A 57,671-nucleotide genomic window follows, 5' to 3' on the forward strand; every position below is an offset into this window, starting at 1 on the left:
GCGGGTCGCGCACCTGCGGGACTGCGGTTACGAGATGGATCACCACATCAGGCTCGGCCGCAAAGCCGGAATCGACGCAGAAGAACTGTCCCGAATCATCGAGGGCCCTGGCGCTTCCGAGTTGAGTCCGCGTCACCGTGCGATCTTGACTGCGGTCGACGAGTTGGTCACCACCAAGGACGTCACCGACGACACGTGGGGAACGCTCTCGCAGCATCTCGACGATCGTCGGTTGATCGAATTCACCTTGTTGGTCACTCAGTACGACGGCCTGGCCACCACGATCGGAACCTTGCGGGTTCAGCGCGACTTCTCCTGAAGTTCCGCGGCGGCCGTAACTCAGCTCTAACCCGAAGACATCTGGACGAAACACCTGATCAATAGCGTATACAGGTATGTCGACAGGGATGAATACGGCGCCGGAGCCACTGCGTGAGGTGGTCTACCGGGAACTACGCACCGAACTGGTCAACGGGACTATCGGGTTCGATCAGCGCCTGACGGAACCGAAACTCTCCACGCGTTTCGGCATTTCTCGCACACCAGTACGGGAAGCGTTGACGATGCTGTGCGCCGATGGACTCCTGCGCCGGGAAGAGTACGGGTTCTCCGCCGTGCGCCCGAGTATCCCGCGGATCCGAGATCTGTATGAACTCCGAATCACGCTGGAACTACAAGGAATTACCCGGGCGATCGCAGATCCGACGATCCGGCACGACCGAACAATCCTCGACGACGAATTGGTGCGGTGGCGTGCCCTGGCTCTCGATCCGCCCGCTCAGGAACCGGGGTTCGTCGAACTGGACGAGGAATTCCACGTCGCCGTACTGAGGGCGTCGGGAAACAATGAACTGGTCGCGTCGCTGCTGTCGGTGAATTCCCGTATCCGGCACGTTCGGATGTACGACTTCATGGTCAACGGCCGCATCGACACCTCGATCGCGGAGCACATTCGAATCCTCGAAGAACTACGTGCCGGCAATCTGCCCGAGGCCCGCACGCTTTTGCACCAGCACATCGGCGAGTCTCTCGACGTCGTCCTCGACCGGGTGACCCGCGCGATCACCGCGCTCTCACTCGCCAACATCACGGACTGATCGGAGCAGTACACACCATGACCATCGCAGCAGAAGTTTTCACCCCGACAGCCCGGGTCGAGCAGGCATTCCAGCGGATCGAGGAAGTAGATCGCCCCGAAGTCTGGATCACGTTGCGCCGCAAGGAAGATGTGCTTGCCGATGCCGCTTCGGTCGAAGCCAGAATCGCCGCGGGCGAGCATCTTCCTCTGGCTGGGCGTCTGGTCGCCGTCAAGGACAACGTCGACGTCGCCGGTCTGCCGACCACAGCGGCGTGCCCCGAATTCGCGTATTCGCCGGACGAAACCGCCAGTGCCGTTGCGCGGTTGATCGAGCACGGGGCTGTTGTTCTGGGGAAGACCAATCTGGACCAGTTCGCCACCGGACTGGTCGGAACGCGCAGTCCGTACGGAGCCGTTCGCTGCGCCTGGGACGAAGAGTTGATCTCGGGCGGTAGTAGCTCCGGATCCGCCGTCGCTGTCGCGCTGGGAATTGCAGACATCGGAATCGGCACCGACACTGCCGGTTCGGGCCGGGTGCCGGCAGCGTTCCACGGGATCTACGGACTCAAGCTCTCGCTCGGCGTCATCCCCGCCCACGGAGTAGTGCCCGCCTGCGTGGACTACGACGCTCTGACGGTATTTGCCGACGACCTCGAATCGGCAACCGCGGCAGCGGCAATCATGATCGGCCACGAACCTCGGGATCCCCGCAGCCGCGTCTGGCCTTCCGACGTTCGTCTCGCGGCGGCGCCGAATCCCCGCGTCGCCGTCCCCCGAATCGAGGATCTCGCTCAACTGAGCCCGTCGTATACAGCAGCATTTCAGGACACTGTGACAGCTCTGGTAGCCGGCGGCGCCGAGACCGAGACCGTCGACATATCCGGACTGCTCGACGCGGCCCGATTGCTCTACGACGGCGCCGTGGTGGCGCAGCGGTACGCCGCTGCCGGCGAGTTCCTCGAAACTCGTCCTGCCGGAGCAGATCCCGCGGTGTCCGACATCGTGCTCGGTGCGAAGCACCCCACCGGATACCAGCTAGTCGACGATCTCGATGCTCTCACCCGCGCCAAGGCTGCCACCCGGGAACTCCTCGCCGGGTTCGACGCCCTACTGCTTCCCACCACCACCGAACACCCGACGATTGCCGCCGTGACCGAGGATCCGTTCGGAATCAACCGCCGGATGGGAACTTTCACCAACTTCTGCAACCTGCTCGACATGGCGGCCGTCGCGGCGCCCGGACACCGCACTGCCGAAGATCACCCGTTCGGCGTCATGTTCGTCGTACCCGCTTTCGACGACCAGATCGCCATCGACCTCGCTGCGCGACTCGGCGGTGTGCCTTCACCCACCCTCGTCGATACCGGAATCGACCTCGCAGTATTCGGCGCTCACCTGCGCGGGCAACCCCTCAACACACAGTTGGTCGACCTCGGCGCGCGGTACGTCGAAACCGTCACGACCTCGGATGCCTACCGGCTCTTCGCTCTCGACACGACGCCACCGAAGCCCGGCCTGGTACGCCTTGGCCCTGGACTCGGCGCACCGGTCGTCGGCGAGATCTTCCGAATCTCACCGGCCGGGCTGGGAACGTTCCTCGCCGCCTTGCCTGCACCGATGGCGCTCACGAGCGTCGAGTTATCCGACGGCAGAACGACAGTCGGTTTCAGCTGCACTCATGACGCCGTAAACGGCGCAGCTGACATCACCGACTACGGCGGTTGGGCCGCGTACCTCTCTCGCTGACAGTCACGGCTTGCAGATTCGAGTGACGGCCTCGCGCACCACTTCACGGCGGCGCGCGATCTCGTCGGCGTCGACGTTCTGGTTGTCGGCCACACCGGGGGCCACCACCCAGCCGAACACGAGGCCGAACAGCATCGTGATCAGGTCCTGGGGGTCCCAGTGCTTCGAGATGAGGCCGTCTTCTTGAGCCTTGCGGATCGTGGCCATTCGCGGAACCCAGCTGGAATGTTCCTCGGCCAGCTTCTTCATCCGTGGTGCCTCACCCTGCAATTGACCCCAGATCATCATCCGTTGAATCTGTGGTTTGCCGAGCATTGCGTCGAACAGTTCGACGGCATGCGCGGGCATGTCTTCACCGGTGAACTCGACGGATTCCATCGCCTGCTCGAAGTCGACGTCGAGCACCGCGTGGAACAACGCGACCTTGTCACCGAAATAGGCGTAGAGGCGCTCCTTACTGGCGTTTCCGTTCTTCGCAATCCGATCGATGCGCGCACCGGCAAGCCCGTAGGTGCCGAATTCTTCTTGCGCAGCGTCGAGGATTCGCTGTTTCGTCGCGGTCACGTCAGTGGGAGCCATAGTGATGATGGTAACCGAACGAACTATTTCGTTTGACTCACCCGAGAAGGCTGGAATACCTTTTTCCAATGACCACCACGTCCCACGTCGACGGCGGCACTCTGCCACCGATCCCGGCTGTCTCCGAGAATCCGAATCATCAACGTCGCTGGCTGGTGCTCTGCATCGTCGCGTTCGCTCAACTCATGGTGGTGCTCGACGGCACCATCGTCTCCATCGCCCTACCGGCAGCCCAGGAGGAACTGGGCATAAGCGACCTTGACCGCGCGTGGGTGGTCACGTCGTACGCCTTGGCGTTCGGTGCGCTGCTGCTCCTCGGCGGACGTATCGCCGACTACTGGGGCCGCAAGCGCTCCTTCATCGTCGGCATGGCGGGCTTCGCGGTTGCCTCCGGCATCGGCGGCATCGCGCAGAGCGGTATCGAACTGTTCATCGCCCGCGCCGGCCAGGGCGTCTTCGCAGCACTGCTCGCGCCCGCCGCGCTGTCGATGCTCACCACCACCTTCATCGGAGAGAAGGAGCGCGCCAAGGCTTTTGCCGTCTACGGCGCGATCTCCGGCGGTGGCGCTGCTATCGGCCTTCTCCTCGGTGGAGTGCTGACGCAGTACGTCGACTGGCGCTGGTGCCTGCTCGTCAACATCCCGATCGCGCTGATCGCCATCGCTGCGGCCGTCCCGATCGTCAAGGAAACCAAAGCGCACGGCGACACGAGCTACGACCTTCCCGGCGCTGTCCTAATCGCCCTGGGGCTCGGCTCACTGGTCTACGGATTCACACGCGCCGAGCACGGCTGGGGTCAGGCGGACACTTTGCTGTTCATCGCACTGGGTCTGGTCTTCCTCGCGATCTTCGTGGTCGTCGAGAGCCGCAGCAAGAATCCGCTTCTACCGCTGAGCGTTCCGTGGCATCGCGATCGCGGCGCTGCTCTGATCGGCTCCATGCTGGTGGGCGCCGCCCTGCTCGGCGGCACGTTGTACCTGACGTTCTACCTGCAGATCGTGCTCGGATTCAGCCCGGTCATGGCCGGCGTCGGATCGCTGCCGATGGCATTCTTCATCGTCTTGGCGTCGACCATCGCAGCGCAGTTGTCCACCAAGATCGGCCCCAAGCCGCTCATGGTCGCCGGCCCGCTGGTGGCAGCCGTAGGACTGCTCATGCTGACCCAGATCGAGGTACACAGCTCCTACTGGACGCACGTGTTCCCCGGCCTCGCCATCTTCGGCTTCGGACTCGGTCTGCTGATGGTGCCGATGCAGAACCTCGCACTGATCGGTGTCCCCGACCACGACGCCGGCGCTGCCAGTGCCCTGGTCAACGCCACCCTGCAGATCGGCGGCGCACTCGGAACCGCACTGTTCACCACGATCTACGCTTCGGCAAAGTCGGCCTTCACCGCCGACAACGCGGCGCCGATCCCGCCGGAAGGCATACCTGTCGACATGTCGAACGCGACCATCCCGACTGGTGACCAATTGGCGCTACTCCCCCAGCCGGTGCAGGACTTCGTCGCCTCGATGACGGACTACTTCTTCGGCGCCGAGGTATCCGGATACTCGGCCGCATTCGGTTGGGCGGCAATCCTGTTGGCGATCATCGCACCGGTAGTGCTGGTTCTGGTCCGCGCCAAGAAGGGTGATCTGCCCGCCGAGGGTGCAGTCCACATGGGGTAACCCCCTATGCGCCTTTATTAGCCGCCCGCGGTTAATAAAGGCGCACAGCAGGTCAGGCCTTCTTCAACACCTCAGCCACCGGAGTGCTGCTGCGGCCGATCAACTTCTGCAGGTCACCCGACTCGGTGTCCAACGCCCCCTTGGCAATTGCAGCATCGGAATCGGCGAGGATCTGCGCAACCGGTGCAGGCAGTCCGACGCTCTCGAGAATGCCTTCGTATGCCTGCTCGTCCACGAACTGGTACGCGACGGGCTTGCCCGCGAATTCGCTGATCTTTGCGGCCAATTCGGCGTAGGTGAGCCTCTCGTCACCGCCCAACTCGTACACTGCGCCTTCGTGGCCATCGGTGGTCGCGACTACTGCTGCGGCGTCGGCGTAATCCGCACGCGCCGCAGCCGCGATCTTGCCTTCCGCTCCCGCACCGACCAGTGCGCCGCGTTCGATCACACCGGCCAGGTCGTTGGTGAAGTTCTCCCAGTACCAACCGTTGCGCAACAGCGCGAACGGAATACCGCTCCGAGTGAGCACGTCCTCGGTCGCTTTGTGCTCGGCAGCAAGCTTCATCGGCGTGTCCTGAGCATTCAAGATGCTCGTGTAGGCGATGAATCCGACCCCGGCAGCCTTCGCCGCGTCGATGATGTTGGTGTGTTGCGCGAGCCGTGACCCCACTTCACTTCCCGAGATCAGAACCAGCTTGTCGACGCCCGCCAATGCGGTTTCCAACGCCGAGGCATCGGCGTAGTCCGCTTGGCGTACAACTACTCCGCGGGCGGCGAGGCTTTCCGCCTTCTGTGGATTGCGGACCATGGCGACGATGTCGGACGCGGCGGCTCCCCGCTCGATCAACGACTCGACTACCAGTTGTCCGAGGTTTCCGGTTGCGCCGGTGACTGCAATGCTCATGCGAACTCCCGATCCAGGTTGAAGCGTAAATGCGTTCTGCAACCATCATTCACTTATTTTTCGTAAGTGCAACACGGCGAGTTAGCGCTATCAGATCGTGCAGTAGTAGCCTGGGTTCATGACCAGCACCGACTCACCTTCACGTGCTGCCCAGACTCCTGATCCGAATGCCGACGTCGTGGACCCAACCCTCGAGGCTGACGTCTTCGCTCGCGGGTGCAACTCTCGGGCGGCATTGCAGAATGCAACCGGACGCTGGGGCGCACTCGCACTGGCAGCACTGAACGAGGGTCCGTACCGGTTCAGTGCCCTGCGCCGACGCGTCGACGGAGTCAGCGAGCGCATGCTCTCGCAGACCCTGCAAACACTCGAGCGGGATGGCCTCGTGCACCGTGAGGTACTCGAAACCATCCCGCCCAAAGTGGAATACAGCCTGACCGAACTCGGCGCCGACGTCGCCGCAAAGATCACGGCCCTGATCGAACTACTCGAATCGCAGGTGCCGAAAATCGTTGCGTCACAAGCGTCGTACGACGCCCGGAATCAGCTCAACTTGTCCGAGAGCTGAGCGATGAACTCGTCGAATGCGTAGGGAACGCTCAGCACCGTCGGAGCGGACGTAGCCATCGCGTAGTCCATTCCGACCAGACGAACCAGACGGCCGTTCGACACCGAGGTCATGTTCGCGAACGGACCGAAGGACATCAGCTTGTCCAGGTTGGTGCCGTCGGCGTCGACGAGAATGAAGACGTCGGCGTCGAGTGTGTCGATGGATTCCATGCCCACGGACACCGAACTGTCGCCGGAAGTGCACACTGCGTCGACACCGGGCGAGGTCTTCACCCCGAGCTGGCCGAGAAGACGGATCCGCGGGTCGGTGCCGCAGAAGACGATCAGGCCCTCGTCGGTGCGCATTGCATACGTTGCGGTTTTGCCCTGGAACTGTGGGTGATCAGCGGCCTGCTTCTCGAAGTACGCCCCGGTCTCGTCGATCAGCGTCTGAGCCTGCTCCGGCTGTCCGAGCGCTGCACCGATCATGCTCATCTGCTTGTCCCACGCCGTATCCCACGGCTGGTCGGGGAACGCGACGGTCGGCGCGATGTCACTGAGACGCTTGTACTCGCCCTCGTCGATGCCGGAGTACACGGCGAGGATCACGTCGGGATCGAGCCCGAGGATCTGCTCGAACGGGATATCGGGATTGGTCGTCATGAGAACAGGCTTGGCACCGTTCAGACGCGAAGCGTCCCAGGGCAGGATGTTGTTCTCGATGCCGGCGCCGGAGAAGCTCTCCATGGCGACCGGAACCTTGTTCAGTGCGATCACCGCATCCTGGCCACTCCATCCGATGGTCACGATGCGCATAGGCTCCGCGTCGATCGTCGTCGAACCGTAGGCGTGGTCGACGGTCACGGGGAACGCCCCCACCTCGGCGGCACCCGAAGCTTCGGCGTCCGATCCGGAGTCACCTGAGGTTCCACAGGCGGAGAGCGTCAGCGCGACGCAAGCCGCGAGCAGTACGGAACGAGTTTTCATGAGTGGTCCTTCGAAAGCCGAATGGTCGACTCGGGACGCTAATGCGTTGCGCGCCTACACCCCGACTCGAAGGCCTCAGATGGCGGTTTCGCAACACAACTCGACACAAAAGACGAAAAACCCCGTGAGCCTTTCCGGTAGTGCGAACTACCGAAAAGGCGCACGGGGCCGAAGGCCCTGCCGTCAGAAGTTGATCATGTGGCCGGCGAGGCCGTGGATCGCTTCCTGCAGTGCCTCACTGAGCGTGGGGTGGGTGTGGACGTTGCGTGCCAACTCGTTGACCGTGAGGTCCCACTTCTGGGCCAAGGTCAGCTCGGGCAGCAGTTCCGAAACGTCCGGTCCGATGAGGTGCCCGCCGAGCAGTTCGCCGTACTTCTTGTCGGCGATCAGCTTGACGAAACCGGTCGGGTCACCGAGACCGTGTGCCTTGCCGTTGGCAGCGAACGGGAAGTTCGCGACCTTGACGTCGTAGCCCTCGGCCTTGGCCTGCTCCTCGGTCAAACCGAACGAGGCGACCTGCGGCTGGCAGAACGTCGCACGCGGCATCATCCGGTAGTCACCGAGTGTCTGCGTCTCCGCGCCGCCGATGGTCTCGGCAGCGACGACAGCCTGAGCTTCTGCGACGTGCGCGAGCTGCAGCTTGGCGGTGACGTCACCGATGGCGAAGATGTGCGGGACGTTGGTGCGCATGTAGTCGTCGATCGCGATGGCGCCGCGATCGGTCAACGCGACACCGGTGTTCTCGAGACCGAAGCCCTCCACGCGCGGTGCGAAGCCGACGGACTGCAGAACCTTGTCGACGACCACGGTCTCGATCTCGCCGGACTTGTTGTCCTTGATCGAGACGGTGACCTTGCTGCCGTCGTCGCTGATGGACTGCACAGCGGCACCGGTCTTGATGGTGACGCCGAGCTTCTTGTACTGCTTGGCGATTTCCTTCGAGACGTCGGCGTCCTCGTTGGGCAGTGCCCGATCGAGGAACTCGACGATCGTGACGTCGACGCCGTAGTTCTTGAGGACGTAACCGAACTCCATGCCGATCGCGCCGGCACCGACGATCAGGATCGAACCCGGAAGGTCACGGGTGAGGATCTGCTCTTCGTAGGTCACGACGTTCTCGCTCAGCGAGGTGCCGGGCAGCAGCTTGGTGTACGAACCGGTCGCGATGATGGCGTTGTCGAACGTGATCGTCTCGGTGCCACCCTTGCTCAGCTCCACGCTGATGGTGTTGGCGTCGACGAACGTGCCCTTGCCGTCGTACTCCGGGATCTTGTTCTTCTTCATCAAGAAGTGAATGCCCTTGACTCGCCCGTCCGCGACCTTGCGGCTGCGATCGAAAGCGGAGCCGAAATCGAAGGACACGTCTCCGGACATGCCGAACGTCTTCGCTTCTTTCGTGAAGATGTGCGCGAGTTCGGCGTTACGGAGAAGCGCCTTGGACGGAATGCAGCCGACATTCAGGCATACACCGCCCCAGTACTTCTGCTCGATGATGGCGGTGCTCAGGCCCAGTTGTGCCGCGCGGATAGCAGCGACGTACCCACCGGGGCCGGCTCCGAGGACAACGACGTCATAGTGTGAGGTCACGATTCACCAGGGTAGTCCTGCATCGTTTCGCTGTCCCCAGATGGTCGTATTACCCGTCGGTAGCCCACACTTCTCGGGCAACTCGGGCGAAATTTCCGCCGTACACGGCCTCGATCGACGGCTCGTCGAAGCCCCGCTCACGCAATACCTGATCAAGTGTCAGCACCTCCTCCGGAGGAGTCCACTGCAGTGGCCCCCACGCGGTGTACGCCTCGGAGAACGACGACGGGTTCTGCTCGATCTCTTCGCGGAAGTCGTCGGCGTCGAAGGAGAAGTCGGAGCCGATCCCGACATGATCGATGCCGACGAGTCCCACAGCCTCTTCGATGTGGTCGGCCATCGCGGACAGCCGAGCCTGGTCGTCATCCGGTCCGTTGACGCCGAGGAATATGCCCACGCCGTTGATCCCGACGACGCCGCCGGTCTCCGCACACGCTCTGGCCTGATCGTCGGTGATGTTGCGCGGATGCTCCCACAACCTTCGGAGGTTCGAGTGGCTGTAGATCATTGCTCGCTGGGTGATAGCTGAGATGTCCAACCCCGTCTGTACAGAACAATGTGAGCCGTCGACCGTCATTCCGACGCGATTCATCTCGGCAACCAGGTCACGGCCGTATCCACTCAACCCCGTGTCCGCCAGGTCCAAGCAGCCGCAGCCGGCAGCGTTCATGTAGTTATACGTCGGCAACATCGAGCGGACTCCGAGGTCGTAGAAGTACGAGACGTTGGCCAGGTCTCCCTCCAGCGGATTCGAGTCCTCCAGGTCGAAGGCCAGGGCGATTCCGCCGGACTCCTGAATCTCCACGACGCCGTCGACGCTGAAGACAGGGGTGATCTCCGGGAACTCGACCCGCGCCTGCCACGCGAAACTCTTGGCGATTGCCGTCGAGTCCGCGCGAGTCTGCGGCGAGTAACCGACGTTCACCGAAACGTAACTCCCCGCTGGGCGCTGATATCGGAGAAGATCTTCGACAGACGCGTTCGACTGCAGAGGTAGGCAACAATGTTGTTCCCATAGTGGATATGTCCGGTTCACTCACTAATCCCGTCGATGATCAGGGAAATTCACCTGAAACTGGTCGTACGTTCAGCAAATCTCTGGTTCACTGGCGGATAACGCACCGATGCGGTAGAACTTACAAGACTCACACGCCCTGTACCTATCGACAGAGCATGTACCCAGCATGAATTCCCGTACGGGAACAGCAACAAAGGACCGTTCACTCCTGGGCGGATTCGAAGGAATTTTAGGTGGAGGTTTCTGAACGTATGCGTGCTCGCACTTTCAAGCGTGGCCGTCTGGTCGCCGCTGTAGCCGCAGTATCCGTGCTGCCGATGCTGATCAGCCCTGCAGTGTCGTCCGCAGGCGGAGATCCGTCGACCACCACGGCAACTGTTGCCAAGGCAAACACAACGGGTTCCAAGCTCTCGAGCCGCACGGACAACGGGCGCATCGCCACCATCAAGGTGTACTCACCTTCCATGGGACGCGACATTCCGCTCGAGGTCATCCTCCCGGCAGACGGCAGCGAACCCCGCCCGACCCTCTACCTGCTCAATGGTGCAGGCGGCGGCGAAGACCGGGCGACGTGGCAGCGTCAGACCGACGTCAACGAGTTCTTCGCTGACAAGAACGTCAACGTCGTCACCCCGCTCGAAGGTGCATTCAGCTACTACACCGACTGGGTGAACGACGACCCGTCCCTCGGCCGTCAGAAGTGGCAGACGTTCCTGACCCAGGAACTCCCGCCCGTCATCGACGCCGAGTTCAACACCAACGGCGTCCAGTCGATCTCCGCGATCTCGATGACCGCGACCTCGGTCCTCAACCTCGCCATCGCAGCTCCGGGCCTCTACAAGGGCGTCGGTGCATACAGCGGATGCGCCGAGACCAGCACACCGGTCGGCCAGTCCTCCATCGAACTGGTTGTGGGCATGCGCGGCGACGCTGACGTGACCAACATGTGGGGCCCCCTCGACGGCCAGGGCTGGATCGACAACGACCCCGTCGTCAACGCCGAGAAGCTCCGCGGCACCGAGCTCTTCATCTCCACCGGCTCCGGACTCCCCGGCCCGCACGACACCCTGAACAACGAGGCGATCAACGGACAGGTCGGCACACTCGCCAACCAGGTGATCGTCGGCGGCGTCATCGAGGCAGCAGTCAACTACTGCACCCACAACCTCGCCTACCGCCTCAACGATCTCAAGATCCCGGCCACCTTCGACTTCAAGCCGACCGGCACCCACTCGTGGGGCTACTGGGAAGACGATCTCCACAACTCCTGGCCGATGCTCGCTCGTTCGATGGGCATCTGACCGAAATCGTTCCGACTCGACCCCGCTCCCTGCACTTCCGGGAGCGGGGTCGAGTGCTTGTCTGGGCCGATTCGGGGGTTAATTCGGGGGTTAATTCGGGGGTTAATTCCGGGGCCAATTCAATTGTCAGGCAATCGAATCGCGTCACTTTCTGCGCCCGCTCTGCTTTACTGACACATAACAAAAAGTGAACCTGTTCCAGTAAGGGCTCACAGGCACTTCGATCCGTTCCGGATCCGAAGACATTCAGGTGGAGGATCCGAACGTATGCGTGCTCGAATTTTCAAGCGTGGCAGTGTGATCGCAGCTCTCGCAGTGGCCACGGTGCTGCCGATGCTGATCAGTCCGGCGACAGCTTCTGCGGGCGGTGACACGTCCGGATCCCACGTCGTGAGCAACACCAAGACCGGCGACCGCAAGGTCACCATCTCGGTCTTCTCCCCGGCGATGGATCGCAACATCCCGCTCGAGGTCATCCTCCCAGCGGATGGCAGCGAACCCCGCCCGACGCTCTACCTGCTCAACGGTGCAGGCGGCGGCGAGGACTCGGCGACCTGGCAACGCAAGACCGACGTCATGAACTTCTTCCAGGACAAGAACGTCAACGTCGTCACACCGCTCGAAGGCGCATTCAGCTATTACACCGACTGGGTGAACGACGATCCGGTTCTCGGTCGTCAGAAGTGGCAGACGTTCCTGACCAAGGAACTCCCGCCCGTCATCGACGCCGAGTTCAACACCAACAAGGTGCAGTCCATCTCCGCGATCTCCATGACCGCGACCTCGGTCCTCAACCTCGCCATCGCGGCTCCCGGCCTCTACAAGGGCGTCGGTGCATACAGCGGATGCGCCGAGACCAGTACTCCCGTCGGTCAGAGTGCGATCGAACTTGTCACAGGTACCCGCGGCGGAGCTGACATCACCAACATGTGGGGCCCGCTCGACGGTCAGGGCTGGAAGGACAACGATCCGGTCCTCAACGCCGAGAAGCTCCGCGGCACCGAGCTCTTCATCTCCACCGGCTCCGGACTCCCCGGCCCACACGACACTCTCGCCAATCCCGCGATCAACGGTCAGGTCGGTGCGCTCGCCAACCAGGCGATCGTCGGCGGCATCATCGAGGCAGCGGTCAACTACTGCACCCACAACCTCGCCTACCGCCTGAGCGACCTGAAGATCCCGGCCACCTTCGACTTCAAGCCGACCGGCACCCACTCGTGGGGCTACTGGCAGGACGATCTCCACAACTCCTGGCCGATGCTCGCTCACTCCCTGGGCGTCTGACCCGATTCGTTCTCACTCGACCCCGCTCCAGTGTTTCGGGAGCGGGGTCGAGTGCTGTCGGGAGCGAGCAGTAAGAATGGACGTATGACTTCCGATCAGCAGCCCACCACCGGCGACGACCCCTACCTCTGGCTCGAAGACGTGACCGGTGAGTCTGCACTCGATTGGGTCCGTCAGCACAATGCCGTGACCGAGGAGCAGCTCACCGACAACGAGCGCTTCGATCGACTGCAGAGCGACGTGCGCGAGATCCTCGATACCGACGCGCGAATCCCCTACGTCCGCCGTCGAGGTGAGTTCCTCTACAACTTCTGGCGCGACAGCACCCACGTTCGCGGATTGTGGCGACGCACGACGTTCGATCAGTACGTCACCGACGACCCGGAATGGGACGTCCTGGTCGACCTCGACGCCCTGGCCGAGGCCGAGGGCGAGAACTGGGTCTGGAAGGGCACGCAACTTCTACGGCCACACCGCAACCGTGCATTGATCAGTCTCTCCCGCGGTGGGGCAGACGCGGCGGTCGTTCGCGAGTTCGACATCGACAAGCGCGAGTTCCTCGCTCCCGAGGGCGAGAATCCCGGCTTCTACCTTCCCGAGGCCAAGACCGACATCGACTGGATCGACATCGACACCGTCTACGTCGGAACGGATATCGGACCGGGGTCGCTCACCGATTCCGGATATCCCCGTCTGGCCCAGCGGTGGAAACGCGGCACTCCCCTCTCCAGCGCCGAGACCGTCTACGAGGGCCAGGCCACGGACGTGGCGATCTCGGCTTCGCACGATCCGACGCCCGGATTCGAACGAGACTTCGTCACTCGCTCGGTCGATTTCTACAACTCTCAGCATTTCGAAGTTCGCCCCGACGGTGAACTGGTGCTCGTGGACGTCCCCGAGGACGCCGGGATCTCGATTCACCACGAGTGGTTGTTGATCCGCACCAAGTCCGTGTGGGCCGTCGAGGACACCGAATATCCGACCGGCGCACTGCTTGCCATCCGTTACGACGATTTCCTTGCCGGCTCACGAGCACTGACATCGATCTTCGAACCCGACGCACATTCCTCGCTCGAGCACTACACCTGGACACGCGATCATCTGATTCTGGTGGTCCTGACCGACGTGCGCACGACGCTGCGAATCCTGACGCCGGGCGAAAACGGCTGGGAGGATCGACCTTTCGAAGGGCTTCCAGAACTGACCAGTATCGAAATTCTCGACACCGACCCTGATGTCAGCAACGAGTACTTCGTCAATTCGAGTGGATACACCTCCCCTGCAACTCTTTTGCACGGCGTGATCGGCGAAACCGAACCCACTGCCCTCAAGCAGGCTCCCTCGTTCTTCGACGCCGAGGGCATCACCACGGAGCAGTTCTTCGCCACCTCTGCCGACGGCACCCAAGTTCCGTACTTCGTGGTGCGCAGTCCGCGTAGCGAGCCCGGCCCTACCCTGCTCTACGGGTACGGCGGATTCGAGATCTCGCTGACACCGTCGTACAGCGGTTCTCTGGGCCGTGCCTGGCTGACGCAGGGCGGAACCTATGTGGTTGCGAACATTCGTGGTGGCGGCGAGTACGGACCCGGTTGGCACACACAGGTTCTCAAGGCCGGGCGCCACAAGGTGCACGAAGACTTCGCTGCCGTCGCGAGAGACCTCGTCGATCGCGGAATCACGACCCCGGATCTTCTGGCAGCTCAGGGCGGTAGCAACGGCGGCCTGCTGATGGGCATCATGCTGACCAAGTACCCCGAGCTCTTCGGCGCCATCGTCTGTCAGGTCCCGCTGCTGGACATGCGCCGATTCCATCTCCTGCTGGCCGGCGCTTCGTGGATGGCCGAATACGGTGACCCCGATGTCCCGGAGGAGTGGGCATTCATCTCGGAGTACTCGCCGTATCAGAACATCGACGCCGCCGCGTCGTACCCACCGATCCTGATCGCGACGTCCACCCGCGACGACCGCGTCCACCCCGCGCATGCCCGCAAGATGGCCGCACGGCTGGAAGAGCTGGGCAAGCCGGTGCTGTATTTCGAGAACATCGAGGGTGGCCACGGCGGCGCCGCGGACAATGCTCAGCTGGCCTTCAAGACTGCGCTGACCTACGAGTTCCTCTGGCAGAAACTCGCCTGATCTTTCAGCGGTCGCGCAACCACGCGACGACGCGCTCGCTCACAGCGGTGGGATTGCGTATCCAACCGTTGTGACCGAGTGGTTCGTCGATGTGCGTCATCGTCACTTGGGCCCCGGAGAGCTTGTCCACCAGGTTCTTTGCCGACCGGCGTGGAGCGAGATCGTCCCCTTCGATCGTGATCGACAGAACCGGCAAGGTCAGGCGAGCGATCCGCTCCTCGTAGTCGATATCCGCACCGACGGGTTCCATGCGACCGGTCCTGGCGAACCGGGCCCAATCGGTGATCAGTACTTTCGACTGTCGACCGAAGCCGCCGACGTTGACCCGGTCTCCCGGCCAGAAGCCGGCAATGTTGGCTGTCACCGACATCGCGGACGAACCCAGATAGAGTCCGGGCGCACGGATTCCGGGGAATCCGCGGTGATACGGCGATCCGGAGGCAACCAGGATCAGTCCGCCGAGCCGGCCCCGAATCCTCGACGCGTACATCACCCCGATCTGGCCGCCCATGCTGTGCCCCATCAGAAATGGTGTGCTGGCCGGGAACCGCTCGCGCACTACCTCGAACGTCGCCGGACAATCGATCGAGACCAGTTCCTGATATCCGAAAGCACTCGACGCGCTCGGGCGCGGTTTGCTGTCACCTTGGCCGCGCAGTTCACCGATGGCCGCGTTGAAGCCGGCTTCGACCAGGGCCTGCGCCACCGGATCGTAGAACCCGGCGGGAACTCCGAGCCCGGGCAACATCACCACCACGGGTGCGTCGTCGTTCGGTCCGGGAAACAGACGGATCGGGGTCACGGTGCCGTCGGGGAGTTGGATCGGTACGGTCTCCATTCAACTCACACTAACCACCCACGCCGCGGATGGGCAGAGCACACGCGCCGACTATTCGAGGCTGCCCACGATCAGCGGATCCGGAGTACCCACGATCTCGTAATCCTTGTTGTCGTAATCGAACTGACTGAGCACGTGACGCATCGCGTTTATCCGCGCGCGTTTCTTGTCGTTGCTCTTGATGACGGTCCACGGAGCGGTGGCGGTATCGGTGAACCGGATCATCTCTTCCTTCGCCGCCGTGTACGCATCCCACTTGTCCAGAGAAGCGATGTCCATCGGCGAAAGCTTCCACTGCCGCACGGGATCGACCTGTCTGATCGCGAACCGCGTGCGCTGCTCCAGCGGTGAAACCGAGAACCAGAACTTGATCAAGCTGATGCCGTCGTCGACGAGCATCTGCTCGAACAACGGCACCTGGCGCAGAAATCGCTCATGCTCCTCGTCGGTGCAGAAACCCATGACCCGCTCGACCCCGGCCCGGTTGTACCAAGATCGATCGAACATCACCAGTTCCCCGGCGGCGGGAAGGTGCTGCACGTAGCGCTGGAAGTACCACTGCGTCGACTCGCGAGCCGACGGCTTCTCCAGCGCGACGACGCGAGCGCCACGAGGATTGAGGTGCTCCATGAATCGTTTGATCGTTCCGCCCTTACCGGCAGCGTCGCGTCCTTCGAACACGATGGCGTGCCGTGCGCCGGTTTCTTTCGACCAGTTCTGCAGCTTGAGGAGTTCGATCTGCAGCAGACGCTTGGACATTTCGTACTCGTCCCGAGGCATCCGTGCGTCGTACGGGTAGCCCTCCCGCCAGGTGTCGACCTCGAAACCGTCCGGCGACGTCAGCAGCACCGGATCGTCGTCGTCATTGTCGTCGACGGTGAAGGCGGCGGTGTCGGCCAGATCGACGGCGGTCGAGAGATCCGCGAAGGCGCTGAGGAACGGTCGGCGTTCTGCTAAATCGGTCACCGCCGACAAGGTAGTCTCCCGCAGCAACCGTTCGGTGAAGCTGGGATGAACTACCGGGGTATGACACGACGGGCTCAAAAGATCAGGGTGCAGATGGGGGTCGTCCCCGATGGTGCCTGATGCGATCTCGCTTCAGAATTGAAGCATGACATTCGAAAGCAACACACCTCGCCCCTTCACCCGTTCCAACGACAAGAAAATGTTCGCCGGAGTGTGCGGCGGAATTGCAGATTACTTCGGCGCCGACGTAAATCTTGTCCGTCTACTCGCCGTTATCGCGGCTATTTGCACGGGTGGAACCGCGGCTTTGGTATATCTCGCCGCCTGGATGCTCATGCCGTTAGGTTGAGAATTCCGGCACTTGACATGGCGAGAATTACGCGCCGACAAAAGGTATTTCGGGGCCTACGCGCCAACACGAGCAGGCCCCGAAATCGACAATCTACTTGGCGGCCTTCAACTCTCCACCGCTGAGCGCAGCGAGGGCCTCGAGACCCTTGACGGCCAGGCCACTGACGCTGCCCAACCAAGATGTTCAGTGGTTCACTTGGGACGAGCAAATGACGCCGATCAGAAAACTCAGGGAACGACAGGCGCCGTAAAGCTGAGGTGTCGAGAGATTATCGTTCGACCAACTCACGATTTTGGTCGGAAACTGCCTGCAGAAGCGCCGTGAACCCCACCCGCAATAATTCGATGTAGTGCTCGATATCTGGCATCGTCTCTCGCGAGACAATGACATTGAGCGTCAGAGAACCTCCACGCGCAGCAATGAGGAAGTGGCGCAGAATGTCTCCGTCGACCGGCGCCTGCCCGCCGAGAACTGCCACCGCCGGCGCACCTTCGAAGACATTGCCGTCGACCGATACCGGGACATTGCTGATCGTCGTGTTCTGAATGACCTTGTGCGAAGGGTCAAGCTTGTTGATCCGACGCGAGAGACCGGTGAGTCTGAGCAGAGCCGCGGGCGACGTTTCGATGCGTGTGCCGTATCGACGGACGGCTGGGTGCAAACTCCGCCCCTTTGCCATCAGCGCCGAATCCCTGATTCGTGTCAGCCGCTCGACCGGATCTTCGACGTCCGTGTGCAGATCGACCGTCAACAGCGCCAGTTGGTTGGCCGATTCCCATTCGGCGATCTGCCGCATCGATCGGGGAACCATCGCCGCCAACCCACTGCCTGATTTCTCGCCCTTCTCCGACAGGTATGCGTCGAGAGCGCCGGCGACGACGGTCAGGAAGATGTCGTTGACCGTCACGTCCGGAACGGCCGCTCGGATCGCTTTGATGTCTGCGCCGTCCAGCGTCAGGAAATCGATCGTGATGTCTCCGCCCAGCATGCCGTTGAATCGGGTCGGCAGGCGGTCGGCCGAGTACGTAGGCAGCTCTCCGGCCTCTTCCGCCTCCCGAACCGTCTCGGCCGCAACCTTTGTCACGGACAGACCCCGGCCGAAACGGATCGCCTGGCCGGGCAAACCCACGACCGTGCGCCCGATCAAATTCAGCGACGAAAGCCCCGAACCGGCACGCTTCGTCTCCGGCTTCGGCGGACCGGAGAACAGAAGGTTGGTCAGATCGCGGATCGCCAGACCGTCACCGGCCCCGTGGTGGGTCTTGAGCATGATCAGCGTCAGATTGCCCGGTAGCTCGTCGATCCCGTGCACTCCGGTCATGACGTGCAACTCCCAGGGCGGCCGGGACAAGTCCATCGGCTCACCGAGCGAGCGCCCGAGCAATTCACGAACCGGCGCCCACCCGGCAACCGGGGCACGATGGACGTGCACGTGATCACCGACGTCGAAATCGGCCGGGACCCAATAGGGATAGTCCAGATCCAGCGGAACTCGCTGGAGTCGACTCGTGAACAGTGGCCAGTATCCGAATCTTTCGGTGATCCACCGAACCGCGTCGTCGTGCGTCATCTCTGCGAGCGGATGGCCCGTCGTGTCGAAGAAGTAGGCGCAGACCATGTGGCTCAGATGTCCGCCGGACTCGTTGTAGACGAACTCCGCGTCTCGCGGCCCCATCTGAGATACCGCGGCTGGCAACGAGTTCCGAAAGATCATGCATGCCCCTCAATTCCGACGCTGAACGAATGTCCGAATTGTAGCGAGCTGACATGCCGATCCTCTGGGTTCTGCTCGGAATCGTTGGGTATCACCGGATCCAGCAATCGGAAAAGGTGCCTGTGATTCCGATCGATCAGGAGGCAACCTCTTGGTTAGGTGAATCCGCAATCTGCATCGCGGCTGCCGCTGCCAAGTCATCGAAACTTGCCTCCCCCGCACGAGCAAAAGCCCGGCCCACCGAATGGTGGGCCGGGCTCTAGGAGCTAGGTGGAGATGGACTCAGAAGTCCATGCCGCCCATGCCGCCGGTCGGATCGCCTGCAGGCGCTCCGGCCTTCTCGGGCTTGTCAGCGACAACGGCTTCGGTCGTCAGGAACAGAGCCGCGATGGACGCTGCGTTCTGCAGTGCCGAGCGGGTGACCTTGACCGGGTCGTTGATGCCTGCAGCGAGCAGGTCGCCGTACTCGTTGGTCGCAGCGTTGAGGCCGTGACCTGCGGGCAGGTTGGAGACCTTGTCCGCAACAACGCCGGGCTCGAGGCCTGCGTTGAATGCGATCTGCTTGAGCGGAGCGGACAGTGCAACGCGAACGATGTTCGCGCCGGTTGCCTCGTCACCTTCGAGCTTGAGGTCGTCCAGTGCGGGAGCTGCCTGGAGAAGTGCAACGCCACCACCGGCGACGATGCCCTCTTCGACGGCTGCCTTTGCGTTACGCACTGCATCTTCGATGCGGTGCTTGCGCTCCTTGAGCTCGACCTCGGTAGCAGCGCCGGCCTTGATGACTGCAACGCCGCCGGCCAGCTTGGCCAGACGTTCCTGCAGCTTCTCACGGTCGTAATCCGAGTCGCTGTTCTCGATCTCGGCGCGGATCTGGCTGACACGACCGGCGATTGCGTCGGCGTCGCCGGCACCCTCGACGATGGTGGTCTCGTCCTTGGTGATGACGACCTTGCGTGCCTGGCCGAGGAGCTCGAGGCCTGCGGTCTCCAAGGAGAGTCCGACCTCTTCGCTGATGACCTCGCCACCGGTGAGGATGGCGATGTCGGCGAGCTGAGCCTTACGACGGTCACCGAAGCCGGGAGCCTTGACGGCAACAGACTTGAAGGTGCCACGGATCTTGTTGACCACGAGGGTGGAGAGAGCTTCGCCCTCGACGTCCTCGGCGATGATCAGGAGCGGCTTGCCGGACTGGATGACCTTCTCCAGCAGGGGCAGCAGGTCCTTGACCGTGGAGATCTTGGAGCTGACGAGCAGGATGTACGCGTCTTCGAGGACGGCTTCCTGACGCTCTGCATCGGTGGCGAAGTACGCCGAGATGTAGCCCTTGTCGAAGCGCATGCCCTCGGTGAGCTCGAGCTGCAGGCCGAAGGTGTTGGACTCCTCGACCGTGATGACGCCTTCCTTGCCGACCTTGTCCATAGCCTCGGCGATGAGCTCACCGATGGACGGGTCGCCGGCGGAAATACCGGCGGTAGCAGCGATCTGCTCCTTGGTGTCGATCTCCTTGGCGGTCTCGAGCAGGCGAGCTGTGACAGCCTCGACAGCCTTCTCGATGCCGCGCTTGAGGCCGAGCGGGTTCGCGCCGGCTGCGACGTTGCGCAGACCTTCACGGACCAGTGCCTGTGCGAGAACGGTAGCGGTGGTGGTGCCGTCGCCAGCGACGTCGTCAGTCTTCTTGGCGACCTCCTTGACGAGCTCGGCGCCGATCTTCTCGTACGGGTCGTCGAGTTCGATCTCCTTGGCGATGGAAACACCATCGTTGGTGATCGTGGGGGCGCCCCACTTCTTTTCGAGAACGACGTTGCGACCCTTGGGGCCCAACGTCACCTTGACAGCGTCGGCGAGGGCGTTGAGGCCTCGCTCGAGGCCACGACGTGCCTCTTCGTCGAACGCGATGATCTTTGCCATTGCGAAGTGATCCTCCGGATAGGGGGTGACACACAAGGTGACCGCTCGTCGGGTCACCTCATCGGCACAAGGCGACCGTTTGACCGGTCACCTCATTACACGGGCGACCGATTTGCCTGGTCACCCATCTACGCCTGTGGTCTAGTCAGTGCCCGCGACGGACGACCGGGGGTGTCTATGGTTCCCGGTCTCACTGCCTCGACCTGGCACTCACGGTTCGCGAGTGCCAACTGCATTTTTAGCACTCGAGCGTGCCGAGTGCAAGGTTGAGCCTCAGCCCGCGATGCAGAACTGTCCGTTACTCAAATTGACCGCGAACGAGAGCACTCCGACGCAGTCGACGCCATTGGCATCGGCTGTAGCGCCCGCCCCGTAACCGGCGATGGCGAAGGTGACATTTCCGTCAGCCGCCCCGGCCCGCGCGATACCGCCGCCGAGCGCGAATGCCTGCGCCTGACCGTTACCGCGAGACGCCCCCAGCGCGGTTCCGAAGCCGTTGGCATATGAATTGGAGTAGCCGTTGTCGGCGGCGACGCTCACTGCCGTACCGCTCTCGGCGGCACCGGCCTGCGCGCGGCCGGCTCCGACGGACTGCGCGCCGCAGCTCGCGGTCTCGGAGACCTGGATGTCATTTGCCGACGGCGGCGAGACACACGCGACGGGCGCCGCGGAAGCAGCTCCCGCACCGGTCAGCGCCAGCCCGGCGGCGAGCCCCATACCTACAGTCATCACAGCCCCTGTTCTCGCCAGGCGGCCCCCCAACCGACTACTGGAAATTCCGCTGACTCGAGAGTATGAGCGACGGAACCAGACTGACGAGATCAAGGGCATAGAAACTCCTTCGTGGAACAAGTTCATTGGATTCGGGCGCGAGAGTACCCGCTCGAGTGAAGTCCGTCACCCCCGCCTGGTCAAGCCTCGAGGACGACCCCGAGAAGGGCCGGGAGATCCGCGACCGAATCGATGACATGATCGGGCTTCTGAACCGAGAGGTCGAGCACTGTTTGCCGAAACTTGCCTGTGCGCACCAGAACTCCGGTCAGGCCGACCCGCTGCGAGGAGAGGACGTCCCCGATCAGATCGTCGCCGACCATCACCGTCGCCTCAGGTTCGACATGCATCAACTCCGTGGCTGTCAGGAACCCCGTGAGAGACGGTTTACCCACTGCGGCGATGTTTACACCCGCCACTTCCTCGAAGCCGGGCAAGTACGTTCCGGTGTCGATCCGAAGGCCGTCTACGGTCTCCCACATCATCCCGCGGTGCATCGCGACGACGGGCACTCCGGCGAGCAATAGTTCGAGCACTCGGCTCAGCGCCTCGTGGGTGAACTCCGGGCCGGCGCCGCCGAGAATCACGACCTCGGGATCGGCGTCGTCGAACTCGATTCCCTCGAGATCGGCGGACACGTCACCGTGATTGAGTACCCACGCCCTCGCGTCCGGGTACGTCGCCCGCACGTACTCCCCCGTGAGCCTGGCGGCAGTAACTATCTGGCTCGCCTCCACCTCGATACCGGCGTCGCACAACCCCTGCGCGATGAGTGTCGAACTGCGCGAGGTGGTGTTGGTCAGAAACCCACAGGCCAATCCGCGCCGCCGAACTTCGCGTACTGCTTCCCCTGCTCCCTCGATCGGCTGCCAGGACGTGAGCAGGACTCCGTCGATATCGAACAGAACACCTTCGATGTCGGCCATTGCACCAGCCTATATTCGCCATCGAGGTCCTGCCGAGGCGTCGAAACCCGAAATCCGTCCATCGCTCAGTAGGCTCCCACCCATGGACCTGCGCGACGACGACCTCTTCTCCGTTGCCGGTTCTCTGGCCGAATTGCTCGGCGCTCCCGTCACGATCGAGGACGAGAACTCGACGGTTCTCGCGTACTCCGGCGGCGAGCAGGCCGTAGACGAAGCTCGCATCGGCACGATCCTCGGTCGGCAGGTACCCAGCCGATTCCGCCAATTACTCTCCGATGCAGGAGTATTCGATCGGCTTCACCGAGAGAGCGATCCCATCTACGTCGACCTCGAAGACCCCGCGATCACGCCGCGACTGGTTATCGCAGTTCGCGAGAACGATCACCCCGTCGGCTCGATCTGGGTCGCACTGGCCGGAACACCGACGCCCACACAGGAATCGATACTTCGTTCCGCGGTATCTGTCGTGGCCGAGAGAATCGCCTCGGAGCGTGACCGGGTCGACAGCACACGTCGTCGCCAATCCCAGCGCGTCCAAGCACTGATCGGCGGTGGCGAACCCGCATTCCGCGCCGCCGACGACTTGCGGTTGGCAGGTCCGCTCACGGTGGTCGCGGTCGGAACCGTCACGGGACCACTGCCGGCGGGGTTGGTCGCCTCCTTGAGCTTGTACCTGGACACTCTGGCCGTCGACGCCGTGATCGCACAGTTGATCGACTCGACGTACCTTGTTGTCGGCGCTGACGAAGCGAACGCCCGCCGACTGTTGGAGGACTTCCTCAGCCGCGCCCGCACACGAGCACAACTTGCCGTTGCGGTGGGCCGCACCGTGAAATCAGCCAGCGAATGCCATTTGTCACGCGCCGACGCCGACCATGTTCTGGGCGCGCTGCGACACAACCGGTCCGGCGGGATTGTCGCGGGTATGAACGACACCTTGGCGTCGGTACTGGCCTTACATGTTGCCGACATATTCGACGGACTGAGCACCGCCACACCTATGCACGCCCTGGAAGGGTACGACCGTCGACATGGAAGCGAACTCGTCGCAACGGCCCACACCTTCCTCGACAAGGGCGGTGATGTCGCGAGTTCCTCCGCAGCATTGCATGTTCACCCCAACACTCTCCGCAATCGATTACGCCGCTGCAAGGAGATGTGCGGGGTTGACCTGAGCGACGCGGACACTCGACTGATCCTGATGCTTCAGTTCAAACTACGAAGTTCCTGAGCCGGCGAAGAAGGTATCGGAGCATCTCCCGTGCCGCTCCACTTTGGGGGGTATTCGACAAAATATCACCCAAAAGTATTAACGACCAGTCCGCCAAAAGTCATAATTACCGGCCACGATTCCCAAAACCCAGCAATTCGGCAATCATCAATCTTGCAATCTGGTTAGCGTTCCGCAAGATCTTCCTCTCACGGCCCAAATAGGCCATTTTGGTTGCCTGACCAGCACAAATGAAACACGTTTCAGTTTGGTTCTACAAATTCCTAGTCAAAGTGGACTTGCTCGAGCTAACCTCATTCCCGTCACGCCACATAAGACCCCGAACGCCACACGGATCTCTTAGCAGAACGATCGCAAGGGTCCGTGCACTAGTCGAACCTGCTCTTTGTGGAATGCAACAAGCATGCGCCGATGTACAAAAAGTCTTCCAGATCTATCGAAAGGATGGAACTTCATATGATCGCAATGTTCCTTCAAGCAACGGCTGCGTTGTTCACCGGATTACTGGACAATGTATGGAGCGGATCCCTAGTGCCCGGCATCGAGGGCGCCACCGGCTCGCTAGCCGGATTAATCGAGACCGGCTCATCGCAACCCTGATCCATTTCAGAACATCACCCAACGACAGGAGTAAACGATGGATCTAGGATCGATGGTGCCTTACCTCAAGGAACCGATAATTTTGCAGATCATTTCATTGCTCGTATACAGAGGCTCCATGGCGTCAGTCGACTTCGACTGGCAACCCCCACTCGGCTGACTTCAACAGAATTTCCTACCGTGATAAAAATCTACCGCAAGGAGCGTTAGCATAGTGGATACAGCAAGTATAATCGACGCAGTCACGAGCATTGATTCGCAATCATTGCTACCCCCGTTCGTTTATGTGCAGGCAATAGTCGACGGCATCTTCAAGTCTATCTCCGCAGCCATCAACCTAATGGCTAGCGGTTCTGCAGGTATTGGTGGAAGCATTCAGACCGCCCTCGGCTCGACCGTTGCCCCGTAGTCGGGAGAGGAGACAATAATGTTCGATCTTTCAATGAGCTATCTGTCGGATCTGGTGGGATTTGGCTCAATCGACCTAGTAGGTACGTTCGCGAAGTATCTCAACACCCTGTCCGCGTACACGCCGACGCCGCTCTAAGGAAAGGTGATTTACAATGCTGCAAAGATATATCACCAGTTTGATCGCCTGGGCTACTGGGACCATAGAGTTGACCGGCCTGGGAAGTACCATTCTGCAGAAGTAAATTCTCTGGTGCAACTTCTCTACTCTGAACTTCGATGATCCCCGAGGCTCCAATTCGCCTCGGGGGTCATTTCGCGTTCCAAGCACGAGAGTTTTCCAGGCACGAGAGTTCCGGGCCACGAGAGTTCCGGGGCACGGACACTTTGATCCGGCACCCGCCACGTGAGGAGTTCGACATGAGACTGCCCAACCTGCTGGATGCGGCTGTCACACAGGTGAATCCGCGAGACGCGGACTTCGTCTACAACGAGTCCGCCGGCCACCTGAAGCATCTGGTCGGCGTGTACTTCTTCGAAACATCTCAGCACCCAGCCGCAGAATTCACGCAGGCGCAAGCCGTCGATTGGGTCACCGCCAGGCTCGGACACAATCGCATGTTCACCCACCGAATCCAGCACACGCCACTGGGACTCGGCCATCCGTACTGGGTTCCAGACCCCAACCTGGATGTGGGCGACCACGTGCGGGTCAACGCGATTTCCGAGCCGGGTTGGGCACCATTTCAAGAAATGCTCAGCGCCCTGCTGACCTCGAGAATGGATCTCAGCCGCCCACCCTGGGAACTGCACTTTTTCACGGGGATCGAGGGGCTTGACGCTCTACCCGGCAGGCTGACGGCGGTTGTGCTCAAGTCTCATCACAGCGCGGCCGACGGAATCGCGATCCGAATGCTGGGTGAAGCCATATTTTCGGATGCGCAACGGCCGAGGAAATCAGCACCTGCAATACGGTTCCTACGGGGACGTCTCTTCACGCGATCAGTGCTGAGTTTCCCCGGCCAACTTATCCAGTTCGCCAAGAGCATTCCGGGCAATCGGGCTGCTGCCCGTGCGGTAGTCGAGGCGAAGAGTGCTGGAGAATGGGACGAGTGCATCTACGAAAGTACTAGCACCCGCTTCAACTGCAAGGTAAGCGGGTCGGCATTGGTGGAGCCGATCATCCTCGCAGGCAACGAGGTTCGGCATGTGAAGAACGCAGTCCCCGGAGCGACTGTCAACGACGTCCTTCTGGCTGTGGTCGGTTGCGCGATGGCGCGATACCTTACCGAGAAGAGCGAAGCGCCTCGAGGTTCTCTGTTCGCGATGGTTCCGCGGTCCATGCGCAAGCAAGAGGAGTGGGAGTCCGCAAACCAATTGGTGAATCTGTCCGTGAACATGCACACCACGATCACGGATCCGCTGAAGAGACTCGCTCTCATCGCAGAGTCTGCACGCTCGGAGAAGGCCCGTACGTCCCACACAGCGGTCCGGCGGATGAGCACAGTGTTGGAGACCCTACCCGCTCCGATAGCGCGGTTGATGGCATATTCACGTCACCATGACGACTACAAGCCGGATGGGCCGCGGTATCAGCACACGATGGTGAGTAACATTCCGCTCTCGGTCAACGGACTGACCCTGAACGGGGCATCTGGCACTGCCGTACTCGCTAATCAAGCACCGGTCGACGGTGACGGGCTGCGGCACTTCATGGTAGCTGCGAGTGGCGGCAACCTAACGCTCAACGTGATTGCAGACGCCGCAACGATGCCAGATCTAGGCCACTACCTGGAGTTGCTTCGCGCGAGTTTCGAGGAACTGAAGGAAGCCGCAAAGACGCGTGAGCTCGAGAGCAACTCGACCGTCATCGCATCCTGATCCCTTATTCACCAAGACATTACGAGCCCGGCCTACCACTGCGGTAGGTCGGGATTCTTGTCGAGCGGGTAATTCTGCACGTAACTCGCATCCACATGGTCTGGAAGCGCCTCCCGGCACACACTTCTGGCACTCACGCACAAGACTACGCAAAACAGCGCTGCCTGAGTGGGGTGTCAGGCAGCGCTGCTAATCACCGGGGTCCGGATTGACTATGGATGCAGAACGCCCGCACCCGAATTCAGTGCCGGGTAACTACCGGTCGCACCCACCGCATTGGCGGGAATGCATGAGGTCGGCGCACTGACTGTCCCGAAGATAGGCACTGACGCCTTCGATGTGAAACGGAAGTAATTCGCCGAGAAGTTATACATCTGGGCCGCGGTGCCCTGAGTGTCGAACTTCACGTCCAACGCACTGTTCCGAGTTTGGAAACTAATCTTCGGAAGCTGGTATGTCACGCCTACGCCGACATCCGCACCGTCCACGATCAGTTGCGATCCGGTATCGGTGAGAGTGACCGTGCCTGTGTAGCCCGAACCGGAACCGGCCACCAGTGCGGCCGATCCTGCGACGAACGTCGCTGGGTCATAGCGGTAGACAAGCCTGACGTCATCAATGCCGAGGAATGTGACACCCGAGACGCCAGAACTGCTGGGCGTCGTCGCTGAACCGGGCTGAAGGGTGTATGAATTTACCCCGGGCGTGGCATTCACAGTGACGTGGTTAGCCGTGACCGAGGTTGGAACTACCTGATCCACGGTCTGCCCAACACTTACAGCGCGGCACGCCTGGTTATAGCTCGTCACCGTCGTACCTGCAGTTGCCGACGCCGGTGCAACTGCTGCGAATACCATGCCCGCCGAAGCAGTTGCTACTGCTAGAGCGGCCACCGTACGTTTTGCCGTTGAAACATGCATATCTTCTACTCCTCATTCCCTTTCGGGATCGGTTTTTAGCGTTGATAGCACTTCCTGCCAAACGCAGTTCGAGTAAAGTTGAACTACTGCATTGACAGCCTCCGCATCACCGGAATTTTCGCGGCGAAGGGGAAGTCTTTGAGGCCGTGCGCAGCACGATAGGATTTGTTCACTACCGATGCACGACCGAAATCTTGACAACGGAGATTAGCGATACGACATCACCCGGGAATCATGTCTCGATTCCGAAAAAGATGACGTCCGACCGTGAGAAACCACCTCCAATCAGCTGGTTTGGTAGCACCCATTCCACTGGATGCTCACACCGAGCGGTAAGTTGGAACAGCTGATCGACGATTGAAGGCCATTCACGATTTGCCGTTTATGTGACGACCGTCACCATACCTCAATTACTAGAACTTGTAACAGTTTTTGAAAGAAATCTCTCGACAACTTGAAATGGCGCCCCCACTTACATCCAGGATTTGCACGCGACTAATACCAAGGAACTAACATTCAGCGAAACATTAATACTAAAGTATTAACAACGCAGCTCATTCGAGAGATGGTTAATACTTTAGTATTAATTCAAAAGTTCCAGCGCATTTACGAACCGACTCACTGTGATTCGCTTCCCAAGCGAGGGCTGTGCACTCGCACAACGCATTCCCCGAAGCTGTGGCCGAACGGCCAGTCCTTTTGCCGCCCCCGCGATTCATGCTTGGGAGAAGAGCCGGATGTGACCGGCGTCTCGGTTCGAGCAGAGTCTGTAGAAGGAGTGCGTCATGGGAACTCGTCAAAGCCCCGATCGTGTGGTCGTGGTCGGTGCGGGTGTTGTCGGATTGTCGACGGCCTGGTTCTTGCAGGAACGTGGAGTCGAGGTCACCGTCGTCGATCGCGACGGCGTCGCAGCCGACGCGAGCTGGGGCAACGCCGGTTGGCTTGCCCCCGCATTGACGCTTCCGCTGCCCGAACCCGCAGTGCTCCAATACGGCTTGCGCGCGATGCTCAGCCCGTCGTCCCCGGTGTACGTGCCACTGACCACCGATCTGAAGCTGATTCGGTTCCTGGTCGGGTTCGCGCGCCACTGCACGCCGTCGAAGTGGCAGGAAGCGATGTCGGTCTACACCGAGGTCAACCGAACAGCCTTGGGCGCGTATGACGAACTCGCCGACGGTGGCGTCAAAGAGCTGACCCGCCTGGCCGATCCTTTCCTCGCCGCGTTTGCATCCGAGAAGGACCGACAGACTTTGGTGGACGAGTTCCATCACGTCGAGGCCGCGGGCGGCGAGGTCGACTTCGACCTCCTCGACTACGACGCGATTCATTCGCTCGAGCCTTCACTCGGCCAGGGTGTGAAAGCCGGTTTGCGCCTGCGCAATCAGCGTTTCATCGATCCCCCGTTGTTCGTGAACTCGTTGGCGGACGCGGTTCGTGAACGCGGTGGAGAAATCGTCAGCGGTTTCGACGTCACGCAGATCGACGATCGGGTCGGCGGAGTCACTGTTCGCAGTGCACACGGTGATTCACGCGACGGTGACTCCGTAGTCATCTCGAGCGGTGCCCGCTTGAACAAGCTCGCAGCACCGTTCGGTGTGCGCAAACTGGTGCAGGCCGGACGCGGATACAGCTTCAGCGTCAAGCCCGAGCACCTCCCCAAGAACCCTGTGTATTTCCCCACCCAGCGCGTCGCATGCACTCCGTTGCACGATCGCTTCCGAGTGGCCGGAATGATGGAATTCCGCAGCCCTGACGCGCCGCTGGATCCGCGCCGCGTGCAGGCGATCATCGATGCGGCCAAGCCGATGCTCAGCGGCATCGACTGGACTGCGCGGGAAGAGGAATGGGTGGGATCACGACCGTGCACTACCGACGGCTTGCCGTTGATCGGAGCCACGCGCTCGCCGCGCGTGCACGTCGCCGGTGGCCACGGGATGTGGGGAATCGCCCTGGGTCCGTTGACGGGAAAGATGGTGGCCGACTCGATGACCGGTGCTCAGACGCCGACCGTCATGAGTCACTTCGATCCGCTGCGCTGACAGCCGGTTTCACCCACTTGTAGTACGCGCCCGTCAGCAGAACCAGCCATCCGGCGCCGACGAGCAGCGCAACTCGGGTATCGGCGATGACGCCGAGCAACACGATGACAAAAGCCAGGAACACGATCGCGAAGATCTGACCGTACGGCCACAGCGGCACTGGAAACTTCAGTGCCGCTGTTTCGTCTGCACTCATCTGAGCGCGGGAACGGAACTGCGAGAGCAGGATCATGATCCAGACGAAAATGGTGGCGAAGGTCGCCAGCGAGGCGATGACGAGGAACACCTGGTCCGGGATCAGGTAGTTGAGCACTACTCCCACCAACAGGGCAACGGTCATGATGACAACGGTCATCCACGGAACACCGTTGGCGGAGACTCTCTTCATCACCTGCGGGGCCTGGCCGGCATGCGACATTCCGAACATCATGCGACCCGCACCGAAAACGTCGCTGTTGATGGCTGACAGGGCTGCGGTGATGACGACGATGTTGAGGATCGATGCGGCCGTTCCCAATCCGAGGTTCTCGAAGATCTGGACGAACGGGCTGTTGTCGGAGTTGATGGTCTGCCACGGAATGATCGCCATGATGACGGCGAGGGTGCAGATGTAGAAGAGAATGATGCGCACCGGGACCGTGTTGACGGCTTTCCTGATGGTCTGCGCCGGATCCTCGGCTTCGCCCGCGGTGATACCGATGATCTCGGTGCCACCGAACGCGAACATGACGATCGCGAAACACGCGACGAATCCGCCGAAGCCCGTCGCGAAGAACCCGCCGTCCGACCAGAGGTGGCTGATTCCGGCATCGGTGTCGTGAACGCCGAATCCGAACACGATGATCGCGATGCCGCCGGCGATCATCGCGATGATGGCGGTGATCTTCACGAGCGTGAACCAGAATTCCAGTTCGCCGAACACCTTGACGCTCAACAGGTTTATCGCGCCGATGAAGAAGACGACAGCCAGAACCCAGATCCATCTCGGTACGTCCGGGAACCAGAACTGCATGTACAGGCCGAAGGCGGTGACGTCGGCGAGGCACACGATCACCATCTCGAACGTGTACGTCCACCCGGTCATGAAACCGGCGAGTGGTCCGAGGTGCTTGTTCGCGTACTCGCTGAACGAACCGGAAACCGGGTTACGGACCGCCATCTCGCCGAGCGCTCGCAACACCAGGTAGACCGCGATACCGCCGATCAGGTAGGCCAGGAGCACCGACGGGCCGGCTCGTTTGATGGCCTCGGCGCTGCCGTAGAACAGTCCGGTTCCGATGGCTGATCCGAGGGCGATGAAGCGGATATGGCGCGCTGTCAGCCCTCGCTTGAGGCCATCCTGCGTCGCGGCGTCGCTGTTCACTTCTCGGTACTCCAGTCGGATGGATCGTCATACGTGCGCGAACCATTGTCCGCTACCACCGCGCGTGTTCCCGCACGACCCTGTTGGACGGCCGTACAGTGACCTGACACACATGGTCCATTGACGGATCGCTTACGATCGACAAAAGTGTTTGTAACTTTACGTAGCATCAACTCGACTGGAGAGACTGTGTCCAACACCCTCGAAGCAAGCATCGACATCGACGCATCACCGCAGGACGTGTGGGCAATCGTCGCCGACCTGCAGCGCATGGGCGAATGGAGCCCCCAGTGCAAGGTGATGAAGGTAATCGGCGGGACCGTGCGTGAGGGCGCCAAGACGATCAACGTCAACCGCAAGGGCCTGCTGGTCTGGCCGACGTCGTCGAAGGTCGTTCGCTTCGAGCCCAACAAGTCGGTGGCGTTCCGCATCGCGGAGAACCGCACGATCTGGTCCTACGAACTCGAGCCGACCGCTACCGGCACCAAAGTGACCGAGCGTCGCGAGGCTCCCACCGGAACGTCGAAGGTCTCGCAGTTCCTCGTCAAGACCGTCCTGGGCGGAAACGCCGACTTCGAGGTCGAGCTCGTTGAAGGCATGAATGCCACCTTGAAGCGTGTGAAGAGCGAGGCCGAGGCGGCTGCACGCACCTCTGCTTGACCCTCGACCTGGTCGAGGCATCAGGATCCGTTCCATGGATCCCGTGATGACACAGATAGCGCAGGCACAAGAATTGGCGAGCTCCGGCGATCGAGCCGGGGCTCGCTCTGCGTTCGAGAAGGTGTGGGAAGAGATCAGCGCCGCCCCCGATGCGCTCCACATCGTCTCCCTCGCGCACTACATGGCCGACGTTCAAGACGATCCGGCTCAAGAGCTCTGCTGGGACCTGCGCGCCCTCGACGCTGCAGATTCGTTGACCGACGCGCGAGCCCAGGAACACCACGCATCGCTGCAGGTCGCCGGTTTCTATCCATCGCTGCACCTCAACCTGGCTGCCGACTACCGCAAACTCGGACGCGACGCCGAGGCCGTCGAGCATCTGACGAAGGCCGAGGCGTCGGTCGGCACACTCGCCGACGACGGTTACGGCCGGATGATCAGGGGCGCTATCGAGCGACTGCGGGCAGAATTGATCCGTGACCACTAGTTCCGCCCTCTTGACGATCGGCGAGATGTCCAGGGCGTCGGCGCTCCCGATCAGCGCGCTGCGGTTCTACGACAAGGAAGGCGTGCTCGTCCCGCATTCCGTCGATCCGCACACCGGTTACCGCTGGTACACCGACGACCAACTCCGCGACGCACGCGTGATCGCCGGTATGCGGCGCGTCGGTGTTCCGATCCGCGACATGATGGCCGTCCTGACCGGACCGGAACCCCATTCGTGCCTCGACGCCCATCTGCGCAACCTCGAGGACGGTCTCGCCGACGCCCGGGCCGAACTGGGACGAATCCACCGCCTGATCGACGCGCTACCTATCTCCGGCGGCGTGGACATCGACTCGTGGGATCTACGACGCGCACTCGACGCCGTGCTGTTCGCCGTGAACGAGGAATCGGAGTTCCCGATACTTCGCGGCGTCCACCTCGACATTCACGACGGCGTCGCTGCGTTTGTCACCACTGATCAGTTCCGGCTCGCGGTCGCCGAGGTGACAGTTCACTCCGCTCTGACGGTGTCCGCTGTCGTTCCCGTCACCTTCGCGCGATTGTTGCGCGACGTCGCCGGCGTCGTGACGCTGACTTTCTCCGCGCGCACGGTGACTGCGTCGTATCCGGGAGGTGAGGTGTCCAGCCCCCTGATCGAGGACGGAGAGTTCCCCGATCACCGAATCCTGCGCGAGCACCACAACGCCGTCGAACTGAGCGGCGACCACCTTGCCGCCCTGCTCAACGGCACCGAGGACAGTGCCGTCGTCAGCGTCGGCGAAGACGGTGGTGCCCGGGTGGATCCGGGCGGAACGGATCCCCGTGAGAAGTTCCGAGTACTGGTCGACCGGCAGCGACTGCGCGACGCCGCCGCAGCCCAACCGGGGCGGCAACTGGTGATCCGAGTAAGCGGTGCGACGCTCCCGCTGGCGATACGCACCGGCGACTGTGTCGGGTACTACTCGTACTTGATGCCACTACAGCCTGTAGGAGAGAAGGCGTTCACGTAATCTATGGATGCTCTACCACCCCGTACTGTCAGTGCGACCAGCAGAAGACCTACCGAGTAGTTAGAGGAGCCTGTGGCACGCCGACCCACACCCCCCGGAACCCCGCAACCCACCGGGATCGGACATATCGTCGATCTGGTTCGCCATGCGATTCCGCCACTTCATCCCGCCGGCCTGCCGTTCGTGCTGGCCCCGCTGGGAGTTGCGGCTCTGGGCCGCAACCGTAAGTGGGTGCGCCGAGCCGGTCTGACCACCGCCGCCGCATGCGCCACGTTCTTCCGTCACCCGCACCGGGTGCCGCCCAACCGCATCGGCGTCGTCGTCGCACCCGCCGACGGCGAGGTGGCGCTGGTCGACAACGCCGTTCCGCCCGCCGAGCTCAATCTCGGAAGCGAGCCGCGCCCGCGCGTCAGCATCTTCCTGTCGGTTCTCGACGTGCATGTCCAGCGCAGCCCTGTCGGTGGAACGGTCAAAGAGGTCGTTCACCAGGCAGGCAAGTTCCTCTCCGCAGATCTCGCCGACGCCAGCGAGGTCAACGAGCGCAACAGCATGCTGATCGAAACCGCCGATGGTCACGAGGTTGCGGTTGTCCAGATCGCGGGACTGCTCGCACGCCGCATCGTCTGCTACGCCGGTGTCGGTGACGTCCTGCCGATCGGCGACACGTACGGACTGATCCGTTTCGGCTCACGCGTCGACACCTATTTCCCCGCCGGAACCACACTCCTGGTCGAGCCGGGACAACGCACGATCGGTGCTGAAACAGTTATCGCGCAACTGCCGTGAAGACGCCGAAGATGAAGTCAGCCGTGAAGAAGCCGGGAGCAGCCCAACCCGGCGCGAAGATGCCCAAACGCACCCAGGCGGTGCGGTTGCTGCCGTCCGTCATCACCATCCTGGCGCTGTGCGCCGGGCTGTCCGCCGTCAAATTCGCTCTCGACGGACAACCCGGTACCTCGCTCGCGATGATCGGCGCAGCTGCCGTCCTCGATTCACTCGACGGCCGCATCGCGCGACTGCTCGACGCCACCAGCAAGATCGGCGCCGAACTCGACTCACTGGCCGACTCCATCTCCTTCGGCGTCGCCCCGGCCCTGGTCCTGTACGTGACCTTGCTGGACGGCACCAGCATCGGCTGGATCATCGCGTTGATCTACGCGGTCAGCATCGTGTTGCGACTCGCACGTTTCAACACCCTGCTCGACGACGACGACGTCCCCGCGTATGCACGTGAGTACTTCGTCGGCGTTCCGGCTCCGGCCGGCGCACTCATCGCCCTCACTCCCCTGGCCGCGACGGCTCAGTGGGGTGACGGCTGGTGGTCTTCGCACTTCGTCGTCATCGTGTGGACGCTCTTCTCGGCTGCACTGATCGTCAGCCGCATCCCGACGCTGGCGATGAAGTCGGTATCCGTGCCGCCGCACATGGCGGCCGGCCTGCTCGTCCTGGTGACGTTGGCTGCAGCCGCACTCATCACCTACCCGTACATCCTGCTGATCGTTCTCATCGCGATCTACCTGGTGCACATCCCGTTTGCCGTGCACTCGAAGCGGTGGGTGGCAGCACGTCCCGAAACCTGGGACATCAAGCCTTCCGAACGCCGCGCGATCCGACGCCAACCCAACGTCGGTGGCCGCCGCTCGGCCGCTCGTCTCGGATTGCGGCGACCCCGCTAGTCCACGACGTACTCTCGAGAGGTGACTTCGCCGGAACTCGCCCTCACCGTTCGACTCAACACCTCTGCCGCCGACCTACGCCGCGGGGTAGTGCGCTTGCACCCCGAAGCGTTGGCGGCGTTGGGCATCCGCGAATGGGATGCCATCGCACTCATGGGAGCCCGCGGCACCGCGACCGTCGCGGGCCGTGCGCCCACCGGAACCCCGGCAGGCACGATCCTTCTCGACGACGTCACCATGTCGAACGTCGGCCTGACCGAGAACTCATCCGTCGTGGTCGGTCCGGTGACGGTGTACGGAGCGCGATCCGTCTCCGTCACCGGCTCGTCCATGGCGACAAATTCGATCAGCTCGACGGTTCTGCGACAAGCCCTTCTGGGCAAGGTCGTCAGCGTCGGCGACACGGTCTCGCTCCTCCCCCGCGATCTCGGTCCGGGTACGAGCACTTCCGAAGCCACCCAAGCGCTTTCCCGTACCTTCGGCGTCGCGTGGACATCCGAACTGCTCACCGTCACGGCCGTCGAACCTGCCGGTGGTCCGGTCAGCGTCCAGCCGAATTCGGCAGTCAACTGGGGTTCCGGCTCGGCGGGCACACTGACACCGAGTGCGCTTGTTTCCAGTCCGGCCGCCGTCGCGATCGAGCCTGCACCGTCGGTTCCGCTGGATCACCTCGTCGGCGCGCAAGCGCAGGCAGCCAAGCTGACCGAGTGGCTCGGCCTGGCACTCGACGAACCAGAACTGCTCCGTACGCTCGGCGCCTCCCCGCACCTCGGCGTCCTCATCACGGGCCCCGCCGGCGTGGGCAAAGCCACGTTGGCCCGCTCGGTCCTGTCCTCGCGCAAACTTGTCGAACTCGACGGCCCGGGAGTCGGTGCCACCGAGGCGAATACCCGCCTGCAGCGAATCGTCGACGCCGTTGCTGCCGTGCGCGGCGGTGGCGTACTGCTGATCAGTGACATCGACGCTCTGCTTCCGGCCACCGCGGAACCGGTATCCGCACTGATCCTCGAACAACTGCGCAGCGCCGTCGCAACCCCGGGCGTGGCATTCGTCGCGACCTCCGCCCATCCGGAGACCGTCGACGCGCGCCTTCGCGGACAGGATCTCTGCGATCGAGAACTCGCACTTACCCTGCCCGACGGCGCAACCCGCAAGGCGTTGCTCGAACTCCTGCTCCGCCGCGTGCCCACCGGAACCCTCGAACTCGACGCCATCGCCTCGCGCGCACCGGGATTCGTGGTCGCCGACCTCGCGGCGCTCTGCCGTGAAGCTGCCTTGCGAGCGGCGACGCGGGCGTCCAAATCCGGTGATTCTCCGGAGATCACGCAGGAAGATCTTGTCGGTGCCCTCGAAGTGATTCGGCCACTGTCTCGTTCGAGTACCGAAGAACTGTCGATCGGCAGCGTCACCCTCGACGACGTCGGCGACATGGTCGAAACCAAACAGGCCCTCACCGAAGCGGTGCTGTGGCCGCTACAGCACCCCGACTCCTTCGCACGCCTCGGTGTCGACCCACCCCGCGGCGTGCTCCTCTACGGCCCTCCCGGCTGCGGTAAGACGTATCTCGTTCGTGCCCTTGCCAGCTCAGGTCACCTCAGCGTCCACGCCGTCAAAGGTGCGGAGCTGATGGACAAGTGGGTCGGCGCCTCCGAAAAGGCCGTACGCGAGTTGTTCCAGCGCGCACGCGATTCGGCGCCCTCGTTGATCTTCCTCGACGAAATCGACGCCCTTGCCCCGCGTCGTGGTCAAAGTTCCGACTCCGGGGTGTCGGATCGCGTCGTAGCCGCGTTGCTGACCGAACTCGACGGCGTCGAACCGCTACGCGACGTCGTGGTGTTGGGCGCCACCAATCGACCGGATCTGATCGACCCGGCTCTCTTGCGCCCCGGCAGACTCGAACGTCTCGTATTCGTACCGCCGCCGGATGCGGAGGCCCGCAAAGCGATTCTGCGTGCTTCCGGCAAGTCGGTACCGCTCGCCGAAGATGTCGATTTGGACATTCTGGCCGTCGATCTCGAGGGATACTCGGCAGCAGACTGCTCGGCTCTCCTGCGTGAGGCTGCACTCGCCGCCATGCGTCGGAGCATGGACGCGGCCGACGTGACGGCCGCGGACGTGGCAACCGCCCGTGAGAAGGTACGTCCCTCACTCGATCCCGAGCAGGTGGCACACCTACAGGCGTACGCGGACAACCGATAAGGACTGACCATGGCTGCTGATCTGGTTCTGTACGGCGACATCGTGACCATGCACGAGGAAGCACCACGCGCCCAGGCGCTCGCCGTGACGGGCGGCCGGATCACAGCCGTCGGCGCGCGCACGGACGTCGAGGAACTGGTGGGGCCGGATACCCGCGTCGTCGACGTCGGAGGTGCCACTGTTCTGCCGGGGTTCATCGAGCCACACGGTCACCCTTTGGAAGAAGCCATCGTGCTCGGGCCTGACGTCGTCGACATCCGGCCTGTCACGATCGCCGAGGCGGACGCCGTAGTTGCTGCCGTCGTCGACACTGTTCGTTCGCGAGGTGCTGCCGGCGCTTCTCTGAACGGTTGGGACCCGTTGCTGCAGAAGGGCCTACCCGACCCGACCATCGACTGGCTGGACTCCGTCGCGCCGGAGTACCCCCTCGTGATCATGCACAACTCGGGACACGTCGCGTATTTCAACACGGCGGCAGCAGTGCAGGCCGGCATCACCCGCGATACCCCCGATCCGATCGGCGGATCGTACGGCCACGACGCGACGGGCGCCCTCGACGGAGCCGCGTACGAAATGCCTGCGGTGTTCGCAGTCGCGGGCCACGCAGTCACTATCGGTGACGACTTCCCCGCACTGGTGGCGGCCGAATGCGCCCGACTGAACGCCGCCGGAATCACCACCATCGCCGAATTGTCGTTCGACCCCAAGATGCGGCCCGCCCTGGCCGCAATAGCCGACGCCGGACTGCTCACCACCCGCCTGCGGCTCTACGAGATGTCCAACGACGCGCGCACTACCGAGGCGTCACCGGGCGACGGAAACGACCTGGTGCGCCAGATCGGCATCAAGGTCTGGTCCGACGGTTCACCGTGGGTCGGTAACATCGCCACCAGCTTCCCGTATCTCGATACCGAAGCCACCCGCGCGCTCGGGATCGCCTGCACGCACGGGCACGCCAACTACACCGGCGAACAGATCCACGACATCAGTTCCGCCTACTTCGCCAAAGGGTGGCAGATGGCGTGCCACGCCCACGGTGACGACGCGATCACCATGGTTCTCGATGCGTGGGAGCAACTTCTGAAGGAGCACCCCCGGCCCGATCACCGGTTGCGTCTCGAACACGTCGGCGCGATGCGTCCGGATCAGTTCGTCCGCGCGGCGGAACTGGGCGTCACGGTCAGCATCTTCATCGACCACCTGCACTACTGGGGTGACGTTCTGGTGGATGACCTGTTCGGCCCCGAATACGGATCCGTCTGGGCCGCAGCAGGATCTGCACTCGCGGCCGGGCAACGGTTCACCTTCCACAACGACGGTCCCGTCACCCCCGCCAATCCGCTACGGAATATGCAGGACGCCGTCACCAGACTTTCGCCCAGCGGCCGCGTCGTGGCACCCCAGGAACGGATCCCCGTGGATGCCGCAGTGCGCGCCCACACGGTCAACGCCGCGTGGCAGCTGTTCAGCGAAGATCACATCGGGTCCATCTTTCCCGGTGCCTACGCGGATCTTGTTGTGCTGTCGGCAAATCCCCTCGACGTCGAGCCGACCAGGCTGGCCGACATCACGGTGCTCGCCACCATCCTGGAGGGTCGGACGGTGTACGGAGACCTGAGCGCGATCGGCTGATCGGTCGCCGAACGCCGTGGACAAAGGCCGATAACCTTCTCTGCTCGAGTTCCAAGGATTGTTGCGAAACCGGAGACGGCGCAGGTGGTCTCAGGGTTCAGTGCGGATGTCGTCAACGACCTGAGCGATCGCATGTTTCGCCCAGGCCGTGATCTGCTCGTTCGTGTCGCGGTAGTACGGCAAGGCAACCAATGCAATCGACAGAGCCCATGCGCGGCCACGCGTCCAAGTGCCCTCGTCCACGTCAACATGAAGCCGGAATGTATGCCGAGTGCTCGGCGTCAGCAGAGTCCATGCAATGAGGCAGTCGAGATTGCCTGCCGCAAATCGAATGAAGATCCGAAAAGTCCCAAAAATCGGAATTGTCGAAAATTATTGCATAGGAACAGTTTTCGAGATACAAGTCTTGTGTTCGAAACTTTGTTCGATTAGACTTTTAGCATGGACAGTCGGGAAGCATGGCAACTGGATAGCGAGGACCTCAAGGGTGAGGTTCTGGATCTGGTGCGCGCCCGACACGAGTTGCAGTCGCGGATGGTGTTGCTGATCGTGGAGATGTTTTCCCGGGAGGTTCTCGGCGGGAAGGGTTTTCGGGCGATCGCTCAGTGGTTGCATGGTTCGACGAATCTGGAGATCGGTGAGTGCAGTCTGCTGGTCGGGTTGGCGCGGTTGCTGATGCTCGAACCCGTGGTGGGCGATGCGTTTCACCGCGGTGACGTGGATGCGTTGAAAGCCCGTCAGGTGGCATCGTTTTGTCAGCATCCGCCGAAGAACATGACGCCGGCGGATGTGGACAAGGCTCGCGGGATTCTGTTGGGTTTGGCGTCGAAGAACATTGCGGATTGTGATGCGGTGCGGGCGGCGATTCGGCGGATCGAGAAGCAGTACGGCAAACGCGAGGACGGCGTCCCGGTCGGCGAGGATTCCGAACGTAACGAGTTCTACGCCTCGAAAGGCTTGTACGGGCGGGTCACTGTGAAGGGTGATCTGGATGCGATCAACGGGGCCCGGTTGATCACGTTGCTGTCGAGTTTGTCGGCGCCGACGCCGGAGAAAGACGGCGTCAAGGACACCCGCACGCCGGCGCTGCGGCGGGCGGACGGGTTCTGCGAACTACTGCGGCGGTACGAGCGGGCGGGGTTGGGTCCGATCGAGGGCGGGGTGAAACCGCACATCACGGTGACTGCGTCGGCGAAAGACATGACCGACCTCAAGGCGTTGAAAGACCTCCTGCCGTCCACGGAGGAACTCGGGTTTGCGTGGGCGGATTGGGTGGGCCCGATCAGTATCGATACCGCGCGGATGTTGGCGTGCGACTGCACCGTGACGCGGATCTTGTTGGATGCGAATGGTGTTCCGCTCGACTGCGGTAAGGAAGCGAGAACGGCGACGGTTCCGCAGCGCCGGGCTCTTGCGGTTCGGGATGGTGGGTGTGCGTTTCCGGGGTGCGGGACACCGTCGGGGTGGTGCGATGCCCATCATATTGTTCACTGGAACGATGGTGGCCCAACGGATCTCGACAACCTGATCTTGTTGTGCGGTCATCACCACCGGACGATGCACCACACCGAATGGCGGGTGGAGATCGGGCCGGATCGGAAAACAGTGTTCTATCCACCGATGTCGATCGATCCGTATCAGCAGCCGATCGGCGGGAACAGCCCACCGACAGCAGCCTGAAGTGAAACAACTCGAGACGCGAGCACCGGGGCACGATCATGCCCCGGTGCTCATGCTGCGTTCCGCCATCTTCGCGGAGACGTACGGCCTACCAGCGGTTCCGAACCTCCTCGGCAAATCCGAGGAGATCTCGAACCACCACGGAGGTACCGTCGTCGAGGATTACTGTGCCGGAGAACTTTCCGAACACCTGATGCTGAATCGAACGCAGCACCCCGACGTCGAAAGTCGCGGCACGGTCGATGATCGGCTCGAAAGTCATCTCGAAGCGACCATCGTTGCTCGAGAAGTTCCACGGAGCGCCGTCGTACGTTCCCTGCGGGATGCCGAAGTCGATCCTGTCCAGTTTGTGTGCCCGCCCTCCGACAAACACGATGTTCTCGCTGGCCGCCGTAGTATCGCCGAAGCCGTACCCGATGTTGAATCCGAACCGCTCGCCGTTCACCAGTCCGGATGCAGAACCCCAGTACCAGGTGTTGTCGTAAGTCCAGACTCCCCTGCCCCAATCGAGAACGCCGAACGAGTCCTCCGAGCGAAATGTGAAGTCGTCGCTCCCGATTCGCACGGTCCCGGCAGCGGGCAGGCAGTTGATCTTCTGGTTGTAGTAAAACGAACGGGACGCCTTCGGAAACGGTGTGGCGATCACCATCCGGTCATCGGCAGGACTCGCCAGGAACAAATCGGCATGAAGACCTCGCCCACCGTCGAAAGCCGGGTAGTCGACAATCAGGTGGCGCCCACCGTCCACATGGCGAAACTCGAAGCGAGCTTTACCTTTCGACACCACCACATCACCGTCGTCCGCGCTTTCGGGCAGACCGAGCCTTCCCATCGGGAACGGCAGCATCACGTTTTCGGTGATCTCGTGTGGTGTTCGGAAATCGAGCCAGGAGACTCCGAGCAAGCCCATGTACCCGTTGTCGGCGACGGTCAGCGCGATGCCGTAATCCGCAGTGAGAACGCAGTAGTAGTCCCACTCCTTGATCCGGAACTTGGGAGCGGTGATCGCAGAGCGTCGATACTTGCGAATCTCCGATGGGGCCCAACCCGTCTCGACCAAATGTCCGCCATCGTCGAGAAGCGGGCCGGGCGACATCAGTGTCTGCATTCTTACTTCCAGCGTCCCAAGATCTCGTTCGCACGGTTGGCCAATGCCATCTGGAAGAACGGACCGAAGCTCACACGTGCCACTCCGAGCGGCCCGAAACTTGCCGGATCGTCCTGGTCCGGGATTCCGATCGCGTTGATCGGAAGTGGAAGTTCGGACGTCAGGCGGCGCTGGGTCGCGTCGTCATGCCGCCCGACGGGGTAGAGAACGTCGGCGCCGGCGTCGGCCGCCAGCTTGAGGCGTGCGATGGCGCGATCGACGCGATCGGCCTCGTCACCGACCTGCTTCACGAACAGGTCGGTGCGCGCGTTGACGACAACGTGAACTCCGGCTGCGTCGGCGGCCTGACGAAGCCCACCCACGAAGTCGGCGTGCTCCTGCGCCTCGCGCAAGCGTCCGCCTTCACTGTGAACGGTGTCCTCGATGTTGAGTCCGACAGCGCCGGCATCGATCAACCCGTCGATGAGAACTGCCGGCTCGAGCCCGTAACCACCCTCGATGTCCACCGAGATCGGGGCGTCGACCGCACCGGTGATCTGCTTGATCCGGTGCAGAAGTTCGTCGAAGGTGATGCCCTCGTTGTCCGGCTTGCCGATGGAATCGGAAACCGGATGACTGCCTACCGTCAGGGCTGCAAAACCGGCAGCCACCGCAAGATTCGCCGACCACGCGTCCCATACCGTCGGGAGAATGACCGGATTACCTGGCTGGTGCAACGCCAATAGAGCAGTTGCCTTGTCGTTGATCGAAGTCATGCGGTGGCTCCTCGAGATCGTGGGGTGTACCTCTCACCTACCGACTCTAGTGAGCGACCGGGCAGCCTGTGCTCTTGTAATCGACCTGGAACTCCTTGATGCCGTTGATCCAACCCGAGCGCAGACGGCGCGGATCACCGATCTTGGTGATGTCCGGGACGTTGTCGGCGATCGCGTTGAACATCAAGTCGATCTCCATACGAGCGAGGTTGGCACCGATGCAGAAGTGCGCGCCCGTTCCGCCGAAGCCCAAGTGCGGATTGGGGTTACGAGTGATGTCGAACGTCATCGGGTTCTCGAAGACGTCCTCGTCGAAGTTCGCGGAGCTGTACAGCATCACCACGCGCTGCCCCTTCTTGATCGACACTCCTGCCAATTCCGTGTCCTCGAGCGCGGTGCGCTGGAAGGCGGTGACGGGTGTCGCCCAACGGACGATCTCGTCGGCCGTCGTCTTGGGACGTTCCTTCTTGTACAGCTCCCACTGCTCGGGGTTGTCCAGGAACGCGATCATTCCGTGCGTGATGGCGTTGCGAGTGGTCTCGTTCCCTGCGACCGCCAGGATGAGCACGAAGAACCCGAACTCCTCCGGGCTCAAGGAGTCGCCGTCGATGTCGGCCTGGACCAGAGTGGTGACGATGTCGTCTGCCGGGCAGGTACGACGTGCGTCTGCCATTTGGTACGCGTATCCGAGGACCTCGGTGGACGCGACTGCCGGATCACCCTGGTATTCCGGGTCGTCGTAGCCCATCATCTCGTTGGACCACTTGAACAGCTTGTCTCGATCGTCCTGCGGTACACCGATCAGATCCGCGATCGCCTGGAGCGGCAGCTCGCTGGCAACCTGCTTCACGAAGTCGCCCGGGCCTTCGCTCACAGCGGTGTCGACGATGCTCCGTGCACGACGATCCAATTCGTCGCGCATGCCGTTGATCGCGCGAGGCGTGAACAGCTTCGAAATCAGCTTGCGGAGCTTGGTGTGCTCCGGTGCATCCTTGTTGAGCAGAAGATGCCGGAGCATCTCGACGGCCTCACGTGGCATGTCGTCGGCGAAACGCGCGATCGCGGTGTTCTCCCAGCTCGAGAACACATCGCTGCGCTGGCTGACCTCTTTGACGTCAGCGTGACGCGAGACCACCCAGTAGCCCTCGTCCTGGAATCCACCGACCGTCGGCGGCTGCTCACACCACCACACGGGTGCGTTGCGACGCAGTTCGGCGAATTCCTCGAAAGGGATCCGCTCCCCGAGGACAGCAGGATCGGTGACGTCGAATCCGGCCGGCAGGTCAGGCGTGCGTGTTGTGTCCGAGATGGTCATGGCGTCCTCTGATCGGTCGAATGTGCGCTACACCACAGAGTAGCTTTCACTAACGGACTGTCAAGTGAAAGACGGCGAGTCTCGTGCAACTGACCCGTGAGAGCCCCCGCGGCACTAGGATCCTGGTAATGACAGATACCTCCGGCAGACTGACGCTGCGAGAGAAGCAGAAGCAGCGAACCCGCGCAGACCTCGTGGATGCCGCCGGCGCGCTCTTCACCGAACGCGGATACGCGGCTGTCACCGTCGAGGACATCGCCGGCCGGGTCGGTTGCAGCCGAGCCACCTTCTACCTGCACTTTCCCGGAAAGATCGACATCCTCAAGGCGCTCGGCTCGAACACCGTCGTATCCAGCACCCTCGCCATATTCCAGGATCTCGACCACGTACTCGATTCCGGTTCGCGCGAAGAATTCGCCGGCTGGATCAACCGCGCTCTCGACTGGTGCCGCGATCACCACCACATGATGCGGGCGTGGGACGAGGCCATGGTCCTCGAACCCGAGTTCCGCACACTGGCCCGCGAAGGCATCTCTGCACTGCCCAACGCGATGCCGTCGTACCTCGCCCGTTGGCCGCAGAGCCGACACGACGAGGCGAAACTCCGGGTCGAACTCCTGCTGACACAGGTCGAGCGCTTCTTCATTCGCTGGGCGGAACAGGGCGCGATCACCGCGGGTGCGGACGTCGCAGCAGACGTTCTCACCGACATCTGGTTTCCGGCACTCACGCCGCCCACGACCGATGTCGCGGCGCCGCGATAGGTTGGCCCGATGCCACTCGATCTTCGAGCGATCCTCACCACCGTCGCTGCGCTCCTGTCCGGGATACTCGCTGCGCTGGCCCTGACCAATCCGGTTCTCCGTGACTGGGCCATCGTGGCCTCTCCGTCGGAAGTAGATCGCTGGATCAGCAGTGGACCCACCGCTGTCGGGCTCGGCGCCGTGGTTGCCGTGCTTGCCTGCGCACTCTCACAGCGTCGCGGCTCCCGTCGGGCAGCCTGGATCGCGATCACCGTCGGGGTCGCCGTCATCGCGATCATTCGGGCAGTCGTGCCCGAGGTTGCGTCACTGGACCTGCTGATCGCCGTGATCATCGTCAAAAGTGTTGCAGCCGGTGCGATTCTGGGTTGTGTGGTTGCCGTCAGTTGGGATCGCACCGCCACGAAGAACGCCACCCTCCTCGGCGTGCTTGCCGCCTTCCTCGCGGTTCGCACGTTCGCCGGCGGGACGGGCCGGATGAGTACGTCTTCGGTAGGTGAGCCGTCGTGGTGGCTGATCGGCGCCACGGCCGCAGCAGCAATCGCCTGTGCAGTGACCGCGCAATCCGGCTTCCGGATCCGCAAGCCCGACGCGGGCGAAATCCGCATCGCGCTCGTGGTGATCGCCGCGCTGGCGATCGGGCATCGAGTGCTCGGCGCCGTGATCGATCGCCAGCAGTACGCGTCCGAGGCAACTGCCTGGATCGTCATGGTCTTGGCAGCGGGCGCTGCACTCGCGTTGACATGGATCGCCGCTTACCGTCTCGGCGACACCTCCGGTGCTGGTGGCAAGTTCCTCTGGGCCGCAACCGCTCTGGCCGCTGCGTCGGCTCCGCTGTTCGTCGACATCGCGAAGGGTTCCGGCCACTGGGGAGACCTGAAGTCCCCCTGGGTACTGGTGCTTTTCGCAGCCCTGCCGGTCGCCGTCGGATTGCGACTGCACAAGCAGGTGCCAAACCTCGTTCCCATCGCCGTTCTCGTTGCGGTACCGCTGTCAGAACTACTGCCCTTCGACTCCGCGCACGGTGTCTGGTCAATCGCACTGAAGATCGCCTCGCTGGGTCTCGCCGCCGGATTGCTGTTCGGTGCCCTGGCTCCCGGCAGCCTGGTCGACGCCACACTCGGACTCGCCATTCCCTTTGCCGCAATGACCTTCTCGTCGATCGCTGTTCTCACCGATCAGCTCGCTTTCCCACCGATGATGACGTCGATATACATCCAAGGCCAGCTCGATATCGATGCGGTCTCTCCCCACGGCGACGGAGGATTATTCGGACGCGGCGTCGGAATCACCGTCGACTACGTCACCCCTCAGACCGTCGGCACTGCAATCCTCTTCGCCTTGATCATCGGCTTCTGCGGTGCAGCGATCCTCCGACGGTCCCATCCACCCGTCGACACCACGGAATCTCGGATCGAACCGGAGCCAGTCGACTGACACACCGTCACCGGACTGAGACCTGCTATTGCGGTGCAACTGGTACCGGATTGACTATTTTGGAGCAGTGCCCATCGCCCGCAGGACGCTGCTCGTCGCGCTGAGTGGTGTGACGGCATTCGTCGTCACCGTCGTCGCCTTGGCACCGTTCGTGAACAGCCAGTCGACGTCGATTTCGACGGGCGACAGGTTCTGGTCGATCTCGACGATCGGCGCCGGCGTTCTGGCTGTCGTCGCGGTCGGGACAGCCGCGATGATGGCCCGCTGCCGGTTGCGGACCGCGGCCATGACGGTCTTCGGTGGACTCCTACTCGAACTGCCCGGGCTCTACGATCACAACTTCGAGGCACTCTCACCCGTGGGTGCGGGAGTCGCTGTCGGCGCGGTCACGGTTGCTGCCGCTCCCCGGGTCCGAGCCGCTTCCGTCGCGGGAACGATTGTTGCCGTGCATGTCTCGGATTCACTCCTCGACGAAGACGCTATTCCTCGGCGGTACGCGGACTACATCGCCGACAACACCAACCAGTTTCAACCACCAGTGTTGGGGGCAACACTGCTCGCGCTCGCTTTGGCCGCCGCCTGCGTCGCCGCGTTCTGGTTCCACGACTTCGACAAGGACCACCCCAAGGAACGGATGGCCGTTCGACCGGTGACTATCGCGGCGGTGCTCACTCTCTTCGGGGTCGCTGCGAATTGGTGGTTCGAGATCACCACCGTCACGGCGGCGGTGCCTCTACTACTCGTCGCGCTGGTGATCACGGTGATCTGCGCGCGGGTGCTGGGCGACGGCAGTCGAATCCTGCTGATGTGTACCGCTGCCGTCGCAACTCTGGCGGCGGTCTCGGCGAACCGTCCCGCAACCGAAGCCATGGAATGGTCGAAAACCCCCGCCTCCACCGCCGTCGTGATCGGACTCGTCATCGTCGCCGCGGCAGCGATCGGCGCGATCGCTCCCTCGCGAGTCGTCGGCTACGGATTGCTCCTGACGGTCACGGTCGCCGGGATCGTCAGCTACGCCACGTCGCCGTCGCCGAAGATCGGTGACGTTCTCACGATCAGCGATCTTCTTGTCGCCTTCACCGCTGCGGTCGTCACATACGCGATCGCCAGCGCGATGTACCGAGAGCCACCGCGGACCGGAGCGTCGCGAGCACTCGTCGGACTCGGTGTCATCTTCGGCCCGACGGCGCTGGCCCTGCTCGTCTATCCGCAGTTCGACTACGGATGGACGGCGTACACGCCGCTCGACGAGAACAAGCCCTTCAACGGCATCACGACGGTCGGCCCGTTCGAAATCTCGACCGACATTCTGATACTCGACGCCGTGGCGCTGATCATCGTGGCCGTCTGCGCCTACGTGAGTCTCCGATTGGGGCGGATCAATCGATCCGTTCCTCCGCCGATCAGTCGATCAGATCCATCGACGCCAGGCGATGGAACACTTTGAGCGATCCGGGCGCCACCTCGTCCATCGCTGCGTACTCGGCGAGCGTGAAGTAGCGGAACTCGGCGATCTCGCTGGTCGGGTGCGGGTCTCCGGCCATCTCCGCCAGATAACAACTCATGTGCAGGCCCGTGTCCGCGGAATGTCCGAAAGCGTGAGCCTCGAAGACGTCGAGGAACGTGACCGTCCCGTCGACCAGATCGACGTCGAGTTCCTCCCGAATTTCGCGGTGCAACGCCTGCTCGGGCGTCTCACCCGGGTCGATCTTTCCGCCGGCCATGTAGAACGCGGTCTTGCCCACGGAGCGGGTCTGGATCAGCTTGCGGTCACGAATGTGTGCAAGGGCAGCGGTACGGATGATCGTGGTGGGTGTCGACGAATTCACGTCGTCCAACCTACGTGTATCAGCGAGTGCCGATGATGTCCGAATCGACTCGCTGCACATCGAAACTGCCACGCCCGGTAATATGTACGCAAAGACAACCTCTCCGACAAGGTGAATTGTCTCGTTAATCCGATAGGTTCGATTTTGTTCGGACACCCCGCCGCCCGCTGACAACACGACGGAGTGCCTTTTGCTCGCTATCTTGCTTGCCCATGCCGTTGCCGCCCTCTTGGCTCCGCTTGTGGTGCGCAGGTTAGGGCGAAACGGCTTCTTCCCCCTCGCGATAGTCCCCCTCGCCGGCCTCGGCTGGGTCATCGACAAATGGGGCACCGTCGAGACGCTGCACATCACCTGGGTTCCAGGGCTGTCGATGGACATCGACTTCAGGTTCGACGCGCTTTCGGCCATCATGGCCGTGCTCGTCCTGGGTGTCGGCACGCTCATCCTGGTCTACTGCGCCCGCTATTTCACCGACGACGAACCTCGACTCGGTATCTTCGCCGCCGAGATGGTCGCCTTCGCGGGTGCCATGTTCGGGCTAGTGACCAGCGACAACATGCTGCTTCTCTACGTGTTCTGGGAACTGACAACGGTCCTGTCGTTCCTGCTCGTGGGTCACTACGCCGAACGCGCCACCAGCCGCCGCGCCGCGACCCAGGCACTGCTGGTCACCACCGCGGGTGGTCTGGCGATGTTGGTCGGCATGATCATCCTCGGCCAGGTCGGCGGCAGCTACAACCTGTCCGAACTGGTCGCGAACCCGCCGACGGGGTGGCTCCCGTCCGTCGCGATCGTCCTGATCCTGATCGGTGCGCTCTCCAAATCGGCAATCGTGCCCCTGCACTTCTGGCTTCCCGGTGCAATGGCCGCGCCAACCCCTGTCAGCGGTTATCTTCACGCTGCTGCAATGGTCAAGGCCGGTATCTACCTCGTCGCGCGCCTGGCTCCCGGGTACGCCGATTCGCCGCCGTGGCGCATCACCATCATCAGTTTGGGTCTGCTGTCGATGATCCTCGCCGGTTGGCGAGCCATGCGCGCGTACGACCTCAAACTCGTCCTCGCCTTCGGAACCGTCAGCCAACTCGGCTTCATGATGGTCCTGGTCGGCATCGGCACGCGTGACGCCGCCCTGGCCGGTATGACGATGGTCGTGGCGCACGCGATGTTCAAGGCCGCACTCTTCATGGTCGTTGGCATCATCGATCACACGACCGGTACCCGTGACCTGCGCAAACTTGCTCACCTGGGTAAAGCGGCACCCGCTCTCGCGATCATCGCGAGCCTCGCTGCCGCCAGCATGGCCGGTCTGCCACCGCTACTCGGATTCGTCGGCAAGGAAGCCGCACTCGAATCGGTGCTCGAAACGAACGCGCTCGGCCACTGGTCGTCCATCGCCGTCGTCACGGTGATCGTGTTGGGCTCGATCCTCACCGTCGGCTACAGCGTCCGCTTCATCTGGGGCGCCTTCGGACGTAAGACCCTGAGCAAGCCCAGCCCAGCCGTGAGCAAGATGCACAAGCCGGGTTGGCTGTTCCTGTTCGCGCCCGGCCTGCTCGCTGTTCTCGGTCTGGCCGCCGGCATTCTCTCGCCCCAGCTCGAGAAGCTGCTGACGCCGTACTCCACCACACTGGCCCCCGGACCGCACGCCGACTACCACCTCGCGCTGTGGCACGGATTCAACACTCCGCTGCTGCTCACCTGCATCGTCATCGCCGGCGGCATCGCGCTCTACATCGCGCAGCGTCAGATCAGCCGACTGCACTTCGAGCACCCGCCGCTCGGCAACGCCGACCGTATCTACGACGCGACCCTGCGCGGCATGGACACCATCTCGATGCGCCTGACCGGGGCCACACAGCGTGGTTCGCTCCCCCGCACACAGTCGACGATTCTCGCGACGCTGGTCGTTGTGCCACTGTTCCTGCTGATCATCGACACCGATGGCGGCGGAGTCGACCTTCGGATGTGGGATTCACCCATCCAGTTCACGATCGCGCTGATGATGATCTCGGCCGCCATCGCCGCGACGCTGATGCGCAACCGACTCGCCAGCGTCATCCTCGTCGGACTCACCGGCTACGGCTGCGGCGTGTTGTTCGCGCTGCACGGCGCACCCGACCTCGCGCTGACCCAGTTCCTCGTCGAGACACTGACACTGGTGATCTTCGTGCTCGTGCTCCGGAAGTTCCCCGCCGAAGTCGACGAGAGCAAGGCGATCGGCTTCAAGTGGCCGCGTGCCGCACTCGCCGTCGCCGTCGGTATCACCGTCACCACCATCGCGGCCTTCGCGACCAATGCCCGAAACACTCGTCCGATCTACGAACTGCTTCCCGACGCGGCCTACGACCTGGGCAACGGCAAGAACGTCGTCAATGTCCTACTCGTCGACATCCGCGCATGGGACACCCTCGGTGAGATCTCGGTGCTGCTGGTCGCGGCAACTGGCGTCGCCAGCCTCGTCTTCCGCAACCGCCGGTTCGGTATCGCGCCGCGCGTCGCGGACGCCCCCTCCGTCATCGTCGACAAGGCAGCTGCCAACTCGGACACGACGTGGTTGCGCGGCGGAGACCTCATCGATCCTCGACACCGTTCGCTGGTTCTCGAGGTCACCACGAGGTTGATCTTCCCGACCATCATGGTGTTGTCGATCTACTTCTTCTTCTCCGGTCACAATGCCCCCGGTGGCGGTTTCGCCGGAGGCCTGACGGCGGGCCTGGCGCTGGTACTTCGGTACCTCGCCGGCGGACGCTACGAACTCGGTGAAGCCGTACCCATCGACGCGGGCAAGATTCTCGGCCTCGGTTTGGCGCTGGCCGCGGGCACCGCCCTGGTGTCGCTGTTCCTCGGCGCCCCGGCGCTCTCGTCCGCCGTCTTCGAGTTCACACTCCCGCTCATCGGCCACGTCAAACTGGTCACCGCACTGTTCTTCGACCTGGGCGTCTACCTCATCGTGGTCGGCCTGGTCCTGGACGTACTCCGAAGTCTCGGCGCCCGCCTCGACGCAGAAATCGAGGTGAAAGCACCATGAGCGCAAACATCGGAATGCTGATCCTGATCGGCGTCCTCACGTCGGCCGGTGTCTACCTGCTGATCGAACGAAGCATCACTCGGATGCTGCTCGGTCTACTTCTATTCGGCAACGCCATCAACCTCTTGATCCTGACCGTCGGTGGATCGGACGGGAATCCGCCCATCGTCGGCCGAGATTCGGTCCACGAGGAAATAGCGGATCCGCTCGCCCAGGGCATGATCCTGACGGCGATCGTGATCACGATGGGTATCGCCGGCTTCGTTCTGGCACTGGCGTACCGGTCTTACAAGATCAACACCGCCGACGCCGTCGAGGACGATCCGGAGGACACCAAGGTTCTCAAGCGTCGCCTGCCTGCCGACGCTCCCGACCACGACCGCTCCGACGACCCGGTCACCGGTGCCCCGAGCATCGGCGGCGACGCATTCGACAAGGACGGCAACCCTATTCCCCTCGAACAACTGGTCAACCTCGAGGACATCGAATGCTACGACGACCTCCACGACGGCGACTTCGAGGACGAACCGGTACCCGACTGGGCCACCGACCTTGCTCGTAAGAAGGAATCCGAGAAGCGGCGCAAAGACGCTCGCCAGACCAAGATCGAGGGAGGTGGAGGCGCATGACCATCTCGGACAACCTGATGGGAGCCCTTGCGCCCCTGCCCGTCTTGATCCCGATGCTGGCCGCTGCTGCGACGCTGGTCGTCGGCCGACGTCCTCGTTTCCAGCGCGTGATCACACTGATCGCGCTCGTCGGCGTCGTCGCGGTGTCGGGCTTGCTGCTCTACCTCGCCGACCGCGACGGTACGACGGCCGTTCAGGTCGGCGGCTGGGACTCCCCCATCGGCATCACACTCGTGGTCGACCGTCTCTCGGCGATGATGCTCGTGGTCTCGTCGGTGGTGTTGCTCGCCGTCATGATCTACGCGATCGGTCAGGGTATTCGCGACGGCAGCGAGGCCCAGCCGGTCTCGATCTTCCTGCCGACCTATCTCGCATTGACCGCCGGTATCTCCAACGCGTTCCTCGCCGGTGACCTCTTCAACCTGTACGTCGGATTCGAGGTTCTGCTCGCCGCGAGTTTCGTGCTCCTGACGCTCGGTGCCAGCGCCGACCGCGTCCGGGCCGGTGTCTCGTACGTGATGGTCTCGATGGTGTCCTCGCTGATCTTCCTGGCGGGCATCGCTTTCGCCTACGCGGCGACCGGCACCCTCAACATGGCCGACATGGCCCTGCGCTTCGACAACATTCCGCCGGGCACACGAACCGCCATCTTCGCTGTCCTGCTCGTGGCGTTCGGCATCAAGGCTGCGGTCTTCCCGCTGTCCGCGTGGCTACCGGACTCGTATCCGACCGCGCCCGCACCGATCACCGCCGTCTTCGCCGGGTTGCTCACCAAGGTCGGTGTGTACGCGATCATCCGCGCACACTCACTGCTGTTCCCGCAAGGAGAACTCGACAACGTACTGATGGTGTGCGGCCTGCTCACGATGGTGGTCGGCATCATGGGTGCCATCGCGCAGAGCGACATCAAACGTCTGCTCTCGTTCACACTGGTCAGCCATATCGGTTACATGATCTTCGGTATCGCACTGTCCACGACGTCCGGGCTGTCCGGCGCGATCTACTACGTCGCCCACCACATCATCGTGCAGACGACGCTCTTCCTCGTCGTGGGTCTGATCGAACGACAAGCCGGGTCGTCGTCGCTGCGCCGTCTCGGCGGTCTGGCGGCGGCCAGCCCGATCCTCGCGATCGTCTTCCTGATCCCGGCGCTGAATCTCGGTGGTATCCCGCCGTTCTCGGGCTTCATCGGCAAGGTCGCGCTCCTTCAGGCCGGTGCGGCCGACGCCAGCGCGTTGGCTTGGATCCTCGTTGCCGGCGGCACGATCACCAGCTTGCTGACGCTCTACGCCGTCGCCCGCGTGTGGACCAAGGCTTTCTGGCGAGCCCGGGCCGACGCGCCCGAAGGTGACCTCGCCGACGTCAGCCCGTCAGCGTTGATCGACGAGTCCGAAGAGGACATCGCGTTCGTCGACCGCGAGGATGTCGGCAAGATTCCGCTCTTCATGCTGATTCCGACGGTCGGACTTGTCATCGTCGGTCTGGCACTGACGGTGTTCGCGGGCCGGATCATCGACATCAGCGACAGAGCGGCGAAGGACCTGCAGGACCGGTCCATCTACATCGACGCGGTTCTCGGCAACCACCGGCCCGTGCCGGTCGACGAAGCTCCCGTCGCTGCAGACGACCCTGCTGTAGCTCCCAGTACCGATGTCCCGAATACCGAGGCCCCGAACACCGACGTCCCGAATACCGAGGAGGCTCCGCGATGAAACGCGAACAGGTACTCCGCGTCGGGATCCTGCTGTGGCTGATGGTCGTATGGATCCTGTTGTGGGGCAACATCAGTTTCGGCAACATCTTCGGCGGACTCGCCGTCGGCCTGATCATCATGGTCCTGCTTCCCCTCCCCCGCGTACCGGTCGAGGGTCGGGTACATCTGCTGTCGATTCTGCGTCTGTTGTGGATGATCGTGTACTACGCGATCCAGTCGAGTATCCAGGTCGCGTGGCTGGCGATCCGTCCGTCGCCGCCGCCGGTCACCGGAGTTCTGCGGTACCAACTCGGGATCAAGTCCGACCTGGTTCTCACGCTGTGCATCGACGTTCTCAACCTGATCCCCGGCACGATGGTTCTCGAGATCGACCAGAACCGACGCATCGTCTACGTCCACGTGCTCGACGTCGGCTCGCAGAAAGCCGTCAGCGCGTTCTACCGCTCGGTGGAGGACCTCGAGCGGTTGTTCATCGCGTCGTTCGAACGTGATTCGGACTGGCAACCCAGCCCATGGCACCAGCGCGACTACGAATTCGATACACCCCGGCAGGAGGACCAACCATGAACGGGTTCATCACCACGATCTTGATCATTTCCGGAGTGATTCTGCTGATCGCCGCCGTACTGACCACGTTCCGATTGCTCGACGGTCCGAGCTCACTCGACCGCCTCGTCGCCCTGGACACGATCATCGCGGTCTCGATGTGTGGACTCGCGGTCTGGGCCGCGTACAGCAAAGACACGACCATCGTTCCCGCGATCGTCGCGCTGGCGCTGGTCGGCTTCATCGGTTCGGTGTCCGTCGCGCGCTTCCGGGTGAGTGACCAGTGATCGGCAACATCCTCGACACGATCGGGGCCATCTCCATCTTCCTCGGCGCGCTGCTCGCGCTGACCGCCGCGGTGGGAATCGTTCGCTTCCCCGACACTCTGCGTCGTATGCACGCGGCCACGAAACCTCAGGTGGTCGGACTGATCTTGGTCCTGATGGGCGCCGTGTTCCTGCTTCGTGGGAGCGTCGACATCTGGATGTTGGTCCTGGTGGGCATCTTCACGCTGCTGACGGCGCCCGTGATCGCGCACAGCGTCGGCCGAGTCGCCTACCGCGAACAGCGCGAAGAGGACGACCTCATGAAGATCAACGAGCTGGAAGACCCGGACTCTCTCCTGTAACGGCATCCCACTCGCCGTCGCGCTCGCCCCACACCGCAAGAGCAGTGCCGGGGCGGGCGAAGAAGGTGGCGAAGTACGCCACCGACATGAGAACCAGGACAGCCATCAGCAGCGGCCCGAAGATCGCCGGGTACTCGGCCATCTGCACCGCAGCGAACCGGTACGAGAGCAACAATCCCGCCAGGAGTGCCGAGCCACCGATCAACAGACGCACTCGGAACCACCCCCAGCCTCGCTCCGGATCCCGTAGCGCCGCATCGAGGGTCAAGCACAGGACGGCACCGGCAATGAGGTCGACGCCGTAGTGGAATCCGAAACCGAGCGTCGCGGTCAGGGTCGCAACGAGCCAGAACGATCCCAGGCTGCGAATCCACCACGGTCCGCTGCGCGAGTGGATGAACAGCGCGACTGCCCACGCGGTGTGCAGGCTCGGCATGCAGTTTCGTGGCGCGGCGTCGTCGAACGGTAGCGACGACGGTGATGCGAAGTCGAAACTGGGCACGATGTTCGGCCAGTAGTCACCGATCTGGAATCCGAAACCACGCGGACCGAAGGCGAACACCGGGCCGACCACCGGGAACAGGACGTAGAAGATCGGGCCGATCAGCCCGATGAGCAGGAACGTGCGCAGCAGGTGATGCGACGGCCATCCCTTACGTACTTGATAGAGAGCAACCACGATCACCGCGACCGGCAGTTCGACGTAGATCCAGTCGAGGGCTGCGGCACCGACGGGGCCCATGGCGTCGACGATCTGGCCCATCACCCACGACGGATTCCCGAGAGCCTGGTCGGCGAGAAAGACGTACTCGTCCCACACGTCGGTGCCGACGAGAATGGTGATCTCCAGCCACGTCTCGGCAACCTTGGCCGCGATGATGAGCAACGCGCCCAGCGCGACGCCGTGCAGAACGCTGAGTCGACGCTCACCGGACAACTTCCACACCGCGTACACCGCGATGGCCGTCAGCACCCAGGTGCCGCCGGTGCCCATCGTCAGCGGTCCACCCGAGAACCAGCGGATCGCGCCGACGACCACGTCGATCACGACGGCCGCGGATACCGCGTAGATGCGTTCTTTGTTGTTCAGTCCGACGAGCGCGAGAGCGAGGCCCACCCAAGGCATGGTCGCGGAGCGGGGAACGAGGAAGTAGTCACCGAACAGGCTTTCCACCGGACCGAGATAGCCCTTGTACGACGCGAACGCCTGCACGCCCAGGACCAGCAGGGTCAATGCTGCTGTGCCGATCAGAAGGAGTCGGTGAGAACTCGACCACGAACGGTCCGACTGTCCGGGTGCGCCCCCTCGTTGGGACCAACTGTCTATCAACACCGGACAATAGTAAACGGCGTGTGAACTGAATATGGACACCCACTGGACAAACGGTTGGTATGCCCGGATTTCCAGTCCGCGAAACAGTCCTTCGCACTGGAACCTGCTAGGTGCCCAACTCTGCGACCAAGGCGTCGACGACCGCAACCAGATCGCCGCCCGTCGCTTCCGCGACACGACGTTGCCGCTGGTAGGACGCGCCGCGACGGGGAATGTCCGCCACCGACGCCAACTCGTCCGCGCAGCCGAGCGAGACCGCGATCGGCGCCAAGTCGTCGAGTAGGCGATCCAGATCGTCAGTGACGAGGCACTCGTTTGCGTCGGAGTCGAGGATGATCTCGGCATCCAGTCCGTATCTCGCTGCGCGCCACTTGTTTTCCTTGACGTGCCACGGCTGCATGTTCGGCAGAGTCTCACCGGCGCTCAGTCTGCGGTCCAGATCGACGATGAGGCAGTGGACCAGAGCAACGAGAGCACCCAGTTCAGCGCGTGTCGAGACGCCGTCGAACACCCGGACCTCGATGGTTCCCCACTTCGGCGCGGGACGGATGTCCCAGTGCATGCCACCGATCTTGGTGATCACACCGGTCTTCATCTGGTCGTCGATGAACGACTCGTATTCGGCCCAGTTCTCGAACTGGTACGGAAGGCCCGCGGTGGGGAGCTGCTGGAACATCAACGCTCGATTGGACGCATAGCCGGTGTCGACACCGGCCCACATCGGCGAGGATGCCGACAGCGCCAGCAAATGCGGATAGCGCTGCAGCAGTGCGTTGATGATGGGGAAAACGCGATCCGCGGACGAGACACCCACGTGGACGTGCACGCCCCAGATCAGCATCTGCCGACCCCACCACTGCGTGCGTTCGATGAGCTCGTCGTAGTCGGGCGTCCGGGTGACCAACTGAGTCGACCATTGCGCGAACGGGTGCGTGCCCGCGCTGATGAGGTCGACGCCGAGCGGATTCGCGGCGCGACGCAGCAGATCCAGTGACCTGTCGAGATCACTCATCGCCTCGCCGACCGTCGAATGAATACCAGTAACGAGTTCGACGGTATTTCGCAGTAGTTCCTTGGTGATGTGCGGGGTTTCGGAGCCGGCAAGCTCTTCGACCGCCGAAAACACCTCGGCTGCTGTGTTGGAGAGATCTCTGGTCTTGCGATCGACCAGCGCGATCTCCCACTCCACGCCCAGCGTCGGGCGCGGCGAACCTGGAAATGGAACTACCACGCAGAGAATCCAATCACAGTGTCGGTAAAAACACCGTGCTGGCTACTGCGTGGTAGTCGCCGGAAGTGATGCAAAACTCAGGTGAGTTTGTCAGCTCTTGGTGATGACACCGCAAGCAACGCGTCCGCCTGCGTCACCGGTGTCGAGGGTCTGCTGGTCCGGTGCCGGCGCGTAACGCGTCGGGATGTTGCCGAAGTTGTCCGCTCCGGCGTGGATCATGACGGATGTTCCACCGTTTGCGACCAGTTCGTCGACGGTGAAGGCATCGGTGGTGGTGACCAGTGTGGCGGTGCCGTCTTCGAGGACCTGAACCGAAGTGAGGTCGCCGCTCGCCGGGTGGCCCGTGTGACCCTCGGCCTGGAAGTGTCCGCCTGCCGAGAGGAAGTTACCCGGCTCTCCGCCGCTGGGGGCAACGGAATTGGTCTCGCACTTGGCGACCTGGTGGACGTGGAATCCGTGGAAGCCGGGGGTGAGGCCCTTGGCGTCGAGGGTGACCTTGACGTCGCTACCTTCCTGCGCGAACGTGACCGTTCCGACCTTGGCGCCGTCGGTGCCGTTCAGCGTTGCGGTGACCGTTTCGGCAGAAGCGCCGGCGTGAGCCGTCTCGGAACCGTGGCCGCCCGCGCTTTCGTGCGCGCTGGGATCGGCTGCACCGGTCCACACCGGAGGAGTCGTGCCGGGGACGCTGCTGGGCTCTTCGCTGTTACTGCAAGCGGTCAAGCCGAAAGCGGCAATCGCGACTACAGGGGCAACGACGCGCCAGGACATACGCCGGGTGCTGCTGGGGGCCATCGAACCGCTCCTTTGAGGTGGCGAGAAAGTGCTTCTGATCATAACGGCGCGTGTAGTAGCTGGAACCGACGGGTCAGTTCCACCTTCACGACCGGTCAGTTGGAGGTCACGATCACGATCACACCAGGTGACGCGTTCGCGATGCCGGCGAATCGAGGCTCTGCGGAGACTCCGAGTTCAGCCGCGATCTTCTGCGCCGCTGCCTTCTCCGCCGCGGACGATCCGTAATACACCGTCGTCGTACTGACGGTGCCCTCGCTGTAGTTACCCGTCTCCTCGACGTTCCAACCTGCTGCCGTCAATTCCTCGGCGGTACCTGCTGCCAGACCGGAGACGGTGCTGTTGTTGAGAACTCGAACGCTGACATTCGACGTGTCGGTGCCGCTCGCGGAGCTGGAAGTCGTGGTCGTCGCAGTTCCCGAGGGACGCGAGGTAGTGGTGGTATCGCCCGAAGCGGGTTGCGTCG

The 57,671-nt window shown here is 62.6% G+C and carries 51 protein-coding genes (2 of these 51 only partly in view); 29 read left to right on the forward strand and 22 right to left on the reverse strand.

Annotated features, from left to right (window positions below):
- The 3 genes from ABIE52_RS13970 to atzF all read left to right on the forward strand — a co-directional run.
- Positions 1-319, forward strand: partial view of a carboxymuconolactone decarboxylase family protein gene (locus ABIE52_RS13970; protein WP_192712089.1) — the 3' portion only. It extends 215 nt beyond the left edge of the window; the window shows 319 of its 534 coding nt (coding positions 216-534); the start codon falls outside the window, past its left edge; it ends in the stop codon at positions 317-319.
- A 76-nt stretch (positions 320-395) separates the two neighbouring features.
- Complete coding sequence (locus tag ABIE52_RS13975) at positions 396-1,097, forward strand: GntR family transcriptional regulator (protein ID WP_019744458.1); 702 nt, start codon at positions 396-398, stop codon at positions 1,095-1,097.
- Between the two features lie 17 nt (positions 1,098-1,114).
- Positions 1,115-2,824, forward strand: a complete 1,710-nt coding sequence (gene atzF / locus ABIE52_RS13980; RefSeq protein ID WP_192712088.1) for an allophanate hydrolase — start codon at positions 1,115-1,117, stop codon at positions 2,822-2,824.
- A 3-nt stretch (positions 2,825-2,827) separates the two neighbouring features.
- Here atzF and ABIE52_RS13985 read toward each other — a convergent pair whose 3' ends face one another.
- Positions 2,828-3,403, reverse strand: a complete 576-nt coding sequence (locus ABIE52_RS13985; protein ID WP_003941498.1) for a TetR family transcriptional regulator — start codon at positions 3,401-3,403, stop codon at positions 2,828-2,830.
- Positions 3,404-3,471: 68 nt separating this feature from the next.
- Here ABIE52_RS13985 and ABIE52_RS13990 point away from each other — a divergent pair, with 68 nt between their 5' ends.
- Positions 3,472-5,073: an MFS transporter gene (locus tag ABIE52_RS13990; RefSeq protein ID WP_003941517.1), complete on the forward strand. Its 1,602-nt coding sequence runs from the start codon at positions 3,472-3,474 to the stop codon at positions 5,071-5,073.
- A gap of 52 nt (positions 5,074-5,125) precedes the next feature.
- Here ABIE52_RS13990 and ABIE52_RS13995 read toward each other — a convergent pair whose 3' ends face one another.
- On the reverse strand, positions 5,126-5,977 hold the full coding sequence (locus ABIE52_RS13995; protein WP_116057047.1) for an SDR family oxidoreductase: 852 nt from the start codon (positions 5,975-5,977) through the stop codon (positions 5,126-5,128).
- A 118-nt stretch (positions 5,978-6,095) separates the two neighbouring features.
- On the opposite strand from ABIE52_RS13995, the gene ABIE52_RS14000 reads away from it, so the two are divergent.
- Positions 6,096-6,545 carry a winged helix-turn-helix transcriptional regulator gene (locus ABIE52_RS14000; protein WP_007735410.1) on the forward strand — a complete coding sequence of 150 codons (450 nt, stop codon included), beginning with the start codon at positions 6,096-6,098 and terminating at the stop codon, positions 6,543-6,545.
- On the opposite strand, the gene ABIE52_RS14005 is transcribed toward ABIE52_RS14000, so the two are convergent.
- The 3 genes from ABIE52_RS14005 to ABIE52_RS14015 form a co-directional block, all read right to left on the reverse strand.
- Positions 6,521-7,513 (reverse strand): iron-siderophore ABC transporter substrate-binding protein, encoded by a 993-nt coding sequence (locus ABIE52_RS14005; protein WP_054781530.1) that lies wholly within the window; start codon positions 7,511-7,513, stop codon positions 6,521-6,523. The genes ABIE52_RS14000 and ABIE52_RS14005 overlap by 25 nt on opposite strands.
- 183 nt (positions 7,514-7,696) lie before the next feature.
- On the reverse strand, positions 7,697-9,100 hold the full coding sequence (lpdA, locus tag ABIE52_RS14010) for a dihydrolipoyl dehydrogenase (protein WP_003941477.1): 1,404 nt from the start codon (positions 9,098-9,100) through the stop codon (positions 7,697-7,699).
- Between the two features lie 49 nt (positions 9,101-9,149).
- Positions 9,150-10,025, reverse strand: a complete 876-nt coding sequence (locus ABIE52_RS14015; protein ID WP_502944849.1) for a dipeptidase — start codon at positions 10,023-10,025, stop codon at positions 9,150-9,152.
- Positions 10,026-10,369: 344 nt separating this feature from the next.
- On the opposite strand from ABIE52_RS14015, the gene ABIE52_RS14020 reads away from it, so the two are divergent.
- From ABIE52_RS14020 to ABIE52_RS14030, 3 genes are all read left to right on the forward strand, one after another.
- The gene (locus ABIE52_RS14020) at positions 10,370-11,419 is read left to right on the forward strand and encodes an alpha/beta hydrolase (protein ID WP_021343370.1); all 1,050 of its coding nucleotides are present in this window, start codon (positions 10,370-10,372) and stop codon (positions 11,417-11,419) included.
- A gap of 267 nt (positions 11,420-11,686) precedes the next feature.
- Positions 11,687-12,703, forward strand: a complete 1,017-nt coding sequence (locus ABIE52_RS14025; protein WP_192712086.1) for an alpha/beta hydrolase — start codon at positions 11,687-11,689, stop codon at positions 12,701-12,703.
- Positions 12,704-12,787: 84 nt separating this feature from the next.
- The gene (locus ABIE52_RS14030) at positions 12,788-14,839 is read left to right on the forward strand and encodes a prolyl oligopeptidase family serine peptidase (RefSeq protein WP_047268841.1); all 2,052 of its coding nucleotides are present in this window, start codon (positions 12,788-12,790) and stop codon (positions 14,837-14,839) included.
- Between the two features lie 4 nt (positions 14,840-14,843).
- On the opposite strand, the gene ABIE52_RS14035 is transcribed toward ABIE52_RS14030, so the two are convergent.
- Complete coding sequence (locus ABIE52_RS14035; protein WP_042450422.1) at positions 14,844-15,677, reverse strand: alpha/beta hydrolase family protein; 834 nt, start codon at positions 15,675-15,677, stop codon at positions 14,844-14,846.
- A gap of 51 nt (positions 15,678-15,728) precedes the next feature.
- Complete coding sequence (gene ppk2 / locus ABIE52_RS14040) at positions 15,729-16,643, reverse strand: polyphosphate kinase 2 (RefSeq protein WP_007733731.1); 915 nt, start codon at positions 16,641-16,643, stop codon at positions 15,729-15,731.
- 145 nt (positions 16,644-16,788) lie between these two features.
- Here ppk2 and ABIE52_RS14045 point away from each other — a divergent pair, with 145 nt between their 5' ends.
- Positions 16,789-16,992, forward strand: coding sequence for a PspC domain-containing protein (locus ABIE52_RS14045; RefSeq protein WP_003941534.1), 204 nt, complete (start codon positions 16,789-16,791; stop codon positions 16,990-16,992).
- Positions 16,993-17,263: 271 nt separating this feature from the next.
- On the opposite strand, the gene ABIE52_RS14050 is transcribed toward ABIE52_RS14045, so the two are convergent.
- From ABIE52_RS14050 to ABIE52_RS14065, 4 genes are all read right to left on the reverse strand, one after another.
- Positions 17,264-18,709, reverse strand: a complete 1,446-nt coding sequence (locus tag ABIE52_RS14050; RefSeq protein WP_007733729.1) for a wax ester/triacylglycerol synthase domain-containing protein — start codon at positions 18,707-18,709, stop codon at positions 17,264-17,266.
- Positions 18,710-18,991: 282 nt separating this feature from the next.
- On the reverse strand, positions 18,992-20,617 hold the full coding sequence (groL, locus tag ABIE52_RS14055; protein WP_003941476.1) for a chaperonin GroEL: 1,626 nt from the start codon (positions 20,615-20,617) through the stop codon (positions 18,992-18,994).
- 273 nt (positions 20,618-20,890) lie between these two features.
- Positions 20,891-21,448: a DUF6764 family protein gene (locus tag ABIE52_RS14060; RefSeq protein ID WP_039973364.1), complete on the reverse strand. Its 558-nt coding sequence runs from the start codon at positions 21,446-21,448 to the stop codon at positions 20,891-20,893.
- Positions 21,449-21,528: 80 nt separating this feature from the next.
- The gene (locus tag ABIE52_RS14065) at positions 21,529-22,314 is read right to left on the reverse strand and encodes an HAD-IIA family hydrolase (RefSeq protein ID WP_003941506.1); all 786 of its coding nucleotides are present in this window, start codon (positions 22,312-22,314) and stop codon (positions 21,529-21,531) included.
- Between the two features lie 82 nt (positions 22,315-22,396).
- Here ABIE52_RS14065 and ABIE52_RS14070 point away from each other — a divergent pair, with 82 nt between their 5' ends.
- Both ABIE52_RS14070 and ABIE52_RS14075 read left to right on the forward strand, forming a co-directional pair.
- The gene (locus ABIE52_RS14070) at positions 22,397-23,545 is read left to right on the forward strand and encodes a PucR family transcriptional regulator (protein WP_007733721.1); all 1,149 of its coding nucleotides are present in this window, start codon (positions 22,397-22,399) and stop codon (positions 23,543-23,545) included.
- Between the two features lie 1,428 nt (positions 23,546-24,973).
- Complete coding sequence (locus ABIE52_RS14075; protein WP_007733717.1) at positions 24,974-26,434, forward strand: wax ester/triacylglycerol synthase domain-containing protein; 1,461 nt, start codon at positions 24,974-24,976, stop codon at positions 26,432-26,434.
- A gap of 212 nt (positions 26,435-26,646) precedes the next feature.
- Here the strand turns inward: ABIE52_RS14075 and ABIE52_RS14080 are convergent, their stop codons facing one another.
- Positions 26,647-27,150 (reverse strand): hypothetical protein, encoded by a 504-nt coding sequence (locus tag ABIE52_RS14080; protein WP_042450431.1) that lies wholly within the window; start codon positions 27,148-27,150, stop codon positions 26,647-26,649.
- Between the two features lie 989 nt (positions 27,151-28,139).
- Between ABIE52_RS14080 and ABIE52_RS14085 the strand changes: the two genes are divergently transcribed.
- Positions 28,140-29,393, forward strand: coding sequence for an NAD(P)/FAD-dependent oxidoreductase (locus ABIE52_RS14085; RefSeq protein ID WP_042926583.1), 1,254 nt, complete (start codon positions 28,140-28,142; stop codon positions 29,391-29,393).
- Here ABIE52_RS14085 and ABIE52_RS14090 read toward each other — a convergent pair.
- Positions 29,365-30,756: an amino acid permease gene (locus ABIE52_RS14090; protein WP_021333985.1), complete on the reverse strand. Its 1,392-nt coding sequence runs from the start codon at positions 30,754-30,756 to the stop codon at positions 29,365-29,367. The genes ABIE52_RS14085 and ABIE52_RS14090 overlap by 29 nt on opposite strands.
- A gap of 189 nt (positions 30,757-30,945) precedes the next feature.
- On the opposite strand from ABIE52_RS14090, the gene ABIE52_RS14095 reads away from it, so the two are divergent.
- The 7 genes from ABIE52_RS14095 (at position 30,946) to ABIE52_RS14125 (ending at position 38,419) form a co-directional block, all read left to right on the forward strand.
- On the forward strand, positions 30,946-31,416 hold the full coding sequence (locus tag ABIE52_RS14095) for an SRPBCC family protein (protein WP_003941500.1): 471 nt from the start codon (positions 30,946-30,948) through the stop codon (positions 31,414-31,416).
- A 34-nt stretch (positions 31,417-31,450) separates the two neighbouring features.
- Positions 31,451-31,903, forward strand: a complete 453-nt coding sequence (locus ABIE52_RS14100; RefSeq protein ID WP_007733713.1) for a hypothetical protein — start codon at positions 31,451-31,453, stop codon at positions 31,901-31,903.
- The gene (locus ABIE52_RS14105; RefSeq protein ID WP_042450437.1) at positions 31,893-32,912 is read left to right on the forward strand and encodes a DNA polymerase III subunit beta family protein; all 1,020 of its coding nucleotides are present in this window, start codon (positions 31,893-31,895) and stop codon (positions 32,910-32,912) included. Before ABIE52_RS14100 ends, ABIE52_RS14105 begins: the two co-directional genes overlap by 11 nt.
- 72 nt (positions 32,913-32,984) lie before the next feature.
- Positions 32,985-33,698, forward strand: coding sequence for a phosphatidylserine decarboxylase (locus ABIE52_RS14110; RefSeq protein WP_007733711.1), 714 nt, complete (start codon positions 32,985-32,987; stop codon positions 33,696-33,698).
- 59 nt (positions 33,699-33,757) lie between these two features.
- The gene (locus ABIE52_RS14115) at positions 33,758-34,588 is read left to right on the forward strand and encodes a CDP-alcohol phosphatidyltransferase family protein (protein ID WP_029254795.1); all 831 of its coding nucleotides are present in this window, start codon (positions 33,758-33,760) and stop codon (positions 34,586-34,588) included.
- Between the two features lie 21 nt (positions 34,589-34,609).
- The gene (locus ABIE52_RS14120; protein ID WP_003941536.1) at positions 34,610-36,787 is read left to right on the forward strand and encodes an AAA family ATPase; all 2,178 of its coding nucleotides are present in this window, start codon (positions 34,610-34,612) and stop codon (positions 36,785-36,787) included.
- Positions 36,788-36,796: 9 nt separating this feature from the next.
- Positions 36,797-38,419: an amidohydrolase gene (locus ABIE52_RS14125; RefSeq protein ID WP_042450439.1), complete on the forward strand. Its 1,623-nt coding sequence runs from the start codon at positions 36,797-36,799 to the stop codon at positions 38,417-38,419.
- A 90-nt stretch (positions 38,420-38,509) separates the two neighbouring features.
- On the opposite strand, the gene ABIE52_RS14130 is transcribed toward ABIE52_RS14125, so the two are convergent.
- On the reverse strand, positions 38,510-38,662 hold the full coding sequence (locus ABIE52_RS14130) for a hypothetical protein (RefSeq protein ID WP_047268844.1): 153 nt from the start codon (positions 38,660-38,662) through the stop codon (positions 38,510-38,512).
- 198 nt (positions 38,663-38,860) lie between these two features.
- On the opposite strand from ABIE52_RS14130, the gene ABIE52_RS14135 reads away from it, so the two are divergent.
- Entirely contained in the window at positions 38,861-40,099 is a 1,239-nt protein-coding gene (locus ABIE52_RS14135; protein ID WP_165639219.1) for a DUF222 domain-containing protein, read from the forward strand.
- 88 nt (positions 40,100-40,187) lie between these two features.
- Here the strand turns inward: ABIE52_RS14135 and ABIE52_RS14140 are convergent, their stop codons facing one another.
- The 3 genes from ABIE52_RS14140 to ABIE52_RS14150 are packed head-to-tail and all read right to left on the reverse strand — an operon-like array spanning position 40,188 to position 43,277.
- Positions 40,188-41,207 (reverse strand): DUF2804 domain-containing protein, encoded by a 1,020-nt coding sequence (locus ABIE52_RS14140; protein ID WP_003945035.1) that lies wholly within the window; start codon positions 41,205-41,207, stop codon positions 40,188-40,190.
- A 2-nt stretch (positions 41,208-41,209) separates the two neighbouring features.
- Positions 41,210-41,962, reverse strand: a complete 753-nt coding sequence (locus tag ABIE52_RS14145; protein ID WP_003945055.1) for an isocitrate lyase/PEP mutase family protein — start codon at positions 41,960-41,962, stop codon at positions 41,210-41,212.
- A gap of 46 nt (positions 41,963-42,008) precedes the next feature.
- The gene (locus ABIE52_RS14150) at positions 42,009-43,277 is read right to left on the reverse strand and encodes a cytochrome P450 (RefSeq protein ID WP_003945041.1); all 1,269 of its coding nucleotides are present in this window, start codon (positions 43,275-43,277) and stop codon (positions 42,009-42,011) included.
- Between the two features lie 128 nt (positions 43,278-43,405).
- On the opposite strand from ABIE52_RS14150, the gene ABIE52_RS14155 reads away from it, so the two are divergent.
- From ABIE52_RS14155 to ABIE52_RS14165, 3 genes are all read left to right on the forward strand, one after another.
- Positions 43,406-44,041 carry a TetR/AcrR family transcriptional regulator gene (locus ABIE52_RS14155; protein WP_042926208.1) on the forward strand — a complete coding sequence of 212 codons (636 nt, stop codon included), beginning with the start codon at positions 43,406-43,408 and terminating at the stop codon, positions 44,039-44,041.
- Between the two features lie 9 nt (positions 44,042-44,050).
- Positions 44,051-45,475 carry a hypothetical protein gene (locus ABIE52_RS14160; RefSeq protein WP_058038510.1) on the forward strand — a complete coding sequence of 475 codons (1,425 nt, stop codon included), beginning with the start codon at positions 44,051-44,053 and terminating at the stop codon, positions 45,473-45,475.
- Positions 45,476-45,542: 67 nt separating this feature from the next.
- Complete coding sequence (locus ABIE52_RS14165; protein WP_223304380.1) at positions 45,543-46,922, forward strand: hypothetical protein; 1,380 nt, start codon at positions 45,543-45,545, stop codon at positions 46,920-46,922.
- On the opposite strand, the gene ABIE52_RS14170 is transcribed toward ABIE52_RS14165, so the two are convergent.
- The gene (locus ABIE52_RS14170; protein ID WP_007730102.1) at positions 46,879-47,304 is read right to left on the reverse strand and encodes an NUDIX hydrolase; all 426 of its coding nucleotides are present in this window, start codon (positions 47,302-47,304) and stop codon (positions 46,879-46,881) included. The two genes, ABIE52_RS14165 and ABIE52_RS14170, sit on opposite strands and share 44 nt — an antisense overlap.
- Positions 47,305-47,494: 190 nt before the next feature.
- On the opposite strand from ABIE52_RS14170, the gene ABIE52_RS14175 reads away from it, so the two are divergent.
- From ABIE52_RS14175 to mnhG, 6 genes are read left to right on the forward strand one after another with little or no spacing between them, the layout of a single operon-like run.
- The gene (locus ABIE52_RS14175; RefSeq protein ID WP_007730104.1) at positions 47,495-50,332 is read left to right on the forward strand and encodes a Na+/H+ antiporter subunit A; all 2,838 of its coding nucleotides are present in this window, start codon (positions 47,495-47,497) and stop codon (positions 50,330-50,332) included.
- Positions 50,329-50,961 (forward strand): Na(+)/H(+) antiporter subunit C, encoded by a 633-nt coding sequence (locus ABIE52_RS14180; RefSeq protein ID WP_003945054.1) that lies wholly within the window; start codon positions 50,329-50,331, stop codon positions 50,959-50,961. The genes ABIE52_RS14175 and ABIE52_RS14180 overlap by 4 nt, the downstream gene beginning before the upstream one ends.
- Complete coding sequence (locus ABIE52_RS14185) at positions 50,958-52,673, forward strand: Na+/H+ antiporter subunit D (RefSeq protein WP_054827818.1); 1,716 nt, start codon at positions 50,958-50,960, stop codon at positions 52,671-52,673. Before ABIE52_RS14180 ends, ABIE52_RS14185 begins: the two co-directional genes overlap by 4 nt.
- Positions 52,670-53,242 (forward strand): Na+/H+ antiporter subunit E, encoded by a 573-nt coding sequence (locus tag ABIE52_RS14190; protein ID WP_192712085.1) that lies wholly within the window; start codon positions 52,670-52,672, stop codon positions 53,240-53,242. Before ABIE52_RS14185 ends, ABIE52_RS14190 begins: the two co-directional genes overlap by 4 nt.
- Entirely contained in the window at positions 53,239-53,508 is a 270-nt protein-coding gene (locus ABIE52_RS14195; RefSeq protein WP_003945061.1) for a monovalent cation/H+ antiporter complex subunit F, read from the forward strand. Before ABIE52_RS14190 ends, ABIE52_RS14195 begins: the two co-directional genes overlap by 4 nt.
- The gene (gene mnhG / locus ABIE52_RS14200; protein WP_003945045.1) at positions 53,505-53,849 is read left to right on the forward strand and encodes a monovalent cation/H(+) antiporter subunit G; all 345 of its coding nucleotides are present in this window, start codon (positions 53,505-53,507) and stop codon (positions 53,847-53,849) included. The genes ABIE52_RS14195 and mnhG overlap by 4 nt, the downstream gene beginning before the upstream one ends.
- Here the strand turns inward: mnhG and ABIE52_RS14205 are convergent.
- The 4 genes from ABIE52_RS14205 to ABIE52_RS14220 form a co-directional block, all read right to left on the reverse strand.
- Positions 53,815-55,182: a phosphatase PAP2 family protein gene (locus tag ABIE52_RS14205; RefSeq protein ID WP_054186903.1), complete on the reverse strand. Its 1,368-nt coding sequence runs from the start codon at positions 55,180-55,182 to the stop codon at positions 53,815-53,817. The two genes, mnhG and ABIE52_RS14205, sit on opposite strands and share 35 nt — an antisense overlap.
- A gap of 106 nt (positions 55,183-55,288) precedes the next feature.
- The gene (locus ABIE52_RS14210) at positions 55,289-56,413 is read right to left on the reverse strand and encodes a glutamate--cysteine ligase (protein WP_003945034.1); all 1,125 of its coding nucleotides are present in this window, start codon (positions 56,411-56,413) and stop codon (positions 55,289-55,291) included.
- A 90-nt stretch (positions 56,414-56,503) separates the two neighbouring features.
- Entirely contained in the window at positions 56,504-57,205 is a 702-nt protein-coding gene (sodC, locus tag ABIE52_RS14215) for a superoxide dismutase[Cu-Zn] (protein ID WP_007730117.1), read from the reverse strand.
- A 95-nt stretch (positions 57,206-57,300) separates the two neighbouring features.
- Positions 57,301-57,671 carry the 3' portion of a LytR C-terminal domain-containing protein gene (locus tag ABIE52_RS14220; RefSeq protein ID WP_003945058.1) on the reverse strand. The gene runs 226 nt beyond the window's last position, so 371 of the gene's 597 nt are visible here — the last part of the coding sequence; its start codon lies beyond the right edge, outside the window — the gene reads right to left on this strand; its stop codon occupies positions 57,301-57,303.

Source organism: Rhodococcus sp. OAS809, from assembly GCF_040546695.1.
Lineage (GTDB): Bacteria > Actinomycetota > Actinomycetes > Mycobacteriales > Mycobacteriaceae > Rhodococcus_F > Rhodococcus_F qingshengii.

Coding starts and splice junctions, on each gene's coding strand:
- ABIE52_RS14195 (WP_003945061.1), top strand. CDS start 53,239: ATGAACGGGTTCATCACCACGATCTTGATCATTTCCGGAGTGATTCTG.
- ABIE52_RS14145 (WP_003945055.1), bottom strand. CDS start 41,962: ATGACTTCGATCAACGACAAGGCAACTGCTCTATTGGCGTTGCACCAG.
- ABIE52_RS14060 (WP_039973364.1), bottom strand. CDS start 21,448: ATGCCCTTGATCTCGTCAGTCTGGTTCCGTCGCTCATACTCTCGAGTC.
- ABIE52_RS14050 (WP_007733729.1), bottom strand. CDS start 18,709: ATGATCTTTCGGAACTCGTTGCCAGCCGCGGTATCTCAGATGGGGCCG.
- ABIE52_RS13985 (WP_003941498.1), bottom strand. CDS start 3,403: ATGGCTCCCACTGACGTGACCGCGACGAAACAGCGAATCCTCGACGCT.
- ABIE52_RS14135 (WP_165639219.1), top strand. CDS start 38,861: ATGGACAGTCGGGAAGCATGGCAACTGGATAGCGAGGACCTCAAGGGT.
- ABIE52_RS14000 (WP_007735410.1), top strand. CDS start 6,096: ATGACCAGCACCGACTCACCTTCACGTGCTGCCCAGACTCCTGATCCG.
- groL (WP_003941476.1), bottom strand. CDS start 20,617: ATGGCAAAGATCATCGCGTTCGACGAAGAGGCACGTCGTGGCCTCGAG.
- atzF (WP_192712088.1), top strand. CDS start 1,115: ATGACCATCGCAGCAGAAGTTTTCACCCCGACAGCCCGGGTCGAGCAG.
- ABIE52_RS14155 (WP_042926208.1), top strand. CDS start 43,406: ATGACAGATACCTCCGGCAGACTGACGCTGCGAGAGAAGCAGAAGCAG.
- ABIE52_RS14115 (WP_029254795.1), top strand. CDS start 33,758: ATGCCCAAACGCACCCAGGCGGTGCGGTTGCTGCCGTCCGTCATCACC.
- ABIE52_RS14005 (WP_054781530.1), bottom strand. CDS start 7,513: ATGAAAACTCGTTCCGTACTGCTCGCGGCTTGCGTCGCGCTGACGCTC.
- ABIE52_RS14075 (WP_007733717.1), top strand. CDS start 24,974: ATGAGACTGCCCAACCTGCTGGATGCGGCTGTCACACAGGTGAATCCG.
- ABIE52_RS14085 (WP_042926583.1), top strand. CDS start 28,140: ATGGGAACTCGTCAAAGCCCCGATCGTGTGGTCGTGGTCGGTGCGGGT.
- ABIE52_RS13995 (WP_116057047.1), bottom strand. CDS start 5,977: ATGAGCATTGCAGTCACCGGCGCAACCGGAAACCTCGGACAACTGGTA.
- sodC (WP_007730117.1), bottom strand. CDS start 57,205: ATGGCCCCCAGCAGCACCCGGCGTATGTCCTGGCGCGTCGTTGCCCCT.
- ABIE52_RS14150 (WP_003945041.1), bottom strand. CDS start 43,277: ATGACCATCTCGGACACAACACGCACGCCTGACCTGCCGGCCGGATTC.
- ABIE52_RS14180 (WP_003945054.1), top strand. CDS start 50,329: ATGAGCGCAAACATCGGAATGCTGATCCTGATCGGCGTCCTCACGTCG.
- ABIE52_RS14100 (WP_007733713.1), top strand. CDS start 31,451: ATGGATCCCGTGATGACACAGATAGCGCAGGCACAAGAATTGGCGAGC.
- ABIE52_RS13990 (WP_003941517.1), top strand. CDS start 3,472: ATGACCACCACGTCCCACGTCGACGGCGGCACTCTGCCACCGATCCCG.
- ABIE52_RS14185 (WP_054827818.1), top strand. CDS start 50,958: ATGACCATCTCGGACAACCTGATGGGAGCCCTTGCGCCCCTGCCCGTC.
- ABIE52_RS13975 (WP_019744458.1), top strand. CDS start 396: ATGTCGACAGGGATGAATACGGCGCCGGAGCCACTGCGTGAGGTGGTC.
- ABIE52_RS14160 (WP_058038510.1), top strand. CDS start 44,051: ATGCCACTCGATCTTCGAGCGATCCTCACCACCGTCGCTGCGCTCCTG.
- ABIE52_RS14070 (WP_007733721.1), top strand. CDS start 22,397: ATGGACCTGCGCGACGACGACCTCTTCTCCGTTGCCGGTTCTCTGGCC.
- ABIE52_RS14065 (WP_003941506.1), bottom strand. CDS start 22,314: ATGGCCGACATCGAAGGTGTTCTGTTCGATATCGACGGAGTCCTGCTC.
- ABIE52_RS14045 (WP_003941534.1), top strand. CDS start 16,789: ATGACATTCGAAAGCAACACACCTCGCCCCTTCACCCGTTCCAACGAC.
- ABIE52_RS14030 (WP_047268841.1), top strand. CDS start 12,788: ATGACTTCCGATCAGCAGCCCACCACCGGCGACGACCCCTACCTCTGG.
- ABIE52_RS14190 (WP_192712085.1), top strand. CDS start 52,670: ATGAAACGCGAACAGGTACTCCGCGTCGGGATCCTGCTGTGGCTGATG.
- ABIE52_RS14125 (WP_042450439.1), top strand. CDS start 36,797: ATGGCTGCTGATCTGGTTCTGTACGGCGACATCGTGACCATGCACGAG.
- ABIE52_RS14025 (WP_192712086.1), top strand. CDS start 11,687: ATGCGTGCTCGAATTTTCAAGCGTGGCAGTGTGATCGCAGCTCTCGCA.
- ABIE52_RS14140 (WP_003945035.1), bottom strand. CDS start 41,207: ATGCAGACACTGATGTCGCCCGGCCCGCTTCTCGACGATGGCGGACAT.
- ABIE52_RS14020 (WP_021343370.1), top strand. CDS start 10,370: ATGCGTGCTCGCACTTTCAAGCGTGGCCGTCTGGTCGCCGCTGTAGCC.
- ABIE52_RS14035 (WP_042450422.1), bottom strand. CDS start 15,677: ATGGAGACCGTACCGATCCAACTCCCCGACGGCACCGTGACCCCGATC.